The sequence below is a fragment of the Streptomyces sp. NPDC090798 genome, assembly GCF_044768965.1.
GTDB lineage: Bacteria > Actinomycetota > Actinomycetes > Streptomycetales > Streptomycetaceae > Streptomyces.
This window is the reverse complement of sequence record NZ_JBIVXA010000007.1, coordinates 55,024-112,694: the sequence shown is the minus strand read 5'-3', so window position 1 is coordinate 112,694 and position 57,671 is coordinate 55,024. Positions and strand designations below refer to the sequence as shown.

The following is a 57,671-nucleotide window of genomic DNA, read 5'->3' as shown; positions in this document are numbered from 1 at the left end:
CGGACGCCGCCGCTCAGGCGAGACCCCCGCCCCGCGACGGCTCGGGCCGGAGCGGACCGCGGCGCGAGTTGCAGGACCGCACCCCCTGAGTCACGCTGTTCTCACATCATCACTCTGGGTTTACCGGCGATAACGCTACGAACCAGTCCGCCGGTCACCGCAGCAGGCGGCCGTTCCACTCAGCCACTCTGCTGGATCCGATCTCCGTCTTCTTCCGGACCTCAATTCGGGGAGTCGCAGCCGTGATCAGCCAGCCAAACAGGCATTGCACGGTGGAGCTCCAAGCCCTGCCGTCGCGGATCGGCCAGGTCCGCAGAATCCTTTCTGCGCAGTTGCGCTACTGGCATCAGGACCCCTTGATAGACCGGGCCGCGCTCGGAGTGACCGAGCTGCTGACCAACGTCCACCGGCACGCCCAGCCGGACAAGGTGTGCACCGTGGAGATCGAGCTGCTGCTCGACCGGCTCACGGTCTCGGTGCACGACCACGACCCCCGCCTGCCCGAGGTGCAGGACGTGGATCCCACGGCCACCTGCGGACGCGGTCTCGCGATGATCGCCGCCGTGAGCGAGAGCTGGGGCGTGCGTCCGAACGGCGAGTCGGGCAAGGTCGTGTGGTTCACCCTGCCGGCGACCTCGCCCCCGGTGGCGGAGCCCGTGCTTCCGCCGTACGAACCGACTCGCGAGACCACGCGCCGACACGCCGTCGACCCGCTCGACCCCCTCGACGAACGCCGGCCCGAACACGCTCCCGCCCGGTCCGCCGTTGCCGGCTGACCGGGCGGTGACCCCCGTCTCGTACGTCACTCGGTGGCGATGGCGCGCAGCACGTCCAGTCGTGCTGCCCGCCGGGCCGGGCGCAGTCCCGCGAGGGCTCCCGCCGCGAGGCCCACGAGCGCCACCACGACGAGCCGCACGGGCGGGATGGCGAAGGCGAAAGCGCTGTCCGACGCGCCGTCGGAGGCCTCGACGAGCACCCAGCCCAGGAAGGCACCGAGGGCGAGCCCGCCCGCCGTTCCGGAGGCGGCGACGAGGACCGACTCCCAGCGGACCATGGCGCGCAGCTGCGCCCGGGTCTGCCCGACCGCCCGCAGCAGACCGAGTTCACGGGTGCGCTCGTGGATCGCGAGGGTGAGCGTGTTGGCGATGCCGAGCAGGGCGATGAGCACCGCGAGTGCGAGCAGCGCGTAGACCAGGGTCAGCATCATGTCGATGCCGCCGGCCGAGGACTGCGCGTACTCGTCGCGGGTCTGCACCTCGGGATTGCCGTACCGCGCGGCGACCTTCTTGACCGCCGCCTTGCCGTCGGCCGTACTGACACCGTTCTTGAAGGTGACGGCGACGAGCGAGTCGGAGTCCTGGGTGCGGTGCGGGGCCCAGGCGGCACGGGTGATGACGTAGTCGCCGGCGAGTTCGGAGCGGCCGTAGACCGCGCGGACGGTGAAGTTCTCCCGTTTGCCGTCGGTGAAGGTGAGCCGGGCGGTGTCGCCGGTCGTGAGGTGCTGTGTGTCGGCCTCCTTCCGGGTGAGCGCGATGCCGTCGGTGCCCAGGTGGTCGAGGGAGCCGCGTACGTCGCCGAGGTCGAACACCTTGGCGAGTGTGACCGGGTCGGTGACGGTCAGCGCCCGCCCCCTGCCGTCGACTTGGGCGACCCCGCGGCCGAGGCCGACCGCGTACTCGACGGCCGGCTGCCGCGCGATCGCGGGAGCCAGTTCGGGGCTCAGCCCGCTGCCGCCCGCGCCGAAGGACGGAGTGCTGACGGCGACGTCTCCCGCGAAGGACCGGGAGACCGTCTGGTCCATGGTGGCCTTCAGCGAGGCGCCGAAGACCGTGAACAGCGAGACGACGGCGACGCCGATCATCAGGGCGCTCGCGGTGGCGGCGGTCCGCTTCGGGCTGCGCAGCGCGTTGCGCCGGGCCAGGCCGCCGGTGACACCGCGCAGCGTGTCGAGGGGGGCGCCGAGGGCTCGTACGGCGGCCGACGACGCCACGGGTCCGAGGACCACGAAGGCGGCGAGGGCCAGGACGGCGCCGAGGCCCGCGAGCCACAGCGACTGGCTCACCAGTACGCCGGTCAGGGTGGCGCCCGCCGCCAGTAGGGCCAGCGCCGCGCCCACGATCACCCGCCCCCGTGAGGCCCCGGACTGGTCGACTGCCGTCTCGCGCAGCGCGGCCAGCGGCGCGGTGCGTCCGGCTCGTACGGCGGGCAGCAGCGCGGAGCCCAGGCAGACCACGACACCGACCGCGAGCGGCAGCAGCATGGACAGGCCGCTGATCACCAAGTCGCCCTGGGGGAAGGGGAACCCGATGGCCGGGAACAGCGCCTGCAGCCCGGCCGCGATCCCGACGCCGCCCGCGAGGCCGACGGCCGACGCGGTCACCGCGACCACGCTCGCCTCGACCAGGGACGAGGCCGTGACCTGGCGGCGGGAGGCGCCCAGGGCGCGCAACAGCGCGTTCTCACGGGTGCGTTGGGCGACGACGATCGCGAAGGTGTTGTGGATGGAGAAGGTCGCGACCAGTAGCGCGATGCCGGAGAAGACGAGCAGGAAGGTGGTGAAGATGTTCAGGAACTGGCTGGAGATCATGTCGGTGTTCTCCCGCGCCGACTCCTGGCCGGTGATCGCCTCGACTCCCCTGGGCAGGACGGGAGTCAGGTCCGCGACGAGTTCGGCCTGACCGACCCCGGGGCCGGCCCGCACCCGGATGTTCGCGGCCTCGCCGGGCTTCGCGGTGAGGTACTTCTCGGCGTCGGCCTGGGTCATCCCGGTGAACGTCACCTGCGCCATGCCGTCCTCGCCGCCGAAGGTCGCGAGGCCCACGATCGTCACCTTGACGGGATCGGGGGTGCGCAGGGTGGTCGTGTCGCCGATCTTCAGGCCGCCCTTCTTCGCGGCGCCGCGGTTGACGACGACCTCGCCGGACTTCGACGGGGCGTGGCCCGCGGCGAGTTGGTACGGGTTGAGCTTCGGGTCGGTGATCCAGTTGCCGGCGAGGGTGGGCGGGCCCTGGCCGCCGATGGGCTTGCCGTCGCTGCCGACGAGCTGGCCCGCGCCCTGGATGTCGGGGGCGGCGGCCGCGACCGCGGGAACCCGCTCGACGGTCTTCACCAGGGCGGTGTCGACCGGTTGCCGCACGCCCTGGCTCTCACCGGGCGTCGTGATGGCGTCGGCGCTTCGGACGACCGCGTCGGTGCCCTTCGTGGCGTCGCCGAACAGCGCGCTGAAGCTCGCCCGCAGTGTGTCGCCCATGACCAGCGTTCCGGCCAGGAAGGCGACACCGAGGAGCACCGCCAGGAACGTCCCGGCGAAGCGGCGTTTGTGGGCGCGCAGGGAGGACACACTCAGGCGCACGGAGGCGTTCACGACCGCCCGCCTTTGCCGTCGAACGCCTTCATCCGGTCGAGGACCTTGTCTGCCGTCGGGGACTCCATCCGGTCCACGAGGCGTCCGTCGGCGAGGAAGACGACCTCGTCGGCGTGGGCGGCCGCCACCGGGTCGTGCGTGACCATGACGACCGTACGGTCCATCCGGCGCACCGCGCGGCCGAGGAGGTTCAGGACCTCCTCGCCGGAGCGGGAGTCGAGGTTGCCGGTGGGTTCGTCGGCGAAGACGACGTCGGGACGGCCGGCGAACGCCCGGGCCACGGCGACGCGTTGCTGCTGTCCGCCGGAGAGTTCGGCGGGGCGGTGATGGAGCCGGTCGCGCAGGCCGACGACGTCGACGAGCGCGTCGATCCACTCGCGGGAGCCCTTCGTCCCGGCGAGGTCCAGCGGCAGCGTGATGTTCTCGGCGACGGTCAGCGTCGGGATCAGGTTGAACGCCTGGAAGACGAAGCCGACGCGGTCGCGGCGCAGGAGGGTGAGGCGGCGGTCGTCCAGCGTGCTCAGTGGGGTGTCGCCGATGAACGCGGCGCCCGAGGTGAGTGTGTCCAGGCCCGCCGCGCAGTGCATCAGGGTGGACTTGCCGGAGCCCGAGGGGCCCATGATCGCGGTGAAGCGTCCGGCCGGGAAGCCGACGCTCACCCCGTCCAGGGCCCTGACGGCGGTGTCGCCGCTGCCGTACACCTTGACGGCGTCGGCGACACCCGCGGCATGACGCGTCGTGATGGCGGTCGTCATGCCGCTCCTCCCTTGCCCGGGCGGCCGAACTGCTCGTCCAGGACGGAGAGCCGGCGCCAGTACTCGTCTTCGTCGATCTCGCCGGTGGCGAAGCGGCGGCCGAGCAGCGCGATCGGTGAGTCGCCCGTCGAGCGGGAGTCGCGGGGCGGGCCGAAGCCGCCCATGGCGCGCCACGGTCCGCGGCGCCCGCGGCCCACGGTGCGGCGCAGGACCGTCACGACGCCGATCACGACGGCCGCCCAGATCAGCGGGAGGAACAGGATCCACGGGCCGGGGCCGCCGTCCCAGTTCGCCAGGGTCTGCATGTCGGGTCATCTCCTAGGTGGGAGCAGTTGCGATGCGTCGAGACTCGCTCCGCGAGGGGGCCCGAGTCGTCGTACGGCCAGCGGCCGTTCCCGTACCCCCGCGGGAGTACGCGGGGCGTCACCGTCTGCTCCTCAGCCCGCTCTCGCCGCCAACTCGACTCTGTACCTACTAGTATGTACAGTGAGTTCATGAGCACTCCGGAGCGGCTGATCGAGTCCACGCGCGAGCTGTTGTGGGAGCGCGGTTACGTGGGCACCAGCCCCAAGGCGATCCAGGAGCACGCGGGCGCCGGACAGGGCAGCATGTACCACCACTTCAAGGGCAAGCCGGATCTCGCCCTGGCCGCGATCCGACGCACCGCCGAGGAACTGCGGGCTACTGCCGAGGGCGTACTGGGCGCGCCCGGTTCACCGTACGAGCGTGTCGAGGCGTATCTGCGCCGGGAGCGAGACGTCCTGCGCGGTTGTCCGGTCGGCCGGCTGACGATGGACCCGGACGTGATCGCCAGTGCGGAGCTGCGCGCGCCCGTCGACGAGACGATCGACTGGCTGCGCGAGCGACTGGCCCAGATCGTCGAAGAGGGCAAGGAACGAGGGCAGTTCGCGCCGTCCCTGGACGCCGAGGAGATCGCCGCGACGATTCTCGCGACCGTCCAGGGGGGCTATGTGCTCGCGCGCGCCTCCGGCTCCCCGGCCGCCTTCGACACGGCCGTCCGCGGACTGCTCGCCCTGCTCTCCCCCGCCGTCCGAGCCTCGTCTGAAGGCCTGAAGGCCTGAAGGCCCCTCAAGGAGGCATGCGATGCACGCGATGCAGTACGAACTGACGTTTCCCACCGACTACGACATGGGGATCATCCGCGCCCGGGTCTCCCGCATCGGGCACCTCCTCGACGACTGGGAGGGGCTCGGTTTCAAGACGTATCTGATGCGTGAGCGCGGGGTGCACGGCTCGCCGGTCAACCAGTACGCGCCCTTCTACCTCTGGAACACCGTCGAGGGCATGAACTCCTTCCTCTGGGACGGTGCCTTCCAAGGACTCGTCAATGACTTCGGGCGCCCGGTGGTGCAGAACTGGACGGGCCTCGCCTACGAGGATGGCGGCGCCGCCGGTGCGCCGGCCCGACTCGCGGTGCGCCGACGGCAGCCCGTACCGGAGGGCGCCGACCTGGCCGAGGCGATGGCAAAGGCCGCGGCGGAGGCGGAGCGGCTGGCCTCGCTCGACGGCGCGGTGTGCGCGGCCGCCGCCGTAGACCCGCGCCAGTGGGAACTGGTCCACTTCTCTCTCTGGGACCACGACACACCCAAGGCCCCCGGCGAGGTCTTCCAGGTGCTGCACTTGTCGGCACCCGGGCGCGACCGCCTGCCCCGGGGCCGGCAGTGGTGAGCCCTGTCTCCACGAGCCTCGGTGGCGCCGTCCCCGCGAGGGTCCGTACGGTCCTCGCGGACGTGCCGCCCGAGCACCTCGGGGTGTGCGACGCCCACGACCACCTCTTCTTCGGCAGTCCCGCGCTCCCCGGCCAGGAACTGCGCGACGCGTCCGCCGCGCGGGCCGAACTGGCCGCGTTCCGCGAGCAGGGCGGCGGGAGCGTGGTGCAGTGGACGCCGTACGGGCTGGGCCGGCGCGCCGCGGACCTGCCGCTGCTCTCCCGTGACACCGGCGTCCATGTGGTCGCCGCTACGGGCCTGCACCAGGCGGTCCACTACTCACCGGAGTCGCTCTGCGAACTGCGCGGCAGGCTGACCGACGTCTTCGTCTCCGAGCTCACCTCGGGCATCGGCACGTCCGGGGTCCGGGCCGGACTCGTCAAGGTCGCGGGCGGCTTCCACGCGCTCGACGCGCACGCCCGCTGGACGATGACGTCGGCGGCCGAGGCGCACCACGCCACCGGCGCGCCGATCGCCGTGCACCTGGAGCTGGGCACGGCCGCGCTCGACGTACTCGACCTGCTGTGCGGCGAGTTGGAGGTGCCGCCGCACCGGGTGATCCTGGGCCACCTCAACCGCTCCCCGGACCTCGTGGTGCAGCGCCAGGCCGCCGAGGCGGGCGCCTACCTCGCCTTCGACGGCCCCTCCCGCACGAACCACGCCACCGACTGGCGCATGCCCGACGCCCTACGCGCCCTGGCCGACGCCGGTTTCGGCGACCGCCTGCTCCTCGGCGCCGACACGACGACCGCGGCGGCGCGCTCGGTCAACGGCGGCCCCGGGATGCCGTATCTGCTGCGCCGGGTGCGCCCACGGCTCGCACTGGCTCTGGGTGCGGAACTCGTGGAGCGCGTCTTCACACAGAACCCCGGCCGGGCACTCGCCGTGGAATGGCGCGGTGCACCACCCCGTCCGCCACGGCTGCCGGACAGACCCTAGGCCACCGAGATGTCCACGGACGGCCGCAGTTTCGCCGCGGTGGTCAGGGCCTCGTGTGCCGGGTGGGTGTCGAAGGCCGTCAACAGAGCCTCGTCGGCGGGGTGTTCGGCGGCCGGGTAGGCGATCTGCTCGTACGCCGCCTGGAAGCGCGGGCCCCAGCGGCGGGCGCCGAGACGGGCCGTGCGGGAGCAGTTGTCGACCATGTAGGCCACATCGCGGGCGTGCATGTACGGGAGCAGCGAGTCGACCGCCTCGATGACGGACTCGTTGACGATCTCCGACCAGGGGTGGCCGCGCTCGGCGAACTCGTCGATCTGGGCCGTCATGGTGGCGATGAACACCCCGGCGGTGAACGGGTCGACGGGCAGGGCGCGTCGGTCCCTCCTGGCCCGCACCTCGTCGCCGGCCGCGGACCACATGGGCGAGCCGCCGATCCGGCTCATCGGGCGGGCACCGAGCCGCCGTTCGGCGAGGACGACGCTGCGCAACTCGGTGCCGTCGGCGACCTCGTCGTAGATCTCGGCGACGATCTCGCGCGCGGGGCCGTACGTCGCCGTGTACACCCGGTCGAAGACGTCACGCCCGCTCACGTCGAGGCCCTCGCGGACCGCCCGCAGACCGTCGCGCGAGATCGTCCGGGCGATCGGCCCGGTGATGTTCTCGCAGGACCGCTCGTACGCCGTCACCGCGTCGTCGCCCGCGAGGCGGAAGCGGCCGTACAGACTCTCGACGATGCCGTGGACGGCGCCGAGCAGGATGGCGCGTTCGCCGACGATGTCGGAGCGGTACTCGCTCTCCAGTGTGGTGCGGAAGGTGTAGGGGGAGCCGAGAGCGACCGACCAGGCCAGGGCGCGGTCCGTGGCACGGCCGTCGGGGTCGGCGTGCACGGCGAAACTGCTGTTGATCCCGGCTCCGTTGATCTGCGCGCCCTGCTGGTACAGCCGGCGCACCGAGTCGCCCATGCCCTTGGGGCAGACGGCGATCACCCCGTGCCCGGCGGGGAACTCCCCGCCGGTCTCGCGCAGATGACCGAGCAGGAAGCCGTGCGAGAGCCCGACGGTGGCGCCCGGCCGCAGCGCCGCGAAGATCTCCTGGTGGTGCGCGGCGAGTGCGGCGTCGGCGATCAGCAGGATCACGAGGTCGCTGGCGGCGGTGACGGCGAGCCAGTCGCCGAGCGTGCCGTCCTCCTCCGTGAAGCCGTGCGCGCGGGCGTCCGCGGCGGAGGCGGAGTGGGGGCGCAGGCCGACGGCCACCCGGATGTCGGTGTCCGCGAGCGAGTCCCGCAGGTTCTGGGCCTGGGCGCGGCCCTGCGGTCCCCAGCCGATGACGCCGATGCGGCGGACGCCCGCGAAGGCGGTCGCCAGCAGCGGGAAGAGGTGCCGGCCGCCGCGCAGGATGGTCTCGGTGCCGCCGGGGACGTCCATGGTCTCCAGCGGGAAGACGGTGGAGGTGTACGGGGCGGTGTGCGTCGTCGAGGTCATGGTCGAGTTGTAGGCTCCGACCAGCTCTTGCGACAAGCGCAACTTGTGCAGCGCGGCGTTGCGCGACATGAAAGGTGCAGGTGGGAGGATGCGAGACGACCAGCGCGAGCTGCGGCTTTTCCTGCACCTGGCGCAGACGCTGAACTTCGGACGCACGAGTCTCGACTGTCATGTCAGTCCGGCGACGCTCACACGGACCGTGCAGCGCCTGGAGGCGGAGGTCGGACACCGGCTCCTCGACCGCGGCCCGCGAGGGGTGTCGCTGACGGCGGAGGGCCACCGCTTCCGCGCGTACGCCGCCGACGCGCTCGAGTTGTGGCGCTCGTACCGTGAGGAGCATCCGGATCCCGCCGAACTCACCGGGAGCCTCGCGGTGTTCGCCACAGTGACGGCATGTCAGGCACTGCTCCCCGATCTGCTGGCGCCTTTCCGGGCCGCCCACCCCCAGGTCCGGCTCGACCTGCGCACCGGTGACGCGGCGGCCGCGCTGGCCCGGCTCGACGAGGGGGAGGTCGATGTGGCGGTCGCGGGGATTCCGGCGCGGTTGCCGGAGCCGCTGGTCGGCCGCACGGTGGCGACGACCGAGCTGGTCTTCGTCACCGCCCGCGACCGCCCGGACCCGGGCCTCGACGGTCCCTTCGTACTCCCCCACCGCGGCCTGGTCCGCGAGGCGGCCGACCGCTGGTTCCGGGCCCGCGGCAGGACAGCAGGCGCGGCGGCCGAACCCGACGGCCACGAGGGGCTGTTGACGCTCGTGGCGCTCGGTTGCGGCACGGGGGTCGTCCCGCGCCTGGTGCTCGACAACAGCGCGGTGCGCGACCGGCTGTCCGTGGTCCCCGCCGATCCGCCGCCCGAGCCGTTTCCCATCGGCCTGTGCGTCCGCAGGGCCGACCTGCGGCGATCGCTCGTGGCGGCCCTGTGGAGCCTGAGCACACCGAGGGCGTGAGGGGGCCGCGTCGACGGTCTCGCCTCAGGTCCGAGCCAGTGCCGCCGGTGGGTCGTCGAGGACCGGCTGCCAGGCCAACTCCGCGGCGCCCACCAGGGTGTTGTGGTCCAGGGTGCAGGCGAGGATCGGTACGCCGCCGCTCTGGCCCCACAGGCTGCGGTCGGCGACGACGGCGCGCAGGCGGCCGGGGTCGGCGTCGAGGAGGGTGCGGTGCAGGCCGCCGAGGATGATCCGGTCGGGGTTGAGGATGTTGACCAGTCCGGCGAGGCCGAGGCCGAGGCGGTCGATCAGCGCCTCGGTGGCCGTGCGGACGGAGGGGTCCTGGTCGTACCGGGTGCGGATCAGGTCGTTGGCCTGCTGGAGGAGGGACACCTCGGGGCCGGGGTCGCGGCCCGCCGCGGTGAGGAACGCCAGGGGGTCCGCCTCGACGTCGAGGCAGCCACGGCTGCCGCAGTAGCAGGGGCGGCCCTCGGGGTTGACGGTGAGGTGGCCGACTTCGAGGGCGAGGCCCGAGCTGCCCGTGTGCAGCCGCCCGTCGAGTACGAGCGCGCCGCCGACGCCCCGGTGCCCGGTGGCCACGCACAGCAGGTCGCGGGCGCCTCGCCCGGCGCCGTGGCGGTGCTCGGCGAGGGCGGCGAGGTTGATGTCGTTCGCGGCGAACGCCGGGCCCTCGATGCCTGCAGCGCGCACCCGCTCGGCGAAGATCCGGCGAACGGGGGCGCCCGCGGGCCAGGCGAGGTGGAGGGGGTTGAGGGCGAGCCCGTCCGGCTCGGCGACGGCGGACGGTACGGCGAGCCCAGCGCCCACACAGCGCCGCCCGGTCTCACGGAGCAGCGCCGCACCGGTCTCGACGACGGCGCCGAGCACCTTCGCCGGGTCGGCGTCGACGGTCTCGCAGCTGGGCGCGGTGGCGACGATCCGGCCGCCGAGACCGACCAGTGCGGCGCGGAACCCGTCGGCGTGCACCTGCGCGGCCAGCGCGACGGGACCGTCCTCGGCGACCTCAAGGCGGTGTGAGGGCCGTCCCTGTGAACCGGCCGCCGCGCCGGGCCGCGCGTCGACCCGGATCAGCCCCAGCGCCTCCAGTTCCGCGGCCACCGCGCCCGCGGTCGCCCGGGTGACGCCCAGCTCGGCGGTGAGTACGGCACGCGTCGGCGCACGTCCGGTGTGCACGAGTTCCAGCGCGGGTCCGAGCGCCCCGCGCCCCCGGTCCAGCCGTGTCCGCGTGTTCCCTTCCCCCGCCGTCCGGGGGCCCGCCTTGCCGTTCATGAGGGCGAGTCTCCCATGATCCGCTCGTGCGGTGCCCCGCCCGAAGGCACCTGGAAGCCACTCGCCCGTAGCGTCACGTTCAGACGGCCGGTCAGTCCCAGTTCGGGCGGCGCCGTATCGGCGTGCACTCGGGGAACCCCGTGGTAGGCGAGCCGGCAGGCCCCGCCGAACACGAACAGGTCCCCGCTGCGCAGCTCGACATCCGTGTACGGGCGCGAGCGCGACTCGGTGTTCCCGAAGCGGAAGACGCAGGTGTCGCCGAGGCTCAGCGACACCACAGGCGCGTCGGACTTCTCGTCGCTGTCGCGATGCATGCCCATACGGGCGTCGGCGTCGTAGAAATTGATCAGTGCGATGTCGTACGGGGCGGTGGCGGCCTCGGGACCCAGGGTGTCCGCGACCGCACGGCGGCCGAGCCCGTCCAGCCAGGCGGGGAAGGGCTTCACCGGGGTGCCGTCACCGTCGACGACCGTGCGCGCGTACCCGTAGGGGTACCAGTGCCAGCCCAGGCACACCTGCCGGGAGGTCATCGTGCCGCCGCCGGGCGTGCGCACCGTACGCAGTCCGGCCGGTGGGCGGGCCCACGCACGGCAGGCCTCGAGGAGGTCCCGCTGGGCAACCGGGTCCAGCCAGTCCGGCAGATGCACCGCGCCCGGCGCGATCTCCGCCCGGCTCCGGGGGAACAGCTCAGCATCCATGGACATGCCACCATCCTCGCGCACCCCGCCCGTCCCGTGCCCGCACCTGGCTGAGCTGCGGCTCGGCTAGCCTTGACCCACGATGAACGATCGGATGACCGCGCCCTGGGCCGAGTACGCGCTGGCCCGCTTCCCCGAGAACCCCCGCGACCAGCTCCGTGCCTGGGACGCCGCCGACACCTATCTGCTGCGGCACCTCGCGGAGAGCGGAACGCCGCTGTCCGGGCCGGTCGTGGTGGTCGGCGACCGCTGGGGAGCGCTCGCCACGGCGCTGTCGGCGCACCGGCCGACACAGATCACCGACTCCTTCCTCGCGCAGGAGGCGACCCGGGCGAACCTGGCCCGCAACGGGGTCGAGGCGTCCTCGGTACGGCTGCTGACCACCCAGGACACGCCTCCCGACCGCATCGACGTCCTGCTCGTCCGGGTGCCGAAGAGCCTCGCCCTGCTGGAGGACCAGCTGCACCGGCTGGCGCCCGGGGTGCACGAGGGGACCGTCGTCGTGGGCACGGGCATGGTCAAGGAGATCCACACCTCGACGCTGCACCTCTTCGAGCGGATCCTCGGCCCGACCCGGACCTCGCTGGCCGAGAAGAAGGCCCGGCTGATCTTCTGCACCCCGTACCCCGGGATCGCCCGGGCCGCCAACCCCTGGCCGTACAGCTACCGGCTCCCCGACGACATCGGACCGGTTTCCGGCCGTACCGTCGTCAACCACGCCGGAGTGTTCTGCGCCGACCGTCTCGACATCGGCACCCGCTTCCTCCTCCAGCACCTGCCGCGCAGCCGCGGCCCGGAGCGGATCGTGGACCTGGGCTGCGGCAACGGAGTCGTCGGTACGGCGATGGCGCTGGCCAACCCGGAGGCGGAGGTGCTGTTCGTGGACGAGTCGTACCAGGCGGTCGCCTCGGCCGAGGAGACGTACCGGGCGAACGCCGGGGGCGTGGGCGCGGAGTTCCGCGTGGGCGACGGACTCGCGGACGTTCCCGCCGGGAGCGTGGATCTCGTCCTGAACAATCCGCCCTTCCACTCGCACCAGGCGACGACGGACACCACGGCCTGGCGGATGTTCTCGGGGGCGCGGCGCGCGCTGCGGCCGGGCGGCGAGCTGTGGGTCATCGGGAACCGCCATCTCGGCTACCACCTGAAGCTGCGCCGGCTCTTCGGCAACAGCGAACTCGTGGCGAGCGACGCGAAGTTCGTCGTCCTGAGGGCCGTCAAGAAGTAACCCCGCGCAGCACACGGGGCGAGGCGCCGAGTTCGCGGCGGCACGCTTTGTTGAAGGCCTGCAGGTCGGGGATGCCGACCGAGGCGGCGACCGCCGGGATGGAGAGCGTCGAGGCGCGCAGCAGATGGTGGGCGCGCTGAAGTCTGCGGCGGCGGATGTACGCCACGACCGTGGTGCCGGTCTCGGCGCGGAAGAGCCGGGTGAGGTGGTTGTGGGAGATCCCGGCGGCGCGGGCGATCTCCGGGATGGTGAGCGGTGCGGCCAGCCGGGCCTCGATGTGGGCGATGGCCGTGCCGACCGCCGGGTGCGGGCCGCGGCTCGTGGCGGTGGGCGGGGTGAGCCGGGCGATACGCCACAGCGCGGTCCAGATCTCGGCCCGGGTGTGCTCGGGCGCGCCGGGGGCCGCCGCGATCGCGTTCAGCAACAGGCTGGAAAGCATGGGGAATTCGGGTCCCGCGTCCTGCATCACGGCGACGGTGCGGGGCGGTCCCGCGGGGGCGATGCGCAGATGGGCGTAGAGGTGTTCGGAGGGGCCCTGGTAGCGGTAGCGGACCGTGGTGGAGGGCGGTACGAGGCTGACGCGGCCGGGGCGGATGGTGTGCGCGGTGCCGTCGACGGTCAGCTCGGCGTCGTACTGGTAGAGGTGCAGCTGCCACAGCTCCGGCAGCCGGAAGACGTCCGTGCGGCTCGCCACGCCGTGCACGCCGACGCCGATGTTGACGACGGCGGGCGGTTCACCGAGGTGCAGTTCCGTCTCCCGCATGGTGAAAAACTACCAGCAGTGGTGAGCCGCGCCAACGCGCCGACGGCGGCTTCGACCCTACGTTGAGTCGCATGACCAACACCTTGGAGCACACCACGGGCACCCCACTCCTGAGTTCGGTCCGGGTGGCGCACTTCGTGGCCCACGGCTCGCTGCGGCTGGACGCCGTGGTGCCGCCGGAGATGAACGCCGAGGGCATGGAGGTGCTGCGCGCGGGCATCCCCGCGGTGCCCTACGGCAGCTCCGTGCCGACCGCCTACCCGGCGGGTTCCTTCGTCCGTCGGCTGCTGGAACTCCCCGCCGTGGCCGGGGCCCTGCGAAGCCTCGTCGGGCCCGGCCCCACCGTCGACCACCACTACGTCCACATCCGCGAGCCGCACGAGGGGCGGGCGCAGCCGCTGCACGGTGACGCGATCATCGATGTGCGCACCGACGCCTTCGACGTGCAGCTGATGTACTACCCGCAGGACGTCACCCTCGGCATGGGCGGCACGCTCAGCGTGCCGGGCAGCCATCTGCGGCGCACCAACGAGACGGACACCGGGCGCTACCAGAATCTGCGCGGGCAGAGCCGGCTGGTCTGCCCGGCGGGCACCGTGGTGTTTCTGCACCATGGCCTGTGGCACGGCGGGCGGCGCAACGACAGCGACGTGGTCCGCTATATGTTCAAGATCCGCTTCAACCCGACCGTGCGGCAGCGGCGGCTGTGGGACACCTCGGACCTCGGCGACCCGGGGGTCGCCGGGGAACTCTCCACGACGTTCCCTTGGTACGAGCCCGCCACCGGCCGCCTCGAGATCTACCGCCGGATCCTGCTGTGGCGCGCGCTCACCGGGGACGACTCCTTCGACCTGGACCACTGGGTGACCCGGGTCTCCAACCACCCCCAGGAGGAGGCCGTATGAGTGTCCGTCAGCAGGTTCTGGTCCTCTACCTGGCCACCTCCGCCCTGGACGCGGAGGTGGTGGGCTGGTCGGTCTACGACGGCACCGGCCGCACGTCCCCCACGACCGGGGACAGCGACGAGCCGCCGTACGCGTCGGGTGTGGACGCCCTGAAGGACGGCTGGCGGCTCTTCCAGGCGGCGCAGCTGATCCCGCCGTGTCCCGGGGGCGAGTACGACGTGTCGTTCCTCAAGCACGAGTTCTTCTTCGAGAAGCTGGTCGACGTCGGGGGCCGCTGAGGTCAGGCGCTCAGTACGCGGATCAGGCGCGCCACCGTCCCTGCCATCGCCTCCCGCCCCACGCTGAGGTACTTGCGGGAGTCGACGGCTTCGGGGTGGGCGGCGAGGAACTCCCGGATGGCGCCGGTCATCGCGATGTTCAGGGCGGTTCCGACGTTGACCTTGGCGATGCCGCCCGCGACGGCCGCGGCCAGTTGGTCGTCCGGCACTCCGGAGGAGCCGTGCAGGACGAGCGGCACGCCGAGCGCCGCGGTCAGCCGTTTGAGGCGGTCGTGGTCGAGGGCGGCGGTGCGGGTGGTCATCGCGTGCGAGCTGCCGATCGCCACGGCCAGGGCGTCGACGCCGGAGTCGGCCGCGAAGGCGCGTGCCTCGGCGGGGTCGGTGCGGGCGCCGGGCGCGTGCGCGTCGAGCGGCGGCTCACCGTTCTTGCCTCCCACCGCCCCCAACTCGGCCTCGATCCAAAGGCCTTGGGCGTGTGCCCAGTCGGCGGCGGCCCGGGTGGCGGCGAGGTTCTCCTCGTACGGCAGCCGGGCCGCGTCGTACATCACCGAGCTGAATCCGGCGGCGGACGCCTGGCGCAGCAGGTCGTCGCTCTGGACGTGGTCGAGATGCAGCGCGACGGGCACCGAGGCGCGTTCGGCGGCCGCGGCGGCGGCGCGGGCCAGCGGCAGCAGCCGTCCGTAGCGGAACTTCACGGCGTTCTCGCTGACCTGGAGGACGACGGGGGCGGCCACGGACTCGGCGCCCGCGATGACGGCCTCGACATGCTCCAGGGTGATGATGTTGAACGCGGCGACGGCGGTCCGCGCCCCGGCCGCGGCGGTGACCAGGTCACCGGTGGCTGCGAGTGGCACAACTCCTCCTTCTGGGTGCGCGGCCCGCCGGCTCAGCGGGCCGACGGGGCGAGGACGACCGAGCGGGTGAGGTGGCGGGGCCGGTCGGGGTCGAGCCCGCGCGCCGCGGCGACGGCGACCGCGAGCCGCTGGGCGCGGACGAGTTCGGCGAGCGGGTCGAGTTCACCCGCCACCCACCGTCCCCCCGTGGCCCGTACCTGCTCGGCCAGCCCTTCGGGGGCCTCGCCGAGCATCCAGGTGGCCGTGCCTTCGGTGGTGATGCTGATGGGCCCGTGCCGGTACTCCATCGCCGGGTACGCCTCGGTCCAGGCCAGGGAGGCTTCGCGCATCTTGAGCCCGGCCTCGTTGGCGAGCCCGACGGTCCAGCCGCGGCCGAGGAAGGTGAACTGCGCGCAGTCGACGAGCCCTTCGGGCAGCGGGGTCGCGAGCGCGGTGCGCGCGTCGGCGACGACGGCGTCGGTGTGCAGTCCGAGGTGGGCGCGGAACAGGGTGAGCGCGGTGGTCGCGAACCGGGTCTGCACCACGGAGCGTTCGTCCGCGAAGCCGAGTACGACGAGGTCGTCCGCGAGGTCCATCACGGGGGTCGCGGGGTCGGCGGTGATCGCGGTCGTCGGGGTGCGTCCGCGCAGCCGCCCGAGGAGTTCGAGCACCTCGGTGGTGGTGCCGGAGCGGGTGAGGGCGACCACGCGGTCGTAGGAGCGGCCGGCCGGGAACTCCGACGCGGCGAAGGCGTCCGTCTCGCCCTGCCCGGACCCTTCGCGCAGCGCGGCGGCGGCCTGCGCCATGAAGAAGGAGGTTCCGCAGCCCACGATCGCGACCCGCTCCCCCACTTCCGGCAGTGCGCCGCCGTGCGCCTTGGCCTGCTCGGCGGCGCGGATCCAGCACTCGGGCTGGCTGTTCAGCTCGTGCTCGGCATGGGTCATGCCGTACCCCTCCCTCTGAAGTCCTCCATGCAAGATAGTGCAATTTAAGGCTTACTTTCGAGCACAATCAAGCATTGTGACGTCGAAAATGCCACGGAATGCGGCACGCCGGGGGTGCGCTAGGGTCGCGAAGGATCGAGGAACGGAGAGTGCGGATGTCGCGCGACGCCCGCTGGAAGGCGCTGCTGGAACTGCTCGTGGAGCGGGGCCGGCTGGAGGTCGAGCAAGCCGCGGCCGAGCTGGAGGTGTCGCCCGCCACGATCCGGCGCGACTTCGACCAACTCGCCGAGCAGCAGATGCTCGTACGCACCCGGGGCGGCGCGGTCGTCCACGGGGTGTCGTACGAACTGCCGCTGCGCTACAAGACCGCCCGGCACGCCTCGGAGAAACAGCGCATCGCGAAGGCGGTGGCCGATCTCGTCGTGCCCGGCGAGGCGGTGGGCCTGACTGGCGGCACGACCACCACCGAGGTGGCCCGCGCACTGGCCCTGCGCCCCGATCTCGCCTCGGGGTCGCCCGCGCTGACCGTGGTGACGAACGCGCTCAACATCGCGAGCGAACTGGCCGTGCGGCCCCAGTTCAAGATCGTGCTGACCGGCGGTGTGGCCCGCCCGCAGTCCTACGAGCTGGTCGGGCCGCTCGCGGACGGTGTGCTCAGCCAGATCACCATGGATGTCGCCGTGCTGGGCGTGGTCTCCTTCGACGTGACGCACGGGGCCGCCGCCCACGACGAGGCCGAGGCGGCGATCAACCGGCTGCTGTGCGAGCGCGCCGAGCGTGTGATCGTCGCCGCCGACTCCAGCAAGCTGGGCCGGCGCGCCTTCGCCCGGATCTGCGCGGCCGAGTCGGTGGACACACTGGTGACCGACTCGGCGGTGGACGAGGAGACCGTGCGGCGCTTCACGGAGGCGGGGGTCGAGGTCGTCGCCGTCTGACGACCCCGGCCCCCGCTGCCTCGACGCCTGTTTCACGAACCCTTCCGCCGCGGCGCGGTGAGCGTGCGGATGTCTCGGCTGGTGGCGGAGGCGTCAGGCGCGACGAGCACCGTCCTCGGGCCGCCCGGACGGTGCACGACGGCACGGGGAAACGCCGGGTCGGCCAGGGCGAGTTGCCCGGTGCCGACGGCTTGCGGGTACATGCCGAGGCTCGCCCACACGGCCCAGGAGGACATCGCGCCGAGGTCGTCGTTCCCGACGAGGCCGTCGGGGCGGTCACTGAACAGGGTGGTCAGGGCGCGGCGGACGGTGTCACGGGCGCGGTCGGGGCGGCCGACGAAGTCGTACGCCCAAGGGGTGTCGAACGACGGCTCGTTGCCGAGGTAGGCGTAGGGCTGGGTGCCGCCCGCGTTGAGCTGGGTGAAGAAGGTATCGAGGCGGGCGGTGACGGCGGCGTTCCCGCCCATCAGGGTGAAGAGCCCGGGCAGGTCGTGCGGGACCATCCAGGTGTACTGGGCGGCGTTCCCCTCGACGTACTCGTTCGTCTGCGCGGGGGTGAAGGCCGGCCAGGTGCCGTCGGCCGCGCGCGGCTGGAGGTAACCGGTGGCGGGGTTGAAGAGGTTGCGCCAGTTCCCGGAGGCCTTCAGCAGGGTGCCGTAGGCGGCGGTGTCGCCCAGACGGTGGGCGAGCTGGGCCAACGCGTAGTCGGAGACGGCGTATTCGAGGGTGGTGGCCGCCGAGCCCCACACTCCCTTGGTGCCGGCGGGGATGTAGCCGAGGGCGTCGTACTGCGCGTGTCCGGGCCGCTGGCGCTCGTCCTCGCGGCCCGCCATGGCGGCGCGCAGCAGGCCGCGGGCGTCGAAGTCGGTGGCGCCGAAGGCGTACACGGCGGAGGCGATGACGGGCAGCGGGTCGCCGACCATGACCCCGGTACCGCCGTTGGCGAGGGTCCAGCGGTCGAAGTAGCCCGCCTGGAGGCCCTGGTTGAGGACGGACTGCGCGATGTCTGAGGCTTCGCGCGGGGCCAGCAGGGCGATCAGCTGGACCTGGGAGCGGTAGACGTCCCAGCCGGAGAAGTTCGCGTACTGGACGTGTCCGGCGGGGGTGGTGTGGATGCGGCCGTCCATGCCGGGGTAGCGGCCGTCGGCGTCGCTGAAGGCGCTGGGGTGCAGGAGCGAGTGGTACAGGGCGGTGTAGAAGACCCGGCGCTGGGTGTCGGTGCCGCCGCCGACACTGATGCGGCCGAGCCAGTCGTTCCACCGGTCGCGGGCGGCCCGCCGGATCTGGTCGTACGGGTTCGTGTGCTGCTCGGCGGCGATGTTGCCACGGGCGCCGTCGACGCTGACGAAGGATACGCCGACACGGACGGTCACCGTGTGTACGTCGGGGCCGAAGGAGACCTGCGCGGCGCCCGGCCTGCCGTCGGGGTGGACGACGTGGGCGAAGGGGTGGTCGAACACGGCGTGGAAGTAGAGCCGGTAGCGGTTGGCTGACTTGCAGAAGCCGCCGCTGTCGGTGAATCCGGACAGGGTGTCGGTGCCGATGTCGACCGTTCCCGTCGCCGAGTTGAACGCCTTGCCCGCGTCGACGCTCAGCGCGGCGGGGCGGTCGTCGGTGGCCGGGTAGGTGAAGCGGGCGATGCCGGAGCGCTGGGTGGCGGTGAGTTCGCTGCCGATGCCGTTGTCGAAGGTGACCCGGTAGTTTCCGGGCGTCGCCTGCTCGTTGGCGTGCGAGAAGGTCGCCTGCCCGCTGGTGTCGCCGGCGAGCATCGGCATGAAGGGCACATTGCCGTAGTCCCTGCAGCCGGCCCCGGAGATGTGGGTGAGGCTGAACCCTCTGATCCGGTTGTCCCCGTACGCGTACCCGCCGTGCTGGTAGGTCACCGTGTCCGGGCTCCACTGCACCCCGCCGAGCGGCGCGGTCGCGCCGGGGAAGGTGTTTCCGGCACCACCGCCATGGCCGAAATCGGCCCCTCCGGGCGCGGTACCGACGAAGGGGTTCACGTACTGGGCCGGGTCGGCCACCGTGTCGTCCGCGGCGGCGGGAGCGGCCGGGGCGGACGACACGACGAGCACGGCGGCGCCGGCCAGCGCGGCCCGGCGGAAGGGGAATCGCAAGTGGGTCTCTCCGGGCTGTGGCGGGAGGGGCGTCAGGGTATGAGGGCGACAGTCTCCCCAGGGATGTCATCGCCTCCGCGCCGCCACGCCCGGAGATCACCCGCATGGCGGAGCGCCCGCGCCTACCCGAGCGGCTCGTGCGACGCGACGGGCTCCACCTGCGCACCCTCCACAACCGGCCACCCTGTGGTACCCGAACGCACGCGCCAACTGGCTAGACTACGCACCCTCGTGCATGTGATCCGGTCACGTCCGATCACAGCCGTTCCCGAAGGGTTTCGACGCTTGATAGCCATCGAAGATGTCAGCAAGCGATATGCCGACGGCACGGTGGCCGTCGATCGCCTGTCCCTCCAGATACCGAACCACTCGATCACCGTGCTCGTCGGGCCTTCGGGGTGCGGCAAGACCACCACACTGCGGATGATCAACCGCATGATCGAGCCCAGCAGCGGCACGATCCGCGTCAACGGCGAGGACATCCTGCGCAAGCCGGTCAACGCGCTGCGCCAGTCCATGGGTTACGTCATCCAGAACGCGGGGCTCTTCCAGCACCGCACGATCCTCGACAACATCGCCACGGTGCCGCGGCTGCTCGGCTGGTCCAAGCAGCGAGCCCGCGCCCGCGCGGCGGAACTGATGGAACGGGTGGGCCTGGACCCGGCGATGGCGCGCCGCTACCCGTACCAGCTCTCCGGCGGCCAGCAGCAGCGCGTCGGTGTCGCGCGCGCACTCGCCGCCGACCCGCCGATCCTGCTGATGGACGAGCCCTTCTCCGCCGTCGACCCGGTCGTCCGCCGTGGTCTGCAGGAGGAGTTGCTGCGCATCCAGGGCGAGCTGGGCAAGGCCATCGTGTTCGTCACCCACGACATGGACGAGGCCATCACGATCGGTGACCGTGTCGCCGTACTGCGCACCGGTGGCAAGCTCGCCCAGTTCGCCGCCCCCGACGAGTTGCTGTCGGCGCCCGCCGACGCGTTCGTGGAGGAGTTCCTCGGCGGCGACCGGGGCATCCGCGGGCTGTCGTTCCTGTCCACCCGCGACCTCGAACTCGACCGCTCCCAGGTCTTCCCGGTCGGCAGCGACTGGCAGCAGCTCGCCGGGAAGTCGGGCGGCGAGGGGCCGGTCCTGGTCACCGACGCGGACGGAAAGCCGCTGGGCTGGGCCGACCTGACGGTGTGGGCCGGTGACGTCCAGGCACTGGAGCCGTACGGGCAGGCCTTCGAGGTCGGCAAGGACTCGCTGCGGGTCGCGCTGGACCGGGCGGTGCTCTCGCCCACCGGTCAGGCGGTCGCCGTGGACGGGGCGGGACGCGTGCTGGGGCTCGCCGGGCAGGAGACGGTCGCCGCGGCGATCCGCGCGGCCAGGCAGCGCCGCGCCGCGGACTCCGAGGGCGTCTCCACGGTGAAGGCCGCGCGATGAACGGCTTCTTCGACATCCCGAGCGACCTCCAGAGCAGCTATTTCGGCCTGATCTCCACACACATGCAGGAGGCGCTGGTCCCGGTTCTCGTCGGTCTCGTGCTGGCGCTGCCGATCGGCCTGTTGTGCGTCCGCGTCAACTGGATCTATCCGCCGGTTCTCTGGATCACCACGGTGCTGTACGCGATCCCGTCGATCGCCTTCTTCGTGGTGCTCATCGACTACACCGGGCTGAGCAAGACCACCGTGATGATCCCGCTGACCCTCTACAGTCTGGTGGTTCTCGTCCCGGCGGTCGTCGACGGCGTCCGCTCGGTCCCCGAGGAGACGAACGCCGCCGCCGCGGCGATGGGCATCGGATCGCTGCGGCGCTACCTCCAGGTCCAACTGCCCATCGCCGTACCCGCGATCATGGCCGGACTGCGCGTGGCGACCGCGTCCAGCATCAGCCTGGTCAGCGTCGGCTCGCTGATCGGCAACCAGGGGGCGCTCGGCAACCTGCTCACCACCGCGATGCTCTACCACCGCCCTCTCCTCGCCGTGAACTCGGTGGTCACCACCGCCGTTCTCGCGGTACTGGTCGACGCCGTGCTCGTCCTGCTGCGCCGCGTGCTCACCCCCTGGCAGCCGGTCTCCGGCCGCAAGGCCGCACGCCGTACGTCCACGATCGCGGGCGCCGCCCGCACACCGGAGAGCGTCTCGTGAACGTACTCAACTTCATTCAGTCCTTCTTCTCCGACGGCTCCCACTGGCACGGGTACGACGGAATCCCGCAGCGCGTGTGGGAACACCTCCAGTACACCGCCGGGGCGCTCGCGATCGCCGCGGCCGTCGGTCTGCCCGTCGGCCTGGTCACCGGACACACCGGACGTGGCGGCAACGCGCTGGCCTTCGTGTCGGCGGGTGCCCGGGCGCTGCCCACCTTCGGGCTGCTGGTGCTGATGTTCGTCTGGCTCGGCCTCGGCATCGTGCCCGTGATGATCCCGCTCGTGGTGCTGGCGGTCCCGCCGATCCTCATCACCACGTACGAGGCGATCCGCACCCTGGATCCCTCCCCCGTCGACGCCGCCCGCGGCATGGGTATGCCGGAGGGGAAGGTCCTGTTCCAGGTCGAGGTGCCGGCGGCGCTGCCGCTGATCCTCAGCGGTCTGCGTTCGGCGGCGATCCAGATCGTGTCCACGGCGACCATCGCGGCCTATGTGAGCCTCGGCGGGGTCGGCCGTTACATCCTGGACGGCCTCTACCAGCGCAACTACGAGAAGGTGGTGGGCGGCGCGGCCCTCACCGCGATCCTGGCGCTGCTCGTGCTGGTGCTGTTCTGGGCCATTGCCCGGGTGGCGGTGTCCCCGGGGGTGCGCAGGCGCCGTACGGCCTGAGGAAGAAGGAAGAGGGGGGACGGGCCACAAGGCCCGTCCCCCCTCTTCCCACGTTCACTGCTGTGCGGTCGCCAGGGCGTGTTCGAGGACGACGAGGAGCGCGTCTCGTACGGACCCGCGTTCGCGGGCGTCGAACACGGTGAGCGGCACATGGTCGCCGACGTCGAGGGCCCACCGTACGTCGTTCAGGTCGTGTTCGACCTTGCCGTCGAAGGCGTTGACGGCCACCGCGAAGGGGATCTCGCGGTGCTCGAAGTAGTCGACGGCCGCGTAGCAGTCGTCCAGTCGGCGGGTGTCGACGATGACGAGCCCGCCGAGGGCCCCCTCGACCAGGTCGTCCCACATGAACCCGAAGCGTTCCTGGCCGGGGGTGCCGAACAGATAGAGCTTCAGGGTCGGGTCGAGCGTGACACAGCCGAAGTCCATGGCGACGGTGGTCGTCATCTTCTCCGGGGTGTGGGAGAGGTCGTCGATGCCCGCGGCGACCGAGGTGATGGACGCCTCGGTGGTGAGCGGCTCGATTTCGGAGATGGCACCCACGGTGGTGGTCTTGCCCACGCCGAAGCCGCCCGCGATCACCATCTTCACCGGCATCGGCGGCCGGGGACCCTCGGTGTCAGCGCTCACGGATCGCGCCCCGGGAGTCGGGGATAGCTCGGAGACCATCGATAACCCTTCGCAATACGGTGGCGTCGCGGGCGGATTCGGCCTGCGGTGCGTACAAGGCCAGTTGACCGTCGGCGCGCAGATCGTCGGCGAGCACCCTGATCACATTCAAATGCATCCGCAGTTTCGCCGCGATCTCCGCCAGCGACTGCGGCTGGCGGCAGACCGTGATGATGTCGCGGTGCTGGTCGAAGACGAAGGCGTCCAGCGTGGCCAGACCGAGATCGGTCGCGACGACCTGCGTCTCGATCGGAATCGTCGGTACCAGACTGTCACCGCCGGCGATCCGCCCCGCGGTCAGCAGGAATGGCCGGACGATCGACGGGGGGTGCTCCGCTCCCCATGCGTCGTCGTCGGCGGCTGATGGCTCGCCGGCCGTCATCTCGTCCTCACCCTTCACCTCGCGGGTCGTCCCGGCCCTCGTGACGCCCCCGCCGACCGTCAACCGGTCGGCGCGATCCCCACGGTGTTCTTGAGCTCCATGACCAGTTGCGGGCTCAGAGCGGCGCCGGCGCGGTTGGCGAAGAGGGTCATCTCGTACGCGATGTTCCCGAGCTTCGCCTCCTTGGAGGCGACCACGCCGAGCACCGCGCCCGCGCCGAGCGCGGACACCAGGACATGCCCTTCCTCCAGGTCGATGATGACCTTGTTGAGCCCGCCGAGGCCGTAGTTGCCGGACGCGCCCATGGCGAGGCTGGTGATCCCGGAGACGATGGCCGCGAGCCGCTCCGAGTCCGCCTTGCCGCGCAGTTGGGACACCGCGATCAACAGACCGTCGGAGGACACCCCGATCACGTCGACGACGCCGGCGGTCTCGGTGGCGAAACGATTGAGCAGCCAATTGAAGTCGGCAGCGGCGGCCTTCACGTCCGTCGCCTGTTCCACGGCCGCGGACTCCGGTCCACCTGTCCACATGGTCACTTGCTCATGCCTTCCGGGAATGAGGGTCTGTTGTTCTCTGTGCTGGAATCGCCAGAGGTCTCGGGACGGCCCCCTGAACGGGCCGACCCGAAGCCGTTACCGCGAGCCTCTGTCGCGCTCTCGCGCTCGGCCCGCAGGACGGCTTCCTCGAACTCGTCGATCTCGGATCGGGCCGCTTCCGCGTCGGCGGTCTGCCAGGCGGGGGGCCGTGGGTTGGTGATGGTCTGTTTGGGCAGCCGGGTCGAGGCGGTGGTGGCCTGCAGGGTCGCGCCGCGCACGCGCCGCCTGAGCGGACTGGGGCCGCCCTCGCCCGGTCGCGCCGGGGCGCTGCCGGGTGCCGATGGAGCCGTACCGGAGCCGCGCGCGGTGCTCGCGCCGCGGGGCGGCTGGCCGAACCCGCTGCTCGAGCCGGCGTTCGGGCCGCGCGGCGGCTGTCCCGCCGCGCTCCCCGGGCCGGTGCTCGCGCCCCGTGACCTCTGCACGAGGCCGCTGTCCATGCCGCTGCCCGCGGCGCGCGGCGGCCGACCGTGTCCGCTCTCCACGCCGATACCGGTGCCACGCTGGTGGCCCGGGCCGCCGACCGCGTCCTGAGGCGTGCCGCGTCCCGCCGTCTCGCGCTCCGTGGGCCGCGCCGCCCCCGGAGTCGTGGTGCCCGGTGTGCCGCCCGGCCTGGGCCGGGATGCGCCGGGGCCGCCGTAGCCGCCCATGGCGCCGTCGCCCGTCGGTTCCTGACGGCCCGTGTGGCCGTCCGCTCCCCGGCCGCGCGCGGGAATCCTGCGGGGCAGGGACGAGGGGCCGGGTTCCGGGTCGACCGCCGCGGGGCGCGGTTCGCTCCCGCCGGGGCGGCGTGGCGGCGGCAGGATGTGCGGGGCCCTGGCCGCGGCCCCCGTGGGGTCGGCGAGCAGCAGATGGGAGCCGGGCACCGCGACGGTGACGGTGACGCCGCCGCCCGGGGTGCGGGTCAGGACGACCTCGATGCCCCAGCGCCGGGACAGACCGCCGACCACGAAGAGGCCGAGGACCTCGGTCGGGGCCAGGTCGAGGCGTTCGCGGCGGATCAGGCGGGCGTTCTCCTCCTCCAGCCGCTCGGCGCTCATCCCGAGCCCGTGGTCGATGATCTCGATCAGGGCGCCGCCGCCGGAGCCGTGCCGGGGCCGCAGGACGACTTCGACGCTGCTGGACGCCGGGGAGAACGTCACCGCGTTCTCCAGCAGTTCGGCGAGCATCAGCGTGAGGTCGCCGACGATGTCGGGGGCGACGGTGACATCGCCCTCGGCGTGCGGGGTGACCCGCTGGTAGCCCTCGATCTGGCCGAGCGCGGCGCGGACGATGTTGCTGAGCCGCATGGGCCCGGTGTTGAGGCCCGTCTCGCGGATGCCGGCGAGCAGCATCAGGCTGTCGGCGTTGCGCTGGAGGCGTACCGCGATGTGGTCGATGCGGTAGAGCCTGTCCAGTACCTCCGGGTCGGTCTCGCCACGCTCCACCGAGTCGATCAGTGCGAGCTGACGAGCGGTCAGGTTGCTGACGCGGTGGCCGACGTTGCCGAACATCTCGGCGATGTTGCGACGGCTGATGACCTGGCGCTCCAGCAGAGCGGTCGCGGTGACCTGCACCTGGTTGAACGCTTCGGCGAGTTCGCCGAGTTCGTCGCGGACCGGCACGGGTACGGCTTCGAGGCGCGGCGGGCTCGAGTCGTCGGCGTCGTCGTCGGCGACCCGCGCGAGCTCGGTCTCGGCCGCGTCGGCCACGTGCTGGGCCGCCTCGGTGAGGCTCCGCACGGTCCGCACCACGGAGCGGCGCACCAGGACGGAGAACAGGATCCAGGCCGCGAAGGCGGCGAGGTTGGCGGCCACCAGCCACAGCACCTGCCACCAGGCGTCGCTGGACGCCTTCTGGGTGTCGGCGGCGATCTGGTGGATGAGCGACTCGGTGATCTTCAGCCGGTTCTCCGCCTGACGCTGGTACGTCGGGTCGGCGGCCAGGGCGTCGCTGAGCGCGGCGCGCAGCTGCGAGGCGTTCTCCGCGACCAGACCGCTGGGGTCGACCTGCAGCGCGGCGTAGTGCTGGGCGACGACGCTCTGGTACGGGCTGTGCTCGATCGCGGCGAGTTCGGCGCCCTGTTCCTGGCTGGCGAACCGGGTGAACCGCTCGGCCTGGTAGGTGTACTGCTCGTAGTCGCCGACGGCTCCGGTGTACTCGATGAGCGCGTTGGGGTCCCGGGTCCGGGCCGCGAACACGCTGGTCTCGAAGGAGGCGTGGGCGGTGTCGGCGCGCAGCAGCGCGTCCAGCAGATTGCCCGCGGACTCCGAGGACTCGCCGCCCGACTGACCGAGCCCGAGGCCGTTGATGAGGCCCTCGATGACCGATCCGTACGCCGGGTCGATGTTGTCGGCGGGAATCGGACCCTCTTCGATGGTCTTACGGAGGCTGTCGAGGCCCTCCAGCTCCTTGAGCGCCTGGGCCTCGGCGTCGGGCAGCCGGCCCCCGTAGGTGGACCGCACCGCCTCCGCCTGGGCGGTGACCTTCTGCTGCGCCTGGAGGAAGGCGGAGGTGCCCGGCGCCTTGTCGCCGGAACGGGCGGCCTCGTAGCGCAGGGAGACGAGGAGCGCCTGGCGGTGCTCGGTCTGCACGCCGTCGATGAGCTTGGTGACCTGCGCGCTGTCCCGCACGAGCTGGGCGGTGGAGGCGGCGGAACGGGCCGAGTCGATCTCGGCGTAGGTGATGTAGGCCATCATCGCCGAAACGACGGCGAGCGGAACAATCACCAGGACGTTGAGTTTCCTGCGGAAAGGCCAACGGTCGAGGAGGGAAGGCGTCCGGCCTATTCGGGGAGCCGTGGTCTGCGGCCCCCGGGCGGCTTTCCTGTGCGCGGGCACCAAACCTCCTTGACTTCAATCCCAATTGGAAGCCCGCAGCCCGGGCTGCGCGGACTGGGTCATGCCAGCACGCTCGGGCCGAGCAAGTGGAACCAGGTCCCCCGACTCGGCCAACATTAGCGGCTGCCGCAAGAGTACGGCCATGATCAACCAAAAACTGACATGGCGATACGCCGGATTCGCGCATGTTTCAGTCATGTTGCGCCCACGCGGCGAATCCGTGTGGTCTCCATCGGTGATCTATTCGTGTCTTGACGGTGCGTTACTGGGCTCGATTGGATCGTCATCACGCCATGCCTTCCGACCGCCGACCGCCCATGCACAAGTCTGGATGACCAACGTGACCCACGCCAGAAGCACCAGAACGACCGCAACGTACGCTGTATCCCTGCTGGTTGTGGCTGCGGCCGCCCTCACGGCCTGCGGTTCCTCCGGCAACTCCGACAGCAAGGACCCGCTGAAGGGCGACACCGCCAAGGGCGGCACGGTCGTGGTCGGCTCCAACAACTTCCCCGAGAGCATCCTGCTCGCCGACATCTACGGCGAGGCCCTGAAGGCCAAGGGCATCAAGGTCAGTTACAAGTTGAACATCGGCAGCCGCGAGACCACCTACGGTCTGATCAAGAACGGCACGATCACCGTCCTGCCCGAGTACAACGGCGCGCTGCTGGCCTATCTGAACGCCAAGGCGGCCCCGACCACGGTCGAGGACACCAGCAAGGCCATCACGGCCGCGCTCGATGCCAAGCTGACCCTGCTCGAGTCCTCCAAGGCGGAGGACAAGGACGCGATCGCGGTCAACGAGGCGACCGCCAAGAAGTACAAGCTCACGACCTCGTCGACGATCGCCGACCTCTCCGCCTCGGCCAAGGACCTGGTCATCGGGGGATCGCCGGAGTTCCAGACGCGCAAGCAGGGATTGGTGGGCCTCAAGTCCGAATACGGCCTCGGATTCAAGTCTTTCAAGGCGCTGGACGCGGGTGGGCCGTTGACCGTGGCGGCCCTCAAGGGCAACAACATTCAGGCCGCAGATATTTTCACGACCGACCCCGGAATCGCCAAGAACAAGTTCGTGGTCCTTCAGGACCCGAAGAATCTCTTCGGTTTTGAGAACGTGACACCGCTGGCCTACAAGAGCGGTCTCTCCGCCGCCGGAGTTTCCGCGCTCAACGCCGTGTCGGCGAAGCTCGACACGGACACCCTGGTCAAGCTCAACGCCCAGGTGCAGAACGACAACAAGGACCCGCTGGACGTGGCCAAGAGCTGGCTGTCGACCGCAGGGCTGTAGTTCCGGCGGAGGTGCACAGGCCGGAGCGGGGGTCCGCTCCGGCCGGTGCGTCTTCGAGCGAGCGGGCCAGGGGCGCGTCAGGGGCGCTCGGTCAGGAACCGGTCGATGGTCGAGGTGAGCTCCTCGGGCTTCTCCACCGGGAGTTCGTGGCCGGCGTCCAGGATGCGCACCTCCGCGTCCGGGTACGCCTTCGCCATCCGCAGCATCTGGGAGACGGGCAGCTGGATGTCGTAGTAGCCGTGGATCATGAGGGTGGGGACCCGGATCTCCCCGACCCGGTCGAGGACGTCGAAGGACCGCATCGCGCCGTAGCAGGTCATGACCACCTCCCGGGGTGTGGCCGCGGAGGTCCGGATGTACTCCTCGATCTCCTCGCGCGGGTAGCCGGGGGCGAAGGCCCGCTGGATGTTGGCGGCGACGAACAGCTTGAACGGCACCCGCGTGGAGACCGCCATCAGCAGGCCCCTCCCCCGGCTGTACGTCATCCGGCTGATCGAGTTCACCAGGACCATGCGCTCGATCCGGTCCGGGTGGCCCAACGCCAGGGTCTGCGCGATCATCCCGCCCATCGAGTGACCGACGGGGACGAACCGGTCGACCTTCAGGTGATCGAGGACGGCGAGGACGTCCCCGGCCAGCTCCCCGATGCTCCGCCGTCCCGACCCGCCGCTCTCGCCGTGGCCGCGCAGATCGACACGTATGACCCGTCGCGCGGCGGAGAAGTGCGCCAGCTGGTGGTCCCAGCGGTGCCGGTTGGCGGTCCAGCCGTGGATGAACACCAGAGGCGCGCCCGCACCGTCGTGGGGGCCCTCGTCGTCGTACGTCAGTGTGGCGCCGTCGACTTCGAGCTGCGGCATGGGTGGCCTCCTGCGGTGCGGTCCGGTTACTGACGGGTACGGTAACCGGCCGCCCGGTCTGCCGTCACCGTCGTTCGCCGAGGAATTCGAGGATGTGTCCGAACACGTCGAGGGCGGCGCCCCGGCCGAGGAACGTGTCCAGGTGGCCGTAGCCGGGAATCTCGGTGTACGCGACGTCCAACTGCGGCTGTCTGCGGGCCAGTACGTCGTGACAGAGCCTCTGGGAGTCGAGCCACAGGCCGTTCTCGCTGCCGGCGAGCAGCAGGACGGGGGTGTCGATACGGGCCGCCGCGTCCAGCGCGTTCTGCGGCAGCGCCCGGTAGCGGTGGTCGCCGTCGTGCCAGCGCACCACGGTGCGGGCCAGCTCGATGCGGCGCAGATGCGGCAGGATCCACAGCGGGGCGGGGCCCAGCAGCTCGGCGAGCCGGTGGTGGGTGGTCTCGGACAGGTGCTCGTGCACGAACAGCGAGGCGCCCGTCCCCCACGCCGAGTTGTGCAGGATCTGGCAGGTCGGATCCGGGCAGCTCGCCCCGCGGGAGGCGAGGGCGAACAGGGGGGTGTACTTCGACCACAGGCCGGCCTTGCGGATGTCGACCGGTATGTGGTCGATGCGGGACCTGAGCAGCTCCCCCGCCAGCGACATGCGCAGCGAGGTGCGGCCCGCGAGCTTCGGCGTCAGGAACACGCCCTGGGACACCACGCCCGCGAGGCCCGGGACCAGCCCGGCCGTCATGCTGAGCGACAACGTGAGGGAGCCGACGCAGTGGGCGACCACGAACAGCGGCCGGTCGCCGATGCGGCGGCGGATGTGGGAGACGGCCGCGGGAATGTCGTACAGGGCGACGTCGTCGTACGTGTACGTCTGGCCGGTCTCGTTGTACGGCAGCCGGCAACTGCCCCGCCAGTCGAGCAGCCAGGGCTCGTAGCCGTTGTCGAGCAGGACGTCGACCAGGTTGCGGGTCTCGGGCAGCAGAAACATGTCGGCGGACGCGGTGTGCCCGTGCAGGAGCAGCACGGCGGGGCGGTCCGTGTCGCCGCCGTCGACGCGGGTCAGGCCGAGGCGTACGCCGTCGCCCGCCCGGAAGGGAATCTCCTCGACCCGCGCCGGGTCGAGGCGGTGGTGGAGGGGGCGCAGGGTCGTGGTGCTCCTGACCTTGCGGAGCCTCGGCCTGGTGCGGGAGTCGGTGCTCCGGAGGATCATCGGTGGTGCTCCGAGGGGGTCGGGGTGCGGCGCAGGTCGAGGAGGTCGGCGGCGGCTCGGGCGAAGGGGCCGAGCAGACCGCGGCCCATCTCCACGCCGAACCAGGCGAGCCAGGTCAGCTTGGCGGCCCGCTTCTCCTGGCTGGTCAGGCGCGGGTCGACCTTGATGCCGTCGACCTGGTCACGCAGATAGGTGTCGGCGGGCACGACGAGCTCGCCCGCCAGGGCCGCCGGTGCGCCCTCGCGGCCGATCTCGACGGTGAGCGCCCGGGTCTGGCGCCACACGTCACGACGGGCACGGGCGTACTTGTGGCCCTCCAGCCACCAGTGGCCGCCTTCGGCGTCACGCAACGCCAGCCGGTAGGTGAGGAGTCGGTGGCGCATACCGTGCCGCTGCGGAATGCCCTCCTCGGGCCGGATCCAGACGTCGCCGCGCTCGACGACCAGCGGTTCGGGATGCACCGCCGCGCAAGTCAGCTCGCCGGTGACATCGACCCGGCGCTCCTTCACCAGCTGGTACATGCTCGCGAGGGAGAGGGTGAGCGCCATCGAGCAAGGAGCGTCGGCGGGGGCTCCGACCGGGCCGACACCGCCCTCGGTCGTCTCGGAGAACCACAGGTAGGGCTGGTCGTCCTTGTGCGGCAGCCGGGCCAATCCGTCCTGGGCGAGCCGCTCGAACGTCCTCAGCTGGGCCTGGGCGTCGTAGCGGGCGGCGGGCCGCAAGCCGAGTGCCTCGACGAGCGCGGCGGTGCGCTCGGCGGTCGCCGCCGGACCCTTCAGGGTCGCCTCGCAGAGTCTGAGCGCGGTGGGGCTCTGCAACACCCTTGCGAGGAAGGCCAGTTCGGGAACCGGTTCGGCTTCCAGCCGGGCCAGGGCATGGGTCCGCCACTCGTCCCAGTCCTGTACGCGTACGTGCATCCCGCCGAGCGCCATGTCCCGTACGACGTCGTCGAGGGTGTTGGATACGCCGGTCAGGTTGTAGTCGTAGCCCCACGCGTCGGGTTCGCAGACGACGCCGACCGCGACCCGGCTCACCCAGTCCACCGGCGCCGCGTTCAGGTGGTTGAAGGCGGGGACCGTGCGGAAGCGGCCGAAGGCCGAGAGGAGGCCGCTGCTGAGGTCCTGCGGGTTGTAGGCGCCGGTCCTGGTGTGGCCGCCGATGCCGCCGGGGCGCAGGGCCGTGACGATCAGGCCGTGGTCGCGGGCCCGTCGCAGGGCGACCTCCGCCGCCCACTTCGTCTGGTCGTAGCCCGCGACGAGGCGGTCGACGTGGGCGAGCGGGTCGTCCTCGCCCATCGCGGTGATGCCGACCTCGTTGAAGACCGCGATGGAGGAGATGTGGTGCAGCGGCTTCGGCCGGCCGGTCGCCGCGAGCTCGGCGAGGGTCAGCGAGCCGATGACGTTGCTCTGCCGCAGCGACTGGTAGCCGCGCAGGAAGTCCACGGCCGCCGCCACGCCGACGACGCTGTCCAGCTCGTGGGTGAGCGTGGTCCACAGTTCGTCGGACAGACCCAGGTGCGGGCGCCGGATGTCGCCGGGGAGCACGGTCACCCGGCGGCGGACCTCCGAAGACCAGGGCAGCTCGTACTTCTTGAGCGCCTCACCGAGCCGCCCGAGGGCCGCCTCCTCGTCGGCGGCGCGGACCAGGCAGTAGACGTGGGCGTCGCTGTGCCGCAGCAGGTCGAGGAGCATATGGCTGCCGAGGAAGCCGGTGGCGCCGGTCAGCAGGATCCGACGGGGCGGCAGCGGCTCGGGATCGCCGGTCCAGGGCAGCCGGTCGGCGAGCGCCAGGTCGGCCAGGATCTGGTCGAGGTCCTCGGGCCGGGCCGTGGAGTACGGGGCGGGGGTGACGGCCACCGCGGGGGCGGTGCGCGGGGCCGGGACGGGGAGGATGCCGGGTGCGGGCGCCGGACGGGTGCCCGCGGCGGACGGCGGAAGCGGACTTCCCCCCGTGACCGGGGCCGAGGTCCCCTCGGACGTGGCGGTACCTGCCATGTCCGGGGCCCAGGTCGTCCCGGGCGTCGGCATCGGTGCGGCCGGGGCCGCGAGGACGGCCGTGGTGTGTGCGGTGGACAGCCATCGGTGGGCGAGGCTGATCGGGCGGGCGTCGGCGAAGACGTCGTCGAGGGCGATCTCCATGCCCAGCTCGTCCTCCAGCGCCGCGACGAGTTCCACGGCGCCCACCGAGGTGCCCCCGGCGTCGAAGAAGTCGGCGTCGGGCGACAGGTGCCCCTCGGGCAGGTGGCGGCCCGCCACGGCGGCGATGGCTGCCGCCAGAGCCTCCACGTCCGGGACCGCCGCCGGACCCTCCGCGTCCGGCACCACGTCCGGAACCGCTGCCGCCGCAGCGGCCACGTCGGTACCGGTCGGCGTGGGCGCCGCGGCCGTCCTCACCTTCGCCAGCAGGGCGTCCACGCTCAGCGCGCCGCCATCACCCCGCTCGATCGCCTCCGCCGTCGCCCGCTGTCCGGCGTACGCCGACGCGTCCTCGTTCACCTCACGCATGAGAGCCCTTCACCCCGTGACCTGTCCCTTCGCTCACTTCCACCACTGCGGCACTGCCCTCGCTTTCACCCGTCGGCGCCACCGGTTCGCCCCTGCCGCCAGGACCGGAAGGCCCGCAGGTGTTCCGGCGTGACCACGGCCTCCAGGCGTTCGTCTTCCTGGTCTCCGCCACCGAGCGCGGCCAGCAGCCGCCGCGCCGGTACGTTGCGCGGGGTGCGCTCCGCCGTCAGTCGGACCTTGACGCAGCCCAGCTCGTCGGCACGGTCGGCCAGCCACCGCAACAGCCGTTCCTCGACTCCCCGGCCCAGCGCCCGGCAGCTCATCGGCCAGGCCAGTACGTCGAGTTGGTCGCCATCCGCACGGACGGCGAGCAGCCCGATCTGGCCGTAGTCGCCGAACCGGTCACGGGCCGCGGCCGTCCACACCTCACCGCGCTCCCGCCACCGCCCGAGATCGCCCCCGTCGGCGGACCGGGCCCGCAGGGTGAACTGGTTGGTCCGGCGGACGAGTTGCTCGGCCCGCTCGACGTCGGCCTCGGACAGGGCCCGGATGTCGACCTCGAGTTCCAACCGGTCGAGGAACTCCTCGAATCCGGCCTGCGCGCGCACGGCGTCCCGGTCCCGCTCCTGTTCGTAGAACCGCGCCCGCAGCGCGTCCTCGGCCGTCGCCGCAGCCGGGACGAGCGGCCACAACCTGCCCAGGAACGCGCCCAGTTCGGCCGACGGCGGGCACGTCAGCGACAGCACCTCCGGCAGCGCGGACCGCACTCCCGCGATCTCGACCGGGTTGTCGTCGAGGAACAGGAAGCTGTCCAAGCCGAGGCCGAGCGTCCCGGCCGCCTCGGCGAGGCGGCCGGACTTCGGGCCCCAGGTCGCGGAGAGCACGCTGAAGTGTTCGGCCTTGAGCAGACTGTCCGGGCGGTCCAGGACGGCCCGAACCGTGTCCTCGTCGTTGTTGCTGACCAGCGCCAGCAGCGCGCCCGCCGCACGCCACTGAAGGAGCCGGCGCGCGAGCAGGGCGCGCGGTCCGGTCAGGTCCACCGCCTCCGGGCCGATCTCCCCGGCCACTCCACCCCACAGCGTCTCGTCGCCGTCCACCGCGATCACCTTGGGCGCGGGGCGCCGTACCGCACGTACGACGTCGGCGAGGCACAGCGCCACCGCCGCCTGGAACCGCGGGGTGAAGGGGAGGTGGGCGATCCGCTCGGTCCGCTCGTCGAAGCGTTCCGTGACGGCGTGGCACCGGGTCCAGTCGTCCGGGCGGAGCACCGCGATGCCGGGCACTTCGGCCAGTTCGTCGGCGATCTCGCGCTCCCACCGTGCGAAGCGGTCCTGCGCGTGAGCGGACGGCGGGAAGCCGACGATCAGCGGCTTGCGAGTCCGTTCGGACAGGGCACGCAGCGCGGCAGGGAACGCGGTGCGCAACTCGGCGAGCAGCGCGTCGTCCACCGGGCCGAAGCGTTCCAGGTCCGCCGCCCGCAGCAGCGTCACGCCCACCGCCGCGGTGGGGTCGGCGAAGACGCCGGAGGGGTCGCGCAGGGCGGCGAGCACCTGGTGGTACGGGGCTTCCGCGACTGTCAGGCCGCCGTCCCGCGCGCCCTCCTCGACCGCTGCCTCGCACAGCAGGGGCAGATGTCCGAGGGCGAAGGTGGCGGCGAGGGCGAGTGACCTGCGCGGGAGGCGGTGGGTGTCGTCGGTCGCCGCCTCGGGCACCTCCGCCGCCGTACCTGTCGTCGTACCTGTCGTCGTACGGACCGCCGGGGTCGCCTCGGCCGCCGTACCCGGCGTCGAACGGACCGCCGCCGTCGGATCGTCCGCCGCCTCGGCGAGCAGCCGCAGGAACTCCTCCCCCAGTTCGACAGAGGTCGCCGCGTCCAGGATGTCGAGGTTGTGGTCGAGGCGGATCCGGCCCGCGTCGGGGGTCATGGTGATCATCAGGTCGAGGTCGGAGTACCCCGTCCCGGCGGGCAGGACCTCCAGGTGGGCGAGACGGCCCGCCGCGGAGCGTACGTAGTTGAAGTACACCTCCACCAGCGGCGCGTTCGCCCGGTGCAGCCCTAGTCGGGCGAGGGTGGACAGCACGTCCGAGAACATGGCGCCCTTCGCGAGGACCCGGTCGAGGCGGCCGTCGGTGCGGCGCAGCACCTGCTCGATCCGTTCGCCCGCCCCGGCCTCGGCCGGGAACGGCACCGGCACTCCGAAGAAGCCCACCGCGTCGTACGCGTCGGCGTGGATGCGGGTGTCGACGGGCACGGCGAGAACGAAACGTTCCTTCTGTCGCATCCTGGCCAGCAGCACGGTGAGGGTGCCGAGGCAGAAGGCGGCGGGCGTGATGGCGAGCCGGCTCGCGGCGGCCGACACCCGTTCCATGAGCCCGTCGGGGATCGTCACGCTCACGCTGCCGGCCCGGTACGAGCGCGTCGCCGGGCGGGGCCGGGCGAGCGTCAGGTCGAGTCGGGCACTGCCCTGGAAGGCCTCACGCCATGCGGTCGCGCCCTCCCCGGGGGCGTCGTCCGTCTGTTGCGCCTCGATCAGGAGGTCGATGTCCCGGTTGGTGACGGCGTCGCCGAGCGAGGTGCCGGACAGTTCGGCGTCGAGTTCCCCCGCCACGAGCAGCAGCGACTGCAGATCGCTCACCGCGTGGTGCGCGCCGAACGCCAGGATCTGGCCCCGGGCACCGGCGTCGAGCAGCTCGAACCGCCACAACGGAGGCTTCGCCAGGTCGAACCGCGGTTCCAGCAGCAGGCGCAGCCGGTCGGCAGCGTCGAGTGCGCCGTCGGCGGGCACGTCCGTCCAGCGCAGCACCGGCCGTGCGACCTCCCGGTCCACCCGTAGCAGCCGCGCGTGTTCGCCACCGCCACCGGCACCGGCACCGGTCACGATCGCGGTGCGCAGCGCGGCGTGCCGTCCGGCGAGGCGGGTGAGGATGTCGGTGAGCGCCTCGCGGGTGGTGGGCGTGGTGAGCCGGAGGGCGAGGCCGACGGCGTGGGCCGCGTCCGGCATGCCCGGCCGGGCGCTGCGCAGCAGTCGTACGACATCACGGGTCGCGGGCCGCAGTTCGCTCTCGGGCACCTCGACGGCGGCCTCGGGGCGGCGCGCCGCGGGCCGCCGTTCCCCGGCCCGCGCGACCGTGTCCCGTTCGGGCAGCACCTCGCCGAGCGCCCGGGCCAGGCCGCGGATGTCGGCGGCGGAGAACACGGTGGCGGCCGGGAGTTCGGCGCCCAGCTCGCGGGCGAAGGCGTTGCGCAGCCGGACGAGCATGAGGGAGTCCAGGCCGAGTTCCTTCAGGGCCGTGGTCGCGGAGACGTCCACCATGCCTTCGGAGACCTGGCCGACCCGGGCCCGTACATAGGCTTCGAGGCGGTCCGCGCGGTCCCGCTCCGTCGTCGCCGCGAACACGCTCGCCACGAGGTCGTCCGCGTCGTCACCGCCGGTCGGGACGGTGATCAGCTCGCCGAGGATCGGCCGGGTGCGGGCCGCGTCCGGGTCGAGCGCGAGGGTCTCCCAGTCCAGGGCGAGGGGGGCGAGCTGGCGGCGGGAGGTGGCCAGCACCCGTTCGAAGAGTTCGCCGCCGTCCTGCGGGGAGAACGCGAGCAGACCGGACCCGCCGGCCCCGGCGGCTCGGGTGCCGGACTCGGCGACCATGCCCACGCCCGCCCAGGCGCCCCAGTCCAGGCTCAGCGCCCGGCGGTCGGCGCGGGAGAGGTGATGCGCCCAGGCGTCGAGGAAGGCGTTCGCCGCCGCGTACGGGCTCTGGCCCGCGGAGCCGAGGAGACCGGCCGCCGAGGCGAACAGGACGAGGCTCTCGGCCTCCGGGATCAGTTCGGTGAGCAGCGTGGCGCCGAGGACCTTGGGGGCGAGCACGCGCAGGACGCGCTCGTCGGTCAGGTTCGCCACCGTCGCGTCGTCGAGGACCCCGGCCGCGTGGACGACTGCGGCGATCGGCCCCGCCTCCCGTCGTACGGCGTCCAGGGCTGCCGTCAGTTCCTCGCGGTCGGCCACGTCGGCGCGGGCGAGCTGCACGGTGGCCCCGTGTTCCTCCAGACCCCTGATCCAGCTCACGGTGTGCGCGTCCGGCTCGCCCCGGCTCATCAGGGCAAGTCGGCGGGCGCCGCGGCGGACCAGCCGTTCGGCGACGACCCGGCCGAGGCCGCCCAGACCGCCGGTGATCAGGTACACGCCGTCGGGGGTGACCTCGCCGTTGCCACCGTCGTCGGGGCGGGTGCGGGCCAGGCGCGGGACCAGTCGGCCCGACTCCCGCAGCGCGACGAGCCGTTCGTCGTCCGCGTGCCGCAGTTGTGTCCACAGGGCGTCGACACCGCCGGTGGGCGGCAGGTCGATCAGGGTGGCCGACAGCTCCGGGTACTCCTGCGCCACCGCGAGGCCGAAGCCCCAGGCGAGGGCCTGCTGAGGGTGCGTCACCCGCTTGCTGCCACCGGCGGCCTGGCTGCCCCGTGCGACGACGAACAGACGGGGGGTCCGGCCCCGCGGCCGGTCCGACAGCGCCCGTACCAGGTGCAGCGTGCTCAGGCAGCACAGCCGCGCCGCCTCCTCGGCCGTACCGGCATCCGTGATCGCCGGGGCGTCGAGCGCGGACAGCAGGACCACCCGCTCGGGCGGTCCGTCGGGGAAGGCCTCGTCCAGGAGGCGGGCCAGGTGGAGCGGATCGGCGGGGTCGAGTACGTAACGACCGGGTCCCTCGACGCCGAACGACTCACCCCTGCGGGCGATCACCCGCGGCACGGTCGAACCGAGCCGCTCGCCCAGTTCGGCCGCGACGCCCGTGTCGTCCGCCAGGATCAGCCAACCGCCCTCGGCGACCGGCTGTTGTGCGGCCGGGCGCGGCTGCCATTGGGTCTCGAAGAGCGCGCCGTCCAGCGGAGACAGCGCGGCCAGTTCGAACTCCGTTATCTCCAGCACCAGTTCCTCGTTCTCGTCCCACAGCCGCAGGTCCACCGTCGCGGTGTCGCCGTCCACGAAACGCAGTCGGCAGGTCGCCCACACGGGCGCCGTGCGCGGTCCGGTGAACCTCAGCTGTCCGACGGCCGCGGGCACGAACGCCCGGCCCCCGGGCGCGCCGCCGGGCAGGGCGGCCGTGTGGAAGGCCGCGTCGAGGACGGCGGGATGCAGCAGATGACCGGCGGCGGGCGTCCGGGCCAGGCGGCCGAGGGCGTCCACATCCGTACGTCGGCCCTCCTCCAGCCCCCGGAAGGCAGGGCCGTAGTCGATGCCCAGGGCCGCGAGCCCGGCGTAGACGGCGGACAGATCGACCTGTTCGTCACACCGTTCACGCACGGTGTCGAGCCGCTCGTCGCCGTCGGCGGCGGTTTCCGCGGTGACCGCGAGACGTCCGCTGACATGCCGCTTCCACGGCGCGCCGTGGCCACTGGCGGGTGTCGAGGCGATGGTGAAGTCCCGGAAGCCGTCCTCGGCGGCCCGCAGGACCAGTTGCAGCCGTACGGGCCGGTCCACGTCCAGCGACAGCGGCTGTAGGAACCTGACGTCCGCCAGCCGTACTTCGCCGCCGCCCCGCAGCGCGGACGCGGCTTCCAGGGCCATGTCGAGGAAGGCGGCGCCGGGCAGCCAGACCTCACCGGTGATCCGATGGTCGGTGAGATAGGCGAAGCGGCTGTCGTCGAGGTCGATGTCGGCCTGGAAGAGGTGCCGGTCGGGTTCGTCGCTGGCCTCCAGGTGCGTGCCGAGCAACGGTGATCCGCCGACCGAGGCGGTGGCCGGGGCGGGCGCGAGCCAGTGGCGTTCACGGTCGAAGGCGTACGTCGGCAGGCCGACCCGGCGGCCCTCCGGGAACAGCACCGGCCAGTCGGGCGTGTGCCCTGCCGTGTACAACTCCCCCAGCCCGCGCAGCAGTACGTCGTGTCCGTCGCTCTGCCGGCGCAGCGAGCCGATGCCGACCGCGTCGATCCCGGCCTCCGCCGCCACCGCCTCGATCGACGAAGTGAGCGAGGGGTGCGGGCTCAGCTCGACGAAGTAGCGGTAGCCGTCGTCGAGCATCCGTCGGACCGTGTCCGCGAACCGGACCGGCTCCCTGAGGTTGGCGTACCAGTAGTGGCCGTCCAGCCGGTCGCCGGGGACGGGTTCGGCCAGCACCGCCGAGTACAGCGGGGTCGGTGTCCGGGCGCCCCTGACTCCGCAGAAGCGGTCGAGCAGCTCCGCACGGATCGGGTCCATCAAGGGGGTGTGCGAGGCGAACGGTGTCGACAGCGGGCGTGCGGTGATGCCCTGCTCGTCGAGGCGGTGGCGCAGCTCGGCCAGCGCGTCGGCCTCGCCGGAGACGGCCGTGGACCGCGCGCTGTTGACCGCCGCGACGAAGAGCCGGCCCGCGAACGGCGCGAGCAGCTCCTCGACCCGCGCGGGCGGCAGTTCCAGGGACAGCATGCCGCCCTTGCCCGCCAGCGGTACGACCGCCTGCCCGCGCCCGGTCACCACGGTCACGGCCTCGTCCAGGGTGAGGGCGCCCACGCTGTACGCGGCGGCGATCTCGCCCAGGCTGTGCCCGACGACAGCGTCCGGGCGGACGCCGAGCGCGCGCCAGGCGGCGGCCAGTGAGGCGTTGACCGCGAACAGCACCGGTTGCAGGAACTCGGTGCGGCCGAGCGGGGCGAACTCCTCGGGCGCACGCAGCGCGTTGAGGACCGACCAGCCGACGCGCCGGCGAACGGCCTCATCGATGCGGACCAGCTCCTCGCGGAACGCCTCCGACCCGGCCATCAACTCCATGCCCATGCCCGGCCATTGACCGCCGTGCCCGGCGAAGACGAAGGCCACCTTGCCCGTCCCGTCGTCGTGGGGCGTGGCAAGGGGCGCCCGCCCGCTCGCCAACGCGTCGAGCCGTAGCAGCAGTTCGTCCCGGTCACCCGCGACGAGGGCCGTGCGCCGTTCGAAGTGGCTGCGGTGCCTGGCCAGGGTGTGGGCGACATCGAGGAGAGCGATGTCCTCGCCGGCCTCCTTGGTCAGGTGGGTCGCCAGTCGCGCCGCCTGCCCCCGCAGGGCGGCCTCACTGCGCCCCGACAGCACGAACAGCCTTTTGCCCGACGGGACTTCGTCCTGCCGGTCCGTCTTCTCGACCGGCGGGGCCTCTTCCACGATCACGTGCGCGTTGGTCCCGCTGATCCCGAAGGCGCTCACTCCGGCCCGTCGTGTCCGCCCGGGCGACGACGGCCAGGCCGCCCTGTCCCGCACCAGCCGCAGCCCGCTGTTCGCCCAGTCGACGTGCCTGCTGGGCGTGTCGGCGTGCAGGGTGCGCGGCAGGGTCCGGTGGCGCAGCGACTGCACCACCTTGACGAGCCCGATCACACCCGAAGCAGCCTGCGCGTGACCGATGTTGGACTTGAGCGAGCCCAGGTACAGGGGGCGGTCCTGCGGGCGGGAGTCGCCGAAGACCTCCGCCAGGGCGTTCGCCTCGATCGGGTCGCCCAGCGTGGTACCCGTGCCGTGCGCCTCCACGTAGTCGATGTCGGCGGGCTCCAGCCCGGACAGCTCCAGTGCCCGCCGGATCACCTGTTCCTGCGCCGGACCGTTCGGCGCGGACAGCCCCTGGCTGCGGCCGTCCTGGTTGACGGCCGTGCCGCGCAGCACGGCCAGCACCTCGTCACCGTCGCGCCGGGCGTCGCTCAGTCGCTTGAGTACGACCATGCCGGCGCCCTCGGCCCAGATGGCGCCGTCGGCGTCGTCGGAGAAGGAGCGGCAGCGGCCGGTCGGGGACAGGCCCCGCAGTCGGCTGAACTCCACGAAGGTTCCCGGGGTCACCATCACCGTGACGCCACCGGCGAGCGCGAGGTCGCACTCCCCGGACCGCAGCGCCTGCGCCGCCAGGTGCAGTGCCACCAGCGACGAGGAGCACGCCGTGTCCACCGTCAGCGCGGGGCCGCTCAGTCCCAGCGTGTAGGCGAGCCGCCCCGAGGCCACGCTCAGCGCCGAGCCCGTACCGACGTACCCGTCCAGCTGGTCGAGGCGGGACCCGGCCAGATAGTCGCTGCCGAACATGCCGACATACACACCGGTGGCGCTGCCCGCGAGTGCGGCGGGCACGATGCCGGCGCGCTCCAGCGCCTCCCACGCCGTCTCCATCAGCAGCCGTTGCTGCGGGTCCATCGCGGCCGCTTCCTTCGGGGTGATCCCGAAGAAGCCCGCGTCGAAGGTCTCCAGGTCGTCGTCGTTCAGGAAGCCGCCCTCACGGGCGTACGACGTGCCGAGGGCGTCCGGGTCGGGGTCGTACAGCGCCGCCACGTCCCAGCGTTCGGCCGGGAAGGGGCCGACCGCGTCGCGCCCCTCCGCGACCAGGCTCCACAGGCCTTCCGGATCGCTCACACCGCCCGGCAGCCGGCAGGCCATGGCGACCAGGGCCACCGGTTCGTCGGAGGTCGGCGTCGTGGCGCGCGTGGGCCGCGTGGCGGGAGTGGTGCGCTCGCCCGCCGCGAGGGCGGTGGACAGCAGGTGCGCGGCGAGCCGGGCCGCGGTGGGGTGGTCGAACAGCAGGGTGGCTGGGAGCTTGGCGCCGATCCGGGCGCCGATGCGGTTGCGGAGTTCGACCGCCGTCACCGAGTCCATGCCGAGTTCGCGCAGCGGCTGGTCGGGGCGGACGGACTCCGTCGAGCGCAGGCCGAGGGCGCGGGAGGTCTCCTCGCGGACCAGGGACAGGACGCGTTCGGCGCGTTCGGCCTCGGGCAGCCGGGCGAGGCGGTCGGCCAGACCGTCGCCGCCGCTTCGGCCGGTGCGGGGCGCGGGCAGCAGCGAGCGCCACACCGCCGCCGTACCGTCACCCGCGGTGGCCGTGGTCTCGCGCAGGCGTGGCAGGTCCAGGACCCAGGCGACCAGGTGCGGGGCGCCCTGCCGCAGGGCGAGTTCGACGAGTTCGCGGCCCTGGTCGGGTGTGAGGGCGCGGTGCCCCACACGGGCCATCCGGTCCAGGTCGGCGTGTGCGGCGGCGAGGCCCTCGCCCGCCCAGGCGCCGAAGGAGAGGGAGACGCCGGGCAGGCCCAGGGCCCGCCGGTGGTGGGCGAGTTGGTCGAGGAAGACGTTGGCCGCCGCGTAGTTGCTCTGGCCCGCGTTGCCGACGACTCCGGCGGCCGAGGAGACCAGCAGGAACAGGTCGAGTCCCGCGTCGGCGGTGAGCCGGTGCAGGTGGGCGGCGCCGTCGACCTTGGGGCGCAGCACCTGTGCGAGGCTTTCGGGCGTCAGCTCGGCGACCACCCCGTCGGCCAGGACTCCGGCGCAGTGCACGACACCGCGCAGCGGCGACTCCTCGCCGATACGCCCGAGCAGGTCGGCCACGGCCGCCGCGTCCGCGATGTCGCAGGCCGCGACCTCGACCTCGGCGCCGAGCGCGGTCAGTTCGGCGGTGACCTCGACGGCGCGCGGATCCTCGGATCCCTGGCGAGACGTCAGAAGCAGGCGCGGGACGCCGTGTTCGGCGAGGAGCCGGGCGATGTGCCGGCCGACGGCACCGAGGCCTCCGGTGATCAGCACCGTGCCGTCGGTGGGTACGAGGGTGGGGCGGCCGGCCAGGTCGAGGACGACCGGGGAGCCGGTCGCGTTCCGCCGCCGTATCGCCTCGCGTACGGCGGTGACGGGCAGGACCTGGGGGTGCCGGGGGCGGTCCGGTCCGGCGGCCGCGGCCGTGAACGGCAGGTCGTCGGGGAGCACTTCGACCGTCCCCGCGTCGGCGATCAGCTCGGAGCCGATCGGGGTGTCGGAGAGGACGGCGACCCGCAGGCCGGGGGCAAGACCTTCGACGTCGGCGCCGACCTCGGTGAGCACGCCGGCGCGCGGCGTCCGGTCGCCGGGGGCGCCGGGCAGGGCGGCAGCGTGCACCCGGATCCTCACCTGCCCGGAAGCCAGGCCCTCCAGGGGCGCCACCGCGCGCAGGGCCGGGTTCGCCGGAAGGCCGGTCAGCTCGTACGGGTCCCCCGCCGGTGTCCGCGGCACGTCCCGGCTGCGGGCGCGGACGAGTCGTGGCGCGAGCGGAGCGCCCGCGCGGAAGGCGAGTTCGGGCTCCTCGGCGTGGGTGGCGGCGGTCAGGAGCGCGTCCGCCGGGGCGGAGTCGTCGAGGTCGAGCAGGGTCAGGCCGAGTTCCGGGTGCTCGGCGCGGGCGCTGCGGGCGAGCCCCCACAGCACGGACTGGGCCAGGCCCGGGACTGCGTCCTCGTCGACGGCCCCGACCGCACCGCGCGTCACCCACAGGGTCCGGGCAGGTGCCTCGTCCTGCGGGAGGGCGATCAGGGCACGCAGTTCGGCCAGGGCCGCGGCCGCCAACTCCTGTGCCACGGCGGCCGGTTCGGCGTCCGTCGCCGGGCGCGGCCAGAACCGTACGAGCACGTCGGCGCCGCCCGTCCCGCTCATGTCGGCGCCGCCCGTCCCGCTCCGGACGTGGGTCCCCGCCGCCGCGAGGCCGCGCAGGGCCCCGGTGACCTCCGGGTCCGAGAGGTCGCCGAGGACGGCCCACTCGGTGCCCGGCGCCTCGGCGGGCTGTTCGGGTACGGCCGTCCAGGCCACCTCGTACAGGTGCCGGGCGTTCTCCGAGGGGCCGTTCAGGTCCGCCGGGTCCGCGGCCCGCAGTCGTACGCCCTCCAGACGACCGGCCGGGAGGCCGTCGGTGTCCCACAGCGTGACGTCCAGGGTGAGGTCCGTGTCGGAGCCGCCCGTGCGTCGTACGGCCGCGGTGAGGTCCCTCGCGCCACCGGGCGGCAGGACGCACCGGCCCACCGCGACCGGGAGCAGCACCCGCCCGTCGGACGCGTCGAGCCCGGCGGCCACGTGCAGCGCGGCGTCCAGCAGGGCGGGGTGGAGGGGGTACGGCTCGGCCGTGTCACGGGCCGTGGGCGGCAGCGAGAGCCGGGCCAGCAGTTCACCGTCGCCGGTCGTGACCGCCGACCGTACGCCCTGGAAGGCCGGGCCGTAGCCGAGGCCCAGCTCGGTGAGCCGCTCGTACGTACCCGGGGTCCAGGCCGGTTCGGCCGCCTCCGGCCACACCGGGGGCCGTTCCCCCCTCGGCGCGGCAGCCGCGGACGCGGACGCGGTGGCGTGCAGGGTCCAGCCCGTGGCCTCCCGTGCGCGCGGGCGGCTGTGCACGGTGATCTCCGGTACGGGACCGGCGGTGACCACCTCGACGGACACCTCGACCGTGCCGGAGTCGGGAAGGGTGAGAGGGCTGAGGAGGAGCAGGTCGGTGAGGTCGGCCGGGTCGTCCGGTCGGGCCACGGCGAGCGCGGCGCGGCACAGTTCCATCAGGGTGGTGCCGGAGACGACGGTCCGGCCGAACACGGTGTGGTCGGGCAGCCAGTCGGCGGTGTCCTGGGACCACTCGCCGCGGAAGGTCCAGCGGGTCTCGTCCGGGGACTGGAGCTGGATGCCGAGCAGGGGGTGCGCGGCACGGTCGAAGAGGCCGGGGGCACCGGTGGTGGACTCGGGCTCGATCCAGTGGCGCCGCGGGTCCCAGGCGTAGGTCGGCAGGTCGGCGGGGGCGGTGTCGGGGACCAGCCGGCGCCAGTCGATCCGCCGTCCGTGGACGTGGAGTTCGGCGGCGGCCCGGTCCAGGCAGGCGGGTCCGTCCTCGTCGCGGCGCAGCGAGCCTACGGCGACCAGGTTCTCGTGGCCGGAGTCCTCGGCGACGGTGTGCACGGCGGTGACGAGGGAGGGGTGGGGGCCGAGCTCGACGAAGCAGCGGTAGCCGTCGGCGGCCATGCGCTCCACGGTGGGCGCGAAGCGGACGGGTTCGCGCAGATTGGTGTACCAGTAGTCGGCTTCCAGCTCCTCGGTGACCGGCTCACCGGTGACGGTGGAGTACCAGGCGACGGAGGTCGGGCAGGTGATGACGCCGTCGAGTTCGTCGAGAACCGTCTCGCGGACCGGCTCGACCCGGGGGCTGTGGGAGGCGTAGTCGACGTCGAGGCGGCGGGCGAAGACCTGCTCGCGGCCGAGGTCGGCGAGCAGGGTTTCCAGCGGCTCGACGTCACCGGCGATCACCGTCGAGCGGCCGCTGTTCACGGCGGCGACGCAGACCCGTCCGTCGAGGTCGGCGAGGCGGTCCTCGACCTCGGTGTGCGGAAGGGCGACGACGGCCATGGTGCCGGTGCCCGACAGCGCGGTCAGGGCCCGGCTTCGCAGGGCGACCACCGCGGCGGCGTCGTTGAGGCTGAGCGCGCCGGCGACGCAGGCCGCGGCGACCTCGCCCTGGCTGTGCCCGATCACGGCGTCGGGCCGTACGCCCCGGGCCCGCCACACCGCGGCCAGGGACACCATCACGGCGAACAGGACCGGCTGCACGACGTCCACGCGGTCCATGGGCGGGGCGCCCGCGGCGCCGCGCAGCACGGCCGCCACCGACCAGCCGGTGAAAGGGCGCAGGGCGGCGTCGCAGCGGTCGAGTTCGTCCGCGAACACCGGTTCGCGGTCGAGCAGATCGTGGGCCATGCCGGCCCACTGGGAGCCCTGGCCGGGGAAGACTAAGGCCAACTTGCCGGTGGGGAGGGCCTGTTGGGGTCCGACGACCGTATCGGTACGGCTGTCGGTACCGACGGCCGTACCGAGGTCGGTGCCGGTGCCGGTTCGGTCCTCGGCGAGTGTGCGCAGGGCGGTCAGCAGGTCGTCGCGGTCGGCCGCCCGGACGACGGCCCGGTGCTCGAAGTGCGTGCGGTGGTGGGCCAGCGTCGCGGCCACGTCGGGCAGCGACAGCCGCGGCTGTTCGTCGAGCGCGTCGAGGAGACGGGCGGCCTGGCCCCGGAGGGCGGGGAGGGTACGCGCGGAGAGCGGGAAGAGGGTCGTGCCGGGGAGCTGCGCCAGGGGTGTCCCGGTGGCCGGCCGCGCCAGGTCCCGCGGCGCCTCCTCCAGCACCACATGCGCGTTCGTACCGCTGATCCCGAACGCGCTCACCCCGGCCCGCCGCACCCGCTCGCCGCCCCGCGGCCACGCCCGGGCTCCGCTGTGCACCCGCAGGCCGCCGCCCGCCCAGTCGACGTGCTCGGTCGGGGTGTCGGCGTGCAGCGAGGCCGGGAGCAGCTCGTGGTCGAGGGCCAGGACCGTCTTGATGACGCCGCCGATGCCCGCCGCGGCCTGGGTGTGACCGATGTGGGACTTGAGGGAGCCGACGCCGAGCGGCCGGTCGGCGGGGCGCCCCGGCCCGAAGACGGCGGCGAGCGCCCTGCCCTCGATGGGGTCGCCGAGCCGGGTGCCCGTGCCGTGCGCCTCGACGTAGTCCAGGTCGTCCGGGCGGAGTCCGGCCGCGTCGAGCGCGGCGCGCACCACCCGTTCCTGCGCCGGGCCGCTCGGGGCGCTCAGTCCCTGGCTGCGGCCGTCCTGGTTGATGGCCGACCCCTTGACGACGGCGAGGACCCGGTCGCCGTCGCGGCGCGCGTCCGCGAGCCGCTTGAGCAGCACCAGACCGCAGCCCTCGGCCCACACCACGCCGTCCGCGTCGGTCGAGAACGGGCTGCACCGCCCGGTCGGCGACAGCCCGCGCAGCCGGCTGAACTCGACGTGTCCGCGCGGGGTGACAAGGAGCGTCGCGCCGCCCGCCAGCGCGAGGTCGCACTCGCCGCTCGCCAGCGCCCGCGCGGCCAGGTGCAGGGCGACGAGGGAGGAGGAGCAGGCGGTGTCGACGGTGACCGCCGGGCCCTGGAGGCCGAGGGTGTAGGCGATGCGTCCGGATGCCACGCTGGACGCGGATCCGGTGCCCACGTGCCCGTCGAGGCGGTCGAGCGCGGCCGAGGCCAGGTAGCCGCTGTCGTACAGCCCGATGTAGACGCCCGTGGAGCTGCCGTTCAGCGTGCCCGGGACGATCCCGGCGCGCTCGATCGTCTCCCAGGCCGTCCCGAGCAGCAGCCGCTGCTGGGGGTCCATGGCCGCGGCCTCGCGCGGTGAGATCCCGAAGAAGGACGCGTCGAAACGGTCGATGCCGGAGAGGAAGCCGCCGCGCAGGGTGTACGCCTTGCCGGGGGCCTCCGGGTCGGGGTCGTAGAGCCCCCGGGTGTCCCAACGGCCCGCGGGCACCTCGGTGATGGCGTCCTCACCCGAGGCGAGCAGCCGCCACAGCGCCTCCGGGTCGTCGGCGCCGCCGGGGTAGCGGCAGCCCATGGAGATGACGGCGATGTCCCCGTCGCCGCGTACGGGCGCGGCCGCCGGCACCGGCGCCGCCGCGCCGACGGCCCCTTCGTCGAGGACCGCTGCGGCGAGCGCCGCGATGGTGGGGTGGTCGAAGACGAGTGACGGCTCCACGGGGCGGCCGATCCGTCCGGAGAGCTCCGCCGCCAGGGTCACCAACTGGCGTGATCCCAGGCCGAATTCGGCGATCGGCCGCTCGGGATCGACGGCCGACGGGGCGAGCCCGGCCGCCTCGGCGACGGCCGACGCCAGCCAGGCCCGCACGTCCTCGGAGGCCGGGACGGACATCTCGGGGAACTGCTTCGGGGACTCGCTCGCAGGCATCGGGGAAGGTGTCCTCGTGAACTCGGGTTCAGACGGATTCCGTACGACGGGTACGGCGGGTACGGCGGCCGGTGGACGGCGACCGGTGGAGGCACCGGCTCGCGACTGAGCAACCCCTGGCGTACGGCCGGTACGACTGGGTGCCCCGTCGGCGCGGGTGTCCGCGCCGACGGGGCCTCGTCTACCTCATCTCGCGGCGGGCGCGCCGACCACCGCGAGGGCGTCGGCGAGATACGCCGCCCGGGAGGCGTGGCGCTGGATCTTCCCGCTGGACGTCTTGGGGATGGTGCCGGGGTGGACCAGCACGACGTCACGCACCGACAGTCCGTGCGCCTCGCCGATCGCGCTGCGGATCACTTCGGTGATCCGCTCGGAGTCGGCCGCCGCGTCCGGGGCCGTCTCGGCGACGATGACGGGCTGTTCGCCCTCGACACCTCCGTCCACGGAGAACGCGGCGGTGCAGCCCGGCCGGAGCGCGCCGTGGGACATCTCGGCGGACAGCTCCAGGTCCTGCGGGTAGTGGTTGCGTCCGTCGATGACCATCAGGTCCTTGAGGCGGCCGGTGACGAACAGTTCGCCCTCGCGCAGGAATCCGAGGTCGCCGGTCCGCAGGAAGCGGTCCGGACGGCCCGTCAGCGTGGCCCGGAAGGTCTCGCGGGTGGCGAGGGCGTTGCGCCAGTAGCCCTTGGCGACGCTCGCGCCGCTCACCCAGATCTCACCGACCTCCCCGTCGGGAAGTTCCTCCCGCCGCTCGGGGTCGGCGATCACCACGGTCGTACCGGGGATCGGCCGCCCGGAGCCGACGGCGGCCGCGTCGGCCGCGCCCGCGCGCGGACTCGGCCCGGGGGCCGCGGCGAGGGTGGGCGGGGTGTCGGCCGAGCCGCCGGTGACGATGAGCGTGGCTTCGGCGAGGCCGTAGCACGGGTACAGGGCCTCGCGTCGGAAGCCGGCCGGGGCGAAGGTCTCGGTGAAGCGCCGCAGGGTGGCGGCCCGTACCGGTTCGGCGCCGTTGAAGGCGACCTTCCACCGGCCGAGGTCGAGTCCGTCGAGGAGTTCGGGGGTGGCGTGCTTGAGGCACAGCTCGTAGGCGAAGTTGGGGCCGCCGCTGGTGTGCGGGCGGTAGCGGCTGAGCGCGGTCAGCCAGCGCGCGGGCCGCTGCAGGAAGTGCAGCGGCGAGAAGAGCGTGGCGGTGGCGCCGAGGTGGACGGTGTTCAGGACCGGGCCTATGAGGCCCATGTCGTGGTACACCGGCAGCCAGCTGACGAACAGTTCGTGGTCGTACTCCGCGAGCGTGTCCGGGGTGTGGCCCATCCGCTCGGTGATGGCCCGCTGGTTGTCCAGCAGGTTCCCGTGCGTCACCATCACGCCGCGCGGGGCGGAGGTGGAGCCGGAGGTGTACTGGAGGAAGGCGACCGAGTCGGCGGTGAGGTCGGGTTCGCGCCAGGTGTCGGCCGCCTCGTCGGGTATGTCCTCGGTGGCGACGCAGGTGAGCGCGTCCAGTTCGGGCAGGTGCTCCCCCTGGGCGGCCAGGGTGGCGAGCACCTCGCGACTGCCCAGGATCACCTTGGCGTCCGCGTCGGCGATGAGGCGCTTCATGCGGGTCAGGGCACGGTGGTTCTGCGACCGCCCCTGCGGGGGAACGCCCGGCACGGCGACGACCCCGGCCGAAAGACAGCCCAGGTAGCCGGAGATGAACTCCAGCCCGGGCGGGTACAGCAGCAGTGCGCGGGATCCGGCCAGACCGCGTTCCTGCAGCCAGGCGGCGACGGCTCGGGACCGACGGGCCAGACGTCCGTACGAGATGTCCTGAATCTCTCCGTCGCAGTCGCCCGTGACGAGGTAGCGGTATGCCGTCCGCTCCGGTTGTTGCGAGGCATGCGTGGTCAGTAAGTCGACCAGGGAACGAGCCATATGAGGAGTCTCACCTGTTCGAATGAGTGAGCGAGAAAACTGGAGTTCGAAGGCCGCGGGGTGCGTACGCGCAGGTGCCGTGGCCGCCCGGCCCCCTTGCCGGAACAGTCCGTCTCGACCAACCCGCCCGAGGAGCGGTGGCGATGCTGACGCCGACCCCTCGTGACCCCCACTCGGCTTACTACTAACGAGTAACACGATAGCAAGTCTTGTCTGCCCGGGTGGTTGTAACCCCGGGTATTCAATAGGTAACTGGCCAATCTGGCCAATCGGCCGCCCCGCACGCCTTCATGACGTGCCGGGATCCGCGGGGTGTTCGAGGTGCGCGGCGAAGGCGGCGAGGTCGGCGACCACGCGATCGGGCTGCTCCCAGTGGACGTCGTGCCCGGCGCCCTCATAGGCGATCAGGCGTGAACCGTGGATGGCGTCCAGGATGGTCTGCTGGTCGCCCCGGGGCAGCAGGCCGTCCTGGTCGCCCCAGATGACGAGGGTGGGCACCAGGATGCCCGCGAGGGTCGCGCGCAGATCGGTGTCGAGCAGTCCGCGCAGGGTCTCCTGCCAGACGTACGCGGGGACCTTGAGATTTTCGTCGATCATCGTCTCGACGAGGCCCCTGGCGACGGGTCGGTCCACCGCGCCGGAGCCGAACTCCTCGGCGAACTCCCGGGGGACGGGGTCGCAGAGCCCCTCGACGGCCTCCCGCATCCCGGTCACCGCCGGCTTGTCCTCGAGCGTGCCCGGTACGCCGATCAGCACCAGCCCCGAGATCCGGTCGGGATGGCTGCCCGCGACCATCCGGGCGGGCACGCCGCCGCTCGAGGACGCGACGAGCACGGCGCGGTCGATGTCGACGGCGTCCAGGAACGCGACGAGGTCGGCGGCGTAGTCCTCGGGCGCGTAGCCCTCAGGAGGGCGGTCGGCGTCGCCGTGGCCGCGCTGGGTGGGCGCGTAACCGCGCAGGGCGGCCGGAAGGCGCCTGAGGAGGGGCTCGAAGGCCCACCAGGACTCGCCGAGCCCGTGCACGAAGACGACCGGTGTGCCACCGGGGTAGCCGGCCTCGGCGTAGGGCAGCGTGAGTCCTTCCCGCACCTGGGCGGACTTCAGGGAGATCACGGTCACTGCACCCTGCCTCCTTCGCTCCGCCGCCCGGCCGGGACCAGGAGCGGAGAGCGAGCGGCGATCACTTCCGACAGTACCGACGAGATACGGGCGCGGGTCCGAGCCGCTCGATCAGGGCCTCGAGGTCGTCCTCGTCCTGTCGGCGGGTGCCCCGGCCCGGCCCCGCTTCGCTCTTCCCGTGACCACGGCGGTCATAGGTGACCACCCGGAACGACGCACGGAGGTCGGCCTCGATCGCGGGCTGCCACGACGTGTGGTCGCTCCACGAACCATGGACGAGGACGAGCGGGTCGCCCTCCCCGACGACCTGGTGGTAAAGGTCCAGGTCGCCTGTACGCAGCAGGGGCATGCGTGACTCCTGTTGGTGGAGGGCAGAGCTGGAGCGGCCCGCCGTGAGCATGCCTTCAGTGTGCGCCTGAAGCACCGGCCGCGACGTCAGGACACGGCGCGGTAGCGGTGTTCGGGGCGGCCGGTCGCGCCGTAGCGGAGTTCCAGCCGGACCATGCCCTCCCGTACGAGGTAGGAGAGGTAGCGCTGGGCCGTGGCGCGGGAGACGCCGGTGAGTTCCGCCGCCTCGGCCGCCGACAGGTTCCGGCGGGCGGTGCGGACCGTCTCGTGGAGCAGGGCGAGAGTCGGGGCGGAGTGGCCCTTGGCGGGGACGGTGGGCAGGGCGGTGGGGCGGACGACGCTGAACAGGGCGTCCACGTCGGCCTGGTCGGTCTCCGCCTCCGGGCCCAGCACGTCCACCCGGTGCTGGAGCTCGCGGTAGGCGGTCAGCCGCTCGGCCAGGGCGGCGGCGCCGAAGGGTTTGACGAGGTATCCGACGGCCCCGAGCTTCATCGCGGTCCGTACGGAGGTGATGTCCCGGTCGGCCGTGATCACGATGGCGTCGGGGCGGGCGCCGCCCGCGTCGCCGGTCAGCTGTCGCAGCACGTCCAGACCGCTGCCGTCGGGAAGGAAGATGTCGAGAAGCAGCAGTTCCGGGTGGAGCGTACGGACGGCGTCCAGCGCCTCGGCCATGTTCGCCACCTGGCCGACGACCTCGAAGCCCTCGACGCGGGCCACATAGGTGCAGTGGAGTCCGTTCACCCGGAAGTCGTCGTCCACCACCAGGGTCCGTATCACCAGCGTTCTCCTCCCTCGGCCGCGGCCAGGGCGCCTGCCGGTACCGGCAGGGCCGTCGTGAACAGTGCGCCCTGCGGCGCGGGCGCGGCGTCCGGCAGGGGCAGTGTCACGGTGAACACCGCACCGGGCCCCTCGCTGACCGTGATGGTGCCGCCGTGCCCCTGGACCAGCCGGTGGACCAGGGCGAGTCCGAGGCCGCGCCGGGCGGTCCCGCGGTCGGGCCGGGTCGACCAGCCGTCCTCGAAGATGGACTCGGTCGCGCCCGGCGGGATGCCCGGTCCGGTGTCGGCCACCCGCACCAGCATCTCCGTGGTGGCCTCGACGACCGTGAGCCGTATCTCCCGGCCACCCGCCGGCGCCGGTCCGCCGACGGCGGCGTCGAGCGCGTTGTCCAGCAGGTTGCCGACGATGGTCAGCAGCCGGTGCAGATGCGGCGGTTGCTCGCCGAGCGCGGAGTCCTCCCCCAGCACGATCCGTACGCCGCGCTCGGCGGCGACCGTCGTCTTGGCCACGATCAGACCCACCATCAGGGCGTTGCCGATGTGCTCGCGCACCGACTCGGTCAGCTCCTGGTCGGCTCCGGCGAGCTCGACGGCGTACTCGTACGCGGACTCGTGCTCCCCCACGTCCAGCAGCCCGGCCAGGGTGTGCATCCGGTTGGTGAACTCGTGCTGCTGGGCCCGCAGCGCGTCCGTCAGCCCGCGCACCGAGTCCAGCTCCCTGAGCAGTCCGACGAGTTCGGTGCGGTCCCGCACGGTGACCACCGCTCCCAGCGCGCGGCCGTGCAGCGTCACCGGCATCCGGTTGACGGCCAGGCAGTGGTCGTCGGTGAGAACCGTGATGTCCGCCCCGGTGAGGCTGCCGTCCAGTGCCCGGCGCAGCCGCCCCTCGGGCAGGAGTTCGTCCAGCCGACTGCCCAGTGCCGTGCCCAGACCGAGCAGATGGCGGGCCTCGTCGTTGATGACCGTGACCCGGCCCTCGGGGTCGAAGGCGACCACGCCCTCCCGGATGCCGTGCAGCATCGCCTCCCGGTCCTGCAGCAGCCCGGCGATCTCCTCGAGCTCCAGCCCGAACGTCGTCCGCTTCAGACGTCTGGCCAGCAGGAACGCGGCCACGGAGCCGAGCGCGGTGGCAATCGTGGCATACAGGCCGAAGGTGGGCAGCTCCCGCCACAGCTCGCCGAGCACGTCGTGTTCCGGGATGCCGGCCGAAACCTCGCCGACCAGCGTGCCCGTGGGCCCCTTGAGGGGAGCCTTGCCGTTGGCGGACCGTCCGGTCGCGCCCTGGTCGGAGCCGACGTGAGTGAGGCCGTCCAGCACCGCGAGCGGCTCGTCCACCGGCTCGCCTATCAGTGCCGGGGTGGGGTGCGAGTGACGGATGCCGTGCAGGTCGATGACGACCACGTACGACGCCTTCGACGCCTTCCGGATCCGTTCGGCGACGGTCTGCACGATGTCGCCGCCACCGCCGTACTCCATGGCCTGCCGGATCTGCGGCTCGGCGGCCGCGGTCTGTGCGATGGCCAGCGCCCGCTGCTCGTAGGAACGGTCGATCTCGGCCCGCTGAGCGAACGCGAACAGTACGAAACCGATGGCTCCGGAGAGGGCCAGGATGGCCAGCTGGTTGGCCAGGATCCGCGCGGAGAGCCTCCCCTTCCTGGCGCGGCCGATCCGGATTCGGATGGGCATCACTGGTGCCTTCGCCCTTGTCTTGATGCCGGGCCCGGCCCCTTCGCCGTAACCCGTGGTGGCGTGATTGTGCCCCACCAGGGACACCCTGCCCACCCCTGGCCCCCTGAGCAGAACGTGCAGAACCCCGGTTAACACAACTAACGCGAGATACGTCTGAAACAGCGACGTAATACGGGGCGGCCTCTAGCGTCTGCCTTCCTCGACCCCGAGGTAAGGGAAGGAGACGGCCTCAGATGGCTTCGCGAAACGATGCCGCGTTGAGCACGGTCGCCGACAAAAGCGGCCAGGACAGCGCGCGAGTCGAGATTTCAGGGCTCACCAAACGATTTCTGACTCCCGCGGGTGAGGTGTTCACGGCGCTGCAGGACGTTTCGTTCACCGTGGAGCCTGGCCAGTTCTGCGCGGTGGTGGGCCCGACGGGCTGCGGCAAGTCGACGACCCTGAGCATGGTCTCCGGGCTCGACCGGCCCAGCGAGGGCTCGGTCAAGGTCGGCGGCCGTGAGGTGGACGGTGTCACCGACGGCGTCAGCTTCATGTTCCAGACCGACGCGCTGCTGCCCTGGAAGACCGTCCTCGGCAATGTGCTGATGGGCCCGGTCTTCCGCGGCGTCCCCAAGCAGAAGGCCCAGGTCTCGGCGCGCGACTGGCTGCGCCGGGTGGGTCTGTCCGGTTTCGAGGACCGCTACCCGCACCAGCTCTCCGGCGGTATGCGCAAGCGCGTGGCGATGGCCGCGGCGCTGATCAACGAACCGAAGATCCTGATCATGGACGAGCCGTTCGGCGCCCTGGACGTGCAGACCAAGGCGATCATGTCGACCGAGCTGCTGGGCCTGTGGGAGCAGATCCGTCCGTCGGTCGTCTTCATCACTCACGACCTCGACGAGGCCGTGGCGCTCGCCGACCGGGTCGTCGTCATGACGTCCAGCCCCGGATCGGTCAAGGCGGTCTTCGACATCGACCTGCCCCGCCCGCGCGGCGCGGTCCAGGAGATCCGCTTCCAGCCCCGCTTCATCGAACTCCAGCACCAGATCTGGGAAACGCTGCGCGAGGAGGTGGAGCGCGCCTACGCACGCACCGCAGGAGGTACGGCATGAGCACGACGTCCGCAGTTTCCGCCGCGCCGGTCAAGGACGGCGCACCGTCCTCGGCCGCGGCCACCGCGAAGCGGGCCGCCCGGCGGCGCACCGCGCTCGTGTGGGCGGGCCGCATCGGCCTCGCGGCCTTCGTCATCGGCGGCTGGCAGGCGTTCACCACCTGGGGGATCGTCGACCCGTTCTTCTTCGGGCAGCCGTCCGGCATCGCCAAGCGGCTGGTCGATCTCTTGCGGCACGGCACCGAGTTCGGGTCCTTCTACTCGAACATCTGGACAACGATCCAGGAGGCGCTCGCCGGCTTCGCCCTCGGGGCCGTCGCCGGCGTGATCTTCGGCGTCGCACTGGGCCAGAGCCGGTTCCTCGCCGATGTGCTCGGCCCCTACATCAAGGTGGTCAACGCGATCCCGCGTATCGTCCTCGGCTCGATCTTCATCGTCGCGTTCGGCATCGGTGTGCTGCCGAAGATCCTGCTCGCCGCGGTGCTGGTGTTCTTCATCGTCTTCTTCAACGCCTTCCAGGGCGTCCGTGAGGTCGACCGCAACATCCTCGCCAACGCCAAGGTGCTGGGCGCCTCGCAGATGCAGATCATCCGGCACGTCACCGTGCCCTCCGCGCTCACCTGGATCATCGCCAGCCTGCACAGCGCCTTCGGCTTCGCCATCGTCGGCGCGCTGGTCGGCGAGGTGCTCGGCGCGCAGAGCGGGCTGGGCCTGGTCATCAAGACCGCGCAGAACCAGTTCGATCCCAACGGCGTGTTCGCGACGATGCTCGTCATCTCGGTCATCGTGCTCGGCGCCGAGTGGCTGATCAGCAAGCTGGAGCGCCGACTGCTGTCGTGGCGCCCGCCTGCGCCGTCCGAGGCGAACTCCCTCTGACGCCCCCGTACTTCCCCCCTTCATCTCAGAACCCTCGGCTTCATCTCAGAACCCTCAGCAAAGGAATGTGGTCAGCCATGTCCAGACGACCCGTCGCCGTCGCCGCGTCTCTGCTCACCGTTCTCACCCTCGGCGCGGTCAGCGCCTGTTCCGGCAACTCGTCCGCCTCGGGCGGCGGTTCGGGCTCCACGCCGACCGTCAAGCTCATGGCCGGCGGCCTCGACAAGCAGATCTACCTGCCCTACCAGCTCGCCCAGCAGCTCGGCTTCTACAAGAAGTACGGCGTCAACGTCGAGCTGAGCACCGAGCAGGACGGCGGTGTCGGCGCGGAGGAAGCCATGGCCTCGGGGCAGGTGGACATGGCCGGCGCCTGGTACAACCACACGATCGAGTTCCAGGCGAAGGGCAAGGCGGTCGAGGACGTCGTCCAGCTCTCCGGCGCCCCGGGCGAGCGTGAGATGTGCACCAAGAAGTCGGGCGTCACCTCGGGTGCCGACCTGAAGGGCAAGACCGTCGGCGTCACCGACCTGGGTTCGGGCACCGACACCCTCACCCAGTTCCTGGCCGCCAAGAAGGGTGTCAAGACCAGCCAGTACCACCGGATCGGGGTCGGCGCGGGATCCACGGCCATCGCCGCACTGCAGAACGGCAAGGTCGACTGCGTCATGACAACGCAGCCGACGGTCGCCGCCATCCAGAAGAAGGGCGTCGGTACCTCCGCGATCGACCTGGCCACCACGAACGGCGCCACGGCGGCGATGGGCGGTGCCTACCCCGCGGCCGGTGTGATCGCCCGCACCGACTGGGTGAACTCGCACAAGGACGCGACGCAGAAGGTCGTCGACGCGCTCGTCGCCACCATGCACTGGATCAACACACACAGCGCGGCCGACATCGCGAACAAGCTGCCGGCGTCGTTCGTGTCGAACCAGTTGGTGACCAAGGCCGACTACATATCCGCCCTGACCGAGGACAAGGGTCAGTTCCTCCCGGACGGCCTCATGCCGGCCGGCGGTCCGAAGACCTCTCTGGCGACGGAGCAGTTGGTCGGCAACGTGAAGGGGTCGGTGGACCTCGGCAAGACGTTCACCAACGACTTCGCCATCCAGGCCAACAAGACCGAGGGCTTCAAGACGACCACGACCCCGGCGGGGCCGAACGGCTGAGCCTTCGCCGCTCACGGGGCCGTCCAGGTGCCTGCCACCTGGACGGCCCCGGGCCGTGGGCACGAGCCCTCGCGCGGATCCCTTCTGCGCCACGGCAAGGAGAGGAACGGCGTCACCGCGGGCAGCGCCACGTCGGTCGCCATCGGCGCCGGCTCCACCGGCCGGGTAACGGCCCACGCCGCCGTCACGTCGCCGGTCGCGCCGGGAGTGTCGAGGTGAACGGGGTGACGGGGCGCTCCCGGCGTTCCCCGTCCACGGTGATGTCGACCGCTTCGTTGTAGAAGGCGAGGAGGCCTTTGACGGCGCCCACCGCGGGCAGTGGCTCCGGGTAGCTCCAGACGAGGTTCGCGGGGGCGTCGCCGCCGGCGTGCCACGACCAGTACTCGGCGGTGCCCTTGTAGGGGCACCCCGTGCTGAGGTCGCTGGGGACGAACAGGTCGAGGCGGACGTCCTCACGCGGGATGTAGTACCGCGTCGGCAGGCCGGTCTCGAAGAGCAGCACCGGACGACGGGTGTCCGCGACGACCGTACCGTCGATCTCGACCCGGACGTGACGGCTGCTCGGGAGGGCGTCCACCCGCTTGTGCGGATCGCGGGGGTGGATGAAGATCTCCTCGTCCTCCTCGTACCAGTGGTCGAGTCCCCGGCCGCTGCGACGGAACCACTCGAAGGCGATGTGACCGGCCAGGTCTTCGGCGGGGAACGTCCAGGCCGCGTTCTCCAGCAGTTCGCCGTCGACTTCGAGGTCGTAGAAGACCCGCGATCCGCCGTGGGTGCCGGTGCGCGGGTTCTTCGCCGGGCGGAGCAGGTCCTCGCGGACCTCCGCACGCGGGAACGCGTACAGCGGAACGGGCACTTCGGGCTCCCATACGAGGACGGGGTGCCGGCTGTCGACGACCGTGACCTCGCCCTTGCGCCCGCGCACCCAGCGCTCGCTGCGCTCCCACAGCAGGCCTTCCGGAGTTGTGAGGTTCATGGACCCTCACTACCCAAGGATCCGGCGCTTCTGCTCCTCGAATTCGGCCTCGGTCAGGACACCTTGGGCCTTGAGTTCCCCGAGTTGCTTCAGCTGATCGATCCTGCTGTTCATGTCGTCGGCCGACGGTGCGGGCGGCGGCGGGGGCGCCGCGGCGGGCACGGGCTGCGGCGCGGCCTCCTGATACTCCTGCTGAGCCCAGCGACCCTGCTGACGGCGTGACACACGGTTCGACACGGCGGTCGCGGTACCGGCCACCACGGCAGTGCGGGCGACCCCGCGAAGGAGACCTGGCACGGCGGTTTCCTTTCTGGAAAAGCGGCCTGCGAAATAAACACGCTCCCCCTGACCGACGGGCAATTCTCGGCGCATCGGACACCTCCATTGGAGCACCGCACGGATTCCCCCGCACATCAGCATCGGCGCCGCCCTCCGGGAATTCCGCCGTTCTGCCGGTCGGTGACTCTCATGGCAAGCTGAAATGTGGACCACCGACCGGTCACAGGTCAGTGGTGAGGTCTACGTGGGAGGAGCTCGATATGACCACGACTGGAATGCACCAGCGAGGCGAGACCGGGAGCGGCGGACCGTGGGCAGCCAGCTGGACCGCCTTCGCCGCGGTCATGATGATCTTCGGCGGAGTGATGGCGATATTCGAGGGAATCTCCGCCATCGCCGAGGACGACGTCTTCGTCGTCACCCGTAACTACGCCTACAACTTCAATCTGACGAGCTGGGGCTGGATCCACCTCTCCCTCGGCGTCCTGGTCGTCCTCGCCGGCGCCGCCCTGTTCACCGGAGCGATGTGGGCACGCGTGGTCGGAATCGCCCTGGCAGGCCTGTCGATGATCGCCAACTTCATGTGGCTGCCGTACTACCCCGTCTGGGCCATCGTGCTGATCGCCGTGGACGCCTTCGTCATCTGGGCGCTGTGCGTCGGAATCAGCCGGCAGCCCCGCACCGAGTAGCCGCGCGCGCCGT

Annotated in this window: 42 protein-coding genes; 17 read left to right on the top strand and 25 right to left on the bottom strand. The window is 72.2% G+C overall.

Annotated features, from left to right (window positions below; translation table 11 throughout):
- The first annotated feature begins 242 nt into the window (after nucleotides 1-242).
- A complete protein-coding gene (locus tag ACIQTP_RS17210) occupies nucleotides 243-776 on the top strand; it encodes an ATP-binding protein (protein WP_403400651.1) in 534 nt (177 codons plus the stop codon).
- A 26-nt stretch (nucleotides 777-802) separates the two neighbouring features.
- On the opposite strand, the gene ACIQTP_RS17205 is transcribed toward ACIQTP_RS17210, so the two are convergent.
- The 3 genes from ACIQTP_RS17205 to ACIQTP_RS17195 are packed head-to-tail and all read right to left on the bottom strand — an operon-like array spanning nucleotide 803 to nucleotide 4,424.
- A complete protein-coding gene (locus ACIQTP_RS17205; protein WP_403400649.1) occupies nucleotides 803-3,364 on the bottom strand; it encodes an ABC transporter permease in 2,562 nt (853 codons plus the stop codon).
- Nucleotides 3,361-4,119: an ABC transporter ATP-binding protein gene (locus tag ACIQTP_RS17200; protein WP_403400647.1), complete on the bottom strand. Its 759-nt coding sequence runs from the start codon at nucleotides 4,117-4,119 to the stop codon at nucleotides 3,361-3,363. Before ACIQTP_RS17200 ends, ACIQTP_RS17205 begins: the two co-directional genes overlap by 4 nt.
- On the bottom strand, nucleotides 4,116-4,424 hold the full coding sequence (locus tag ACIQTP_RS17195; protein ID WP_403400645.1) for an SHOCT domain-containing protein: 309 nt from the start codon (nucleotides 4,422-4,424) through the stop codon (nucleotides 4,116-4,118). The genes ACIQTP_RS17200 and ACIQTP_RS17195 overlap by 4 nt, the downstream gene beginning before the upstream one ends.
- 174 nt (nucleotides 4,425-4,598) lie before the next feature.
- Here ACIQTP_RS17195 and ACIQTP_RS17190 point away from each other — a divergent pair, with 174 nt between their 5' ends.
- The 3 genes from ACIQTP_RS17190 to ACIQTP_RS17180 are packed head-to-tail and all read left to right on the top strand — an operon-like array spanning nucleotide 4,599 to nucleotide 6,788.
- On the top strand, nucleotides 4,599-5,201 hold the full coding sequence (locus ACIQTP_RS17190; protein WP_402039756.1) for a TetR/AcrR family transcriptional regulator: 603 nt from the start codon (nucleotides 4,599-4,601) through the stop codon (nucleotides 5,199-5,201).
- 22 nt (nucleotides 5,202-5,223) lie between these two features.
- A complete protein-coding gene (locus tag ACIQTP_RS17185) occupies nucleotides 5,224-5,808 on the top strand; it encodes a DUF4865 family protein (protein ID WP_403400643.1) in 585 nt (194 codons plus the stop codon).
- Nucleotides 5,805-6,788, top strand: a complete 984-nt coding sequence (locus ACIQTP_RS17180) for a phosphotriesterase (RefSeq protein ID WP_403400641.1) — start codon at nucleotides 5,805-5,807, stop codon at nucleotides 6,786-6,788. The genes ACIQTP_RS17185 and ACIQTP_RS17180 overlap by 4 nt, the downstream gene beginning before the upstream one ends.
- Here ACIQTP_RS17180 and ACIQTP_RS17175 read toward each other — a convergent pair.
- On the bottom strand, nucleotides 6,785-8,269 hold the full coding sequence (locus ACIQTP_RS17175; protein WP_403400639.1) for a ketol-acid reductoisomerase: 1,485 nt from the start codon (nucleotides 8,267-8,269) through the stop codon (nucleotides 6,785-6,787). The genes ACIQTP_RS17180 and ACIQTP_RS17175 overlap by 4 nt on opposite strands.
- An 88-nt stretch (nucleotides 8,270-8,357) precedes the next feature.
- Between ACIQTP_RS17175 and ilvY the strand changes: the two genes are divergently transcribed.
- Nucleotides 8,358-9,215 carry an HTH-type transcriptional activator IlvY gene (ilvY, locus tag ACIQTP_RS17170; protein WP_403400637.1) on the top strand — a complete coding sequence of 286 codons (858 nt, stop codon included), beginning with the start codon at nucleotides 8,358-8,360 and terminating at the stop codon, nucleotides 9,213-9,215.
- 24 nt (nucleotides 9,216-9,239) lie between these two features.
- Here the strand turns inward: ilvY and ACIQTP_RS17165 are convergent, their stop codons facing one another.
- Nucleotides 9,240-10,484: an ROK family protein gene (locus ACIQTP_RS17165; RefSeq protein WP_403400635.1), complete on the bottom strand. Its 1,245-nt coding sequence runs from the start codon at nucleotides 10,482-10,484 to the stop codon at nucleotides 9,240-9,242.
- On the bottom strand, nucleotides 10,481-11,182 hold the full coding sequence (locus ACIQTP_RS17160) for an alpha-ketoglutarate-dependent dioxygenase AlkB family protein (protein ID WP_403401039.1): 702 nt from the start codon (nucleotides 11,180-11,182) through the stop codon (nucleotides 10,481-10,483). Before ACIQTP_RS17160 ends, ACIQTP_RS17165 begins: the two co-directional genes overlap by 4 nt.
- 82 nt (nucleotides 11,183-11,264) lie before the next feature.
- On the opposite strand from ACIQTP_RS17160, the gene ACIQTP_RS17155 reads away from it, so the two are divergent.
- Complete coding sequence (locus tag ACIQTP_RS17155; protein WP_403400633.1) at nucleotides 11,265-12,410, top strand: methyltransferase; 1,146 nt, start codon at nucleotides 11,265-11,267, stop codon at nucleotides 12,408-12,410.
- Here ACIQTP_RS17155 and ACIQTP_RS17150 read toward each other — a convergent pair.
- Complete coding sequence (locus tag ACIQTP_RS17150) at nucleotides 12,400-13,173, bottom strand: helix-turn-helix domain-containing protein (RefSeq protein ID WP_403400631.1); 774 nt, start codon at nucleotides 13,171-13,173, stop codon at nucleotides 12,400-12,402. The genes ACIQTP_RS17155 and ACIQTP_RS17150 overlap by 11 nt on opposite strands.
- A gap of 71 nt (nucleotides 13,174-13,244) precedes the next feature.
- On the opposite strand from ACIQTP_RS17150, the gene ACIQTP_RS17145 reads away from it, so the two are divergent.
- Together ACIQTP_RS17145 and ACIQTP_RS17140 are read left to right on the top strand one after the other, a co-directional pair.
- Nucleotides 13,245-14,078, top strand: a complete 834-nt coding sequence (locus ACIQTP_RS17145) for a phytanoyl-CoA dioxygenase family protein (protein ID WP_403400629.1) — start codon at nucleotides 13,245-13,247, stop codon at nucleotides 14,076-14,078.
- Nucleotides 14,075-14,356, top strand: coding sequence for a hypothetical protein (locus tag ACIQTP_RS17140; protein ID WP_403400627.1), 282 nt, complete (start codon nucleotides 14,075-14,077; stop codon nucleotides 14,354-14,356). Before ACIQTP_RS17145 ends, ACIQTP_RS17140 begins: the two co-directional genes overlap by 4 nt.
- A 2-nt stretch (nucleotides 14,357-14,358) precedes the next feature.
- Here ACIQTP_RS17140 and ACIQTP_RS17135 read toward each other — a convergent pair whose 3' ends face one another.
- Complete coding sequence (locus tag ACIQTP_RS17135; RefSeq protein WP_403400625.1) at nucleotides 14,359-15,210, bottom strand: ketose-bisphosphate aldolase; 852 nt, start codon at nucleotides 15,208-15,210, stop codon at nucleotides 14,359-14,361.
- A gap of 32 nt (nucleotides 15,211-15,242) precedes the next feature.
- Nucleotides 15,243-16,133: an SIS domain-containing protein gene (locus ACIQTP_RS17130; protein ID WP_403400623.1), complete on the bottom strand. Its 891-nt coding sequence runs from the start codon at nucleotides 16,131-16,133 to the stop codon at nucleotides 15,243-15,245.
- Between the two features lie 155 nt (nucleotides 16,134-16,288).
- Here ACIQTP_RS17130 and ACIQTP_RS17125 point away from each other — a divergent pair, with 155 nt between their 5' ends.
- On the top strand, nucleotides 16,289-17,068 hold the full coding sequence (locus ACIQTP_RS17125) for a DeoR/GlpR family DNA-binding transcription regulator (protein WP_403400622.1): 780 nt from the start codon (nucleotides 16,289-16,291) through the stop codon (nucleotides 17,066-17,068).
- A 32-nt stretch (nucleotides 17,069-17,100) separates the two neighbouring features.
- On the opposite strand, the gene ACIQTP_RS17120 is transcribed toward ACIQTP_RS17125, so the two are convergent.
- Nucleotides 17,101-19,185, bottom strand: coding sequence for a GH92 family glycosyl hydrolase (locus ACIQTP_RS17120; protein WP_402039730.1), 2,085 nt, complete (start codon nucleotides 19,183-19,185; stop codon nucleotides 17,101-17,103).
- Nucleotides 19,186-19,470: 285 nt separating this feature from the next.
- Here ACIQTP_RS17120 and ACIQTP_RS17115 point away from each other — a divergent pair, with 285 nt between their 5' ends.
- From ACIQTP_RS17115 to ACIQTP_RS17105, 3 genes are read left to right on the top strand one after another with little or no spacing between them, the layout of a single operon-like run.
- Entirely contained in the window at nucleotides 19,471-20,607 is a 1,137-nt protein-coding gene (locus ACIQTP_RS17115) for an ABC transporter ATP-binding protein (protein WP_403400620.1), read from the top strand.
- Nucleotides 20,604-21,311, top strand: coding sequence for an ABC transporter permease (locus ACIQTP_RS17110; RefSeq protein WP_403400618.1), 708 nt, complete (start codon nucleotides 20,604-20,606; stop codon nucleotides 21,309-21,311). Before ACIQTP_RS17115 ends, ACIQTP_RS17110 begins: the two co-directional genes overlap by 4 nt.
- The gene (locus ACIQTP_RS17105; protein WP_060898546.1) at nucleotides 21,308-21,982 is read left to right on the top strand and encodes an ABC transporter permease; all 675 of its coding nucleotides are present in this window, start codon (nucleotides 21,308-21,310) and stop codon (nucleotides 21,980-21,982) included. Before ACIQTP_RS17110 ends, ACIQTP_RS17105 begins: the two co-directional genes overlap by 4 nt.
- A gap of 54 nt (nucleotides 21,983-22,036) precedes the next feature.
- On the opposite strand, the gene ACIQTP_RS17100 is transcribed toward ACIQTP_RS17105, so the two are convergent.
- Genes ACIQTP_RS17100 through ACIQTP_RS17085 form a run of 4 tightly spaced genes read right to left on the bottom strand, consistent with a single transcriptional unit; the run spans nucleotide 22,037 to nucleotide 26,445 of the window.
- Nucleotides 22,037-22,648, bottom strand: coding sequence for an ATP/GTP-binding protein (locus ACIQTP_RS17100; RefSeq protein WP_054228753.1), 612 nt, complete (start codon nucleotides 22,646-22,648; stop codon nucleotides 22,037-22,039).
- Entirely contained in the window at nucleotides 22,599-23,030 is a 432-nt protein-coding gene (locus ACIQTP_RS17095) for a DUF742 domain-containing protein (RefSeq protein ID WP_060898551.1), read from the bottom strand. Before ACIQTP_RS17095 ends, ACIQTP_RS17100 begins: the two co-directional genes overlap by 50 nt.
- Nucleotides 23,031-23,089: 59 nt before the next feature.
- Nucleotides 23,090-23,563, bottom strand: coding sequence for a roadblock/LC7 domain-containing protein (locus tag ACIQTP_RS17090; protein WP_054228754.1), 474 nt, complete (start codon nucleotides 23,561-23,563; stop codon nucleotides 23,090-23,092).
- Between the two features lie 2 nt (nucleotides 23,564-23,565).
- The gene (locus ACIQTP_RS17085) at nucleotides 23,566-26,445 is read right to left on the bottom strand and encodes an ATP-binding protein (RefSeq protein ID WP_403400615.1); all 2,880 of its coding nucleotides are present in this window, start codon (nucleotides 26,443-26,445) and stop codon (nucleotides 23,566-23,568) included.
- 331 nt (nucleotides 26,446-26,776) lie between these two features.
- On the opposite strand from ACIQTP_RS17085, the gene ACIQTP_RS17080 reads away from it, so the two are divergent.
- Nucleotides 26,777-27,733, top strand: a complete 957-nt coding sequence (locus tag ACIQTP_RS17080; RefSeq protein WP_403400614.1) for an ABC transporter substrate-binding protein — start codon at nucleotides 26,777-26,779, stop codon at nucleotides 27,731-27,733.
- 77 nt (nucleotides 27,734-27,810) lie between these two features.
- Here the strand turns inward: ACIQTP_RS17080 and ACIQTP_RS17075 are convergent, their stop codons facing one another.
- The 9 genes from ACIQTP_RS17075 to ACIQTP_RS17035 form a co-directional block, all read right to left on the bottom strand.
- Complete coding sequence (locus tag ACIQTP_RS17075; RefSeq protein ID WP_403400612.1) at nucleotides 27,811-28,590, bottom strand: alpha/beta fold hydrolase; 780 nt, start codon at nucleotides 28,588-28,590, stop codon at nucleotides 27,811-27,813.
- Between the two features lie 64 nt (nucleotides 28,591-28,654).
- On the bottom strand, nucleotides 28,655-29,791 hold the full coding sequence (locus ACIQTP_RS17070) for an alpha/beta hydrolase (RefSeq protein ID WP_403400610.1): 1,137 nt from the start codon (nucleotides 29,789-29,791) through the stop codon (nucleotides 28,655-28,657).
- Nucleotides 29,788-32,295, bottom strand: coding sequence for a thioester reductase domain-containing protein (locus ACIQTP_RS17065; RefSeq protein WP_403400608.1), 2,508 nt, complete (start codon nucleotides 32,293-32,295; stop codon nucleotides 29,788-29,790). The genes ACIQTP_RS17070 and ACIQTP_RS17065 overlap by 4 nt, the downstream gene beginning before the upstream one ends.
- A gap of 65 nt (nucleotides 32,296-32,360) precedes the next feature.
- A complete protein-coding gene (locus tag ACIQTP_RS17060; RefSeq protein ID WP_403400606.1) occupies nucleotides 32,361-46,733 on the bottom strand; it encodes an SDR family NAD(P)-dependent oxidoreductase in 14,373 nt (4,790 codons plus the stop codon).
- Nucleotides 46,734-46,919: 186 nt separating this feature from the next.
- Nucleotides 46,920-48,644, bottom strand: a complete 1,725-nt coding sequence (locus ACIQTP_RS17055; protein WP_403400604.1) for a fatty acyl-AMP ligase — start codon at nucleotides 48,642-48,644, stop codon at nucleotides 46,920-46,922.
- 288 nt (nucleotides 48,645-48,932) lie between these two features.
- Nucleotides 48,933-49,763 carry an alpha/beta fold hydrolase gene (locus ACIQTP_RS17050; protein WP_403400602.1) on the bottom strand — a complete coding sequence of 277 codons (831 nt, stop codon included), beginning with the start codon at nucleotides 49,761-49,763 and terminating at the stop codon, nucleotides 48,933-48,935.
- A gap of 61 nt (nucleotides 49,764-49,824) precedes the next feature.
- On the bottom strand, nucleotides 49,825-50,112 hold the full coding sequence (locus ACIQTP_RS17045) for an alpha/beta fold hydrolase (RefSeq protein WP_403400600.1): 288 nt from the start codon (nucleotides 50,110-50,112) through the stop codon (nucleotides 49,825-49,827).
- An 86-nt stretch (nucleotides 50,113-50,198) separates the two neighbouring features.
- Entirely contained in the window at nucleotides 50,199-50,888 is a 690-nt protein-coding gene (locus ACIQTP_RS17040; RefSeq protein ID WP_402039705.1) for a response regulator, read from the bottom strand.
- The gene (locus ACIQTP_RS17035) at nucleotides 50,885-52,576 is read right to left on the bottom strand and encodes an ATP-binding protein (RefSeq protein WP_403400598.1); all 1,692 of its coding nucleotides are present in this window, start codon (nucleotides 52,574-52,576) and stop codon (nucleotides 50,885-50,887) included. Before ACIQTP_RS17035 ends, ACIQTP_RS17040 begins: the two co-directional genes overlap by 4 nt.
- Before the next feature lie 236 nt (nucleotides 52,577-52,812).
- Between ACIQTP_RS17035 and ACIQTP_RS17030 the strand changes: the two genes are divergently transcribed.
- The 3 genes from ACIQTP_RS17030 (at nucleotide 52,813) to ACIQTP_RS17020 (ending at nucleotide 55,714) form a co-directional block, all read left to right on the top strand.
- Nucleotides 52,813-53,673 carry an ABC transporter ATP-binding protein gene (locus tag ACIQTP_RS17030; protein ID WP_403400596.1) on the top strand — a complete coding sequence of 287 codons (861 nt, stop codon included), beginning with the start codon at nucleotides 52,813-52,815 and terminating at the stop codon, nucleotides 53,671-53,673.
- Nucleotides 53,670-54,548: an ABC transporter permease gene (locus ACIQTP_RS17025; protein ID WP_402039701.1), complete on the top strand. Its 879-nt coding sequence runs from the start codon at nucleotides 53,670-53,672 to the stop codon at nucleotides 54,546-54,548. The genes ACIQTP_RS17030 and ACIQTP_RS17025 overlap by 4 nt, the downstream gene beginning before the upstream one ends.
- 77 nt (nucleotides 54,549-54,625) lie before the next feature.
- Nucleotides 54,626-55,714: an ABC transporter substrate-binding protein gene (locus tag ACIQTP_RS17020; protein WP_403400594.1), complete on the top strand. Its 1,089-nt coding sequence runs from the start codon at nucleotides 54,626-54,628 to the stop codon at nucleotides 55,712-55,714.
- A gap of 184 nt (nucleotides 55,715-55,898) precedes the next feature.
- On the opposite strand, the gene ACIQTP_RS17015 is transcribed toward ACIQTP_RS17020, so the two are convergent.
- Together ACIQTP_RS17015 and ACIQTP_RS17010 are read right to left on the bottom strand one after the other, a co-directional pair.
- Nucleotides 55,899-56,690 (bottom strand): DUF427 domain-containing protein, encoded by a 792-nt coding sequence (locus ACIQTP_RS17015; protein ID WP_403400593.1) that lies wholly within the window; start codon nucleotides 56,688-56,690, stop codon nucleotides 55,899-55,901.
- A gap of 9 nt (nucleotides 56,691-56,699) precedes the next feature.
- Nucleotides 56,700-56,987 carry an SHOCT domain-containing protein gene (locus tag ACIQTP_RS17010; protein ID WP_403401037.1) on the bottom strand — a complete coding sequence of 96 codons (288 nt, stop codon included), beginning with the start codon at nucleotides 56,985-56,987 and terminating at the stop codon, nucleotides 56,700-56,702.
- Between the two features lie 242 nt (nucleotides 56,988-57,229).
- On the opposite strand from ACIQTP_RS17010, the gene ACIQTP_RS17005 reads away from it, so the two are divergent.
- Nucleotides 57,230-57,658, top strand: coding sequence for a hypothetical protein (locus ACIQTP_RS17005; protein ID WP_403400591.1), 429 nt, complete (start codon nucleotides 57,230-57,232; stop codon nucleotides 57,656-57,658).
- The last annotated feature ends 13 nt before the right edge of the window (nucleotides 57,659-57,671 follow it).

Bases quoted from the DNA above. Each gene is read 5' to 3' on its own strand.
- ACIQTP_RS17200 (WP_403400647.1), bottom strand. From the start codon at position 4,119: ATGACGACCGCCATCACGACGCGTCATGCCGCGGGTGTCGCCGACGCC.
- ACIQTP_RS17195 (WP_403400645.1), bottom strand. From the start codon at position 4,424: ATGCAGACCCTGGCGAACTGGGACGGCGGCCCCGGCCCGTGGATCCTG.
- ACIQTP_RS17190 (WP_402039756.1), top strand. From the start codon at position 4,599: ATGTACAGTGAGTTCATGAGCACTCCGGAGCGGCTGATCGAGTCCACG.
- ACIQTP_RS17185 (WP_403400643.1), top strand. From the start codon at position 5,224: ATGCACGCGATGCAGTACGAACTGACGTTTCCCACCGACTACGACATG.
- ACIQTP_RS17175 (WP_403400639.1), bottom strand. From the start codon at position 8,269: ATGACCTCGACGACGCACACCGCCCCGTACACCTCCACCGTCTTCCCG.
- ilvY (WP_403400637.1), top strand. From the start codon at position 8,358: ATGCGAGACGACCAGCGCGAGCTGCGGCTTTTCCTGCACCTGGCGCAG.
- ACIQTP_RS17165 (WP_403400635.1), bottom strand. From the start codon at position 10,484: ATGAACGGCAAGGCGGGCCCCCGGACGGCGGGGGAAGGGAACACGCGG.
- ACIQTP_RS17160 (WP_403401039.1), bottom strand. From the start codon at position 11,182: ATGGATGCTGAGCTGTTCCCCCGGAGCCGGGCGGAGATCGCGCCGGGC.
- ACIQTP_RS17155 (WP_403400633.1), top strand. From the start codon at position 11,265: ATGAACGATCGGATGACCGCGCCCTGGGCCGAGTACGCGCTGGCCCGC.
- ACIQTP_RS17150 (WP_403400631.1), bottom strand. From the start codon at position 13,173: ATGCGGGAGACGGAACTGCACCTCGGTGAACCGCCCGCCGTCGTCAAC.
- ACIQTP_RS17145 (WP_403400629.1), top strand. From the start codon at position 13,245: ATGACCAACACCTTGGAGCACACCACGGGCACCCCACTCCTGAGTTCG.
- ACIQTP_RS17140 (WP_403400627.1), top strand. From the start codon at position 14,075: ATGAGTGTCCGTCAGCAGGTTCTGGTCCTCTACCTGGCCACCTCCGCC.
- ACIQTP_RS17130 (WP_403400623.1), bottom strand. From the start codon at position 16,133: ATGACCCATGCCGAGCACGAGCTGAACAGCCAGCCCGAGTGCTGGATC.
- ACIQTP_RS17125 (WP_403400622.1), top strand. From the start codon at position 16,289: ATGTCGCGCGACGCCCGCTGGAAGGCGCTGCTGGAACTGCTCGTGGAG.
- ACIQTP_RS17110 (WP_403400618.1), top strand. From the start codon at position 20,604: ATGAACGGCTTCTTCGACATCCCGAGCGACCTCCAGAGCAGCTATTTC.
- ACIQTP_RS17100 (WP_054228753.1), bottom strand. From the start codon at position 22,648: ATGGTCTCCGAGCTATCCCCGACTCCCGGGGCGCGATCCGTGAGCGCT.
- ACIQTP_RS17095 (WP_060898551.1), bottom strand. From the start codon at position 23,030: ATGACGGCCGGCGAGCCATCAGCCGCCGACGACGACGCATGGGGAGCG.
- ACIQTP_RS17090 (WP_054228754.1), bottom strand. From the start codon at position 23,563: ATGTGGACAGGTGGACCGGAGTCCGCGGCCGTGGAACAGGCGACGGAC.
- ACIQTP_RS17080 (WP_403400614.1), top strand. From the start codon at position 26,777: ATGACCAACGTGACCCACGCCAGAAGCACCAGAACGACCGCAACGTAC.
- ACIQTP_RS17075 (WP_403400612.1), bottom strand. From the start codon at position 28,590: ATGCCGCAGCTCGAAGTCGACGGCGCCACACTGACGTACGACGACGAG.
- ACIQTP_RS17070 (WP_403400610.1), bottom strand. From the start codon at position 29,791: ATGATCCTCCGGAGCACCGACTCCCGCACCAGGCCGAGGCTCCGCAAG.
- ACIQTP_RS17065 (WP_403400608.1), bottom strand. From the start codon at position 32,295: ATGCGTGAGGTGAACGAGGACGCGTCGGCGTACGCCGGACAGCGGGCG.
- ACIQTP_RS17060 (WP_403400606.1), bottom strand. From the start codon at position 46,733: ATGCCTGCGAGCGAGTCCCCGAAGCAGTTCCCCGAGATGTCCGTCCCG.
- ACIQTP_RS17055 (WP_403400604.1), bottom strand. From the start codon at position 48,644: ATGGCTCGTTCCCTGGTCGACTTACTGACCACGCATGCCTCGCAACAA.
- ACIQTP_RS17045 (WP_403400600.1), bottom strand. From the start codon at position 50,112: ATGCCCCTGCTGCGTACAGGCGACCTGGACCTTTACCACCAGGTCGTC.
- ACIQTP_RS17035 (WP_403400598.1), bottom strand. From the start codon at position 52,576: ATGCCCATCCGAATCCGGATCGGCCGCGCCAGGAAGGGGAGGCTCTCC.
- ACIQTP_RS17030 (WP_403400596.1), top strand. From the start codon at position 52,813: ATGGCTTCGCGAAACGATGCCGCGTTGAGCACGGTCGCCGACAAAAGC.
- ACIQTP_RS17025 (WP_402039701.1), top strand. From the start codon at position 53,670: ATGAGCACGACGTCCGCAGTTTCCGCCGCGCCGGTCAAGGACGGCGCA.
- ACIQTP_RS17020 (WP_403400594.1), top strand. From the start codon at position 54,626: ATGTCCAGACGACCCGTCGCCGTCGCCGCGTCTCTGCTCACCGTTCTC.
- ACIQTP_RS17015 (WP_403400593.1), bottom strand. From the start codon at position 56,690: ATGAACCTCACAACTCCGGAAGGCCTGCTGTGGGAGCGCAGCGAGCGC.
- ACIQTP_RS17005 (WP_403400591.1), top strand. From the start codon at position 57,230: ATGACCACGACTGGAATGCACCAGCGAGGCGAGACCGGGAGCGGCGGA.